52 protein-coding genes and 2 tRNA genes (1 of these 54 only partly in view) are annotated in these 56,499 nt (G+C 62.0%); 37 read left to right on the forward strand and 17 right to left on the reverse strand.

The features are described from left to right. Both ACJ8MK_RS12940 and ACJ8MK_RS12945 read right to left on the reverse strand, forming a co-directional pair. Positions 1-258, reverse strand: a 258-nt coding sequence (locus tag ACJ8MK_RS12940; protein ID WP_442517793.1) for a substrate-binding domain-containing protein, incomplete at its 3' end; no start/stop codon positions are given. 27 nt (positions 259-285) lie between these two features. Further along, complete coding sequence (locus tag ACJ8MK_RS12945; RefSeq protein ID WP_103829662.1) at positions 286-1,581, reverse strand: MFS transporter; 1,296 nt, start codon at positions 1,579-1,581, stop codon at positions 286-288. Positions 1,582-2,020: 439 nt separating this feature from the next. On the opposite strand from ACJ8MK_RS12945, the gene ACJ8MK_RS12950 reads away from it, so the two are divergent. The 3 genes from ACJ8MK_RS12950 to ACJ8MK_RS12960 all read left to right on the forward strand — a co-directional run bounded on the left by ACJ8MK_RS12950 (position 2,021) and on the right by ACJ8MK_RS12960 (position 4,290). Further along, positions 2,021-2,374, forward strand: coding sequence for a type II toxin-antitoxin system RelE/ParE family toxin (locus tag ACJ8MK_RS12950; protein WP_033647956.1), 354 nt, complete (start codon positions 2,021-2,023; stop codon positions 2,372-2,374). Between the two features lie 4 nt (positions 2,375-2,378). Then, positions 2,379-2,681, forward strand: coding sequence for an XRE family transcriptional regulator (locus tag ACJ8MK_RS12955; protein WP_033635213.1), 303 nt, complete (start codon positions 2,379-2,381; stop codon positions 2,679-2,681). 400 nt (positions 2,682-3,081) lie between these two features. Then, on the forward strand, positions 3,082-4,290 hold the full coding sequence (locus ACJ8MK_RS12960; RefSeq protein WP_041035902.1) for an aldose 1-epimerase family protein: 1,209 nt from the start codon (positions 3,082-3,084) through the stop codon (positions 4,288-4,290). Positions 4,291-4,363: 73 nt separating this feature from the next. Here ACJ8MK_RS12960 and ACJ8MK_RS12965 read toward each other — a convergent pair. Continuing rightward, a tRNA-Asn gene (locus tag ACJ8MK_RS12965) sits at positions 4,364-4,439 on the reverse strand. 454 nt (positions 4,440-4,893) lie between these two features. Here ACJ8MK_RS12965 and ACJ8MK_RS12970 point away from each other — a divergent pair. The 5 genes from ACJ8MK_RS12970 to ACJ8MK_RS12990 all read left to right on the forward strand — a co-directional run bounded on the left by ACJ8MK_RS12970 (position 4,894) and on the right by ACJ8MK_RS12990 (position 9,934). After that, positions 4,894-6,012, forward strand: coding sequence for a branched-chain amino acid ABC transporter substrate-binding protein (locus tag ACJ8MK_RS12970; RefSeq protein ID WP_033647954.1), 1,119 nt, complete (start codon positions 4,894-4,896; stop codon positions 6,010-6,012). Between the two features lie 125 nt (positions 6,013-6,137). Continuing rightward, positions 6,138-7,052, forward strand: a complete 915-nt coding sequence (locus tag ACJ8MK_RS12975) for an ABC transporter permease subunit (RefSeq protein ID WP_004928592.1) — start codon at positions 6,138-6,140, stop codon at positions 7,050-7,052. 10 nt (positions 7,053-7,062) lie between these two features. Continuing rightward, entirely contained in the window at positions 7,063-8,349 is a 1,287-nt protein-coding gene (gene livM / locus ACJ8MK_RS12980; RefSeq protein WP_442517794.1) for a high-affinity branched-chain amino acid ABC transporter permease LivM, read from the forward strand. Beyond that, the gene (locus ACJ8MK_RS12985) at positions 8,346-9,221 is read left to right on the forward strand and encodes an ABC transporter ATP-binding protein (RefSeq protein WP_033635209.1); all 876 of its coding nucleotides are present in this window, start codon (positions 8,346-8,348) and stop codon (positions 9,219-9,221) included. Before livM ends, ACJ8MK_RS12985 begins: the two co-directional genes overlap by 4 nt. Further along, positions 9,218-9,934 carry an ABC transporter ATP-binding protein gene (locus tag ACJ8MK_RS12990; RefSeq protein ID WP_033647952.1) on the forward strand — a complete coding sequence of 239 codons (717 nt, stop codon included), beginning with the start codon at positions 9,218-9,220 and terminating at the stop codon, positions 9,932-9,934. Before ACJ8MK_RS12985 ends, ACJ8MK_RS12990 begins: the two co-directional genes overlap by 4 nt. A gap of 29 nt (positions 9,935-9,963) precedes the next feature. On the opposite strand, the gene ACJ8MK_RS12995 is transcribed toward ACJ8MK_RS12990, so the two are convergent. After that, positions 9,964-10,650, reverse strand: a complete 687-nt coding sequence (locus ACJ8MK_RS12995) for an aspartyl/asparaginyl beta-hydroxylase domain-containing protein (RefSeq protein ID WP_033647951.1) — start codon at positions 10,648-10,650, stop codon at positions 9,964-9,966. 268 nt (positions 10,651-10,918) lie between these two features. Here ACJ8MK_RS12995 and ACJ8MK_RS13000 point away from each other — a divergent pair, with 268 nt between their 5' ends. The 6 genes from ACJ8MK_RS13000 (at position 10,919) to ACJ8MK_RS13025 (ending at position 17,838) form a co-directional block, all read left to right on the forward strand. Further along, positions 10,919-12,109: a sugar transporter gene (locus ACJ8MK_RS13000; RefSeq protein WP_442517795.1), complete on the forward strand. Its 1,191-nt coding sequence runs from the start codon at positions 10,919-10,921 to the stop codon at positions 12,107-12,109. Positions 12,110-12,283: 174 nt separating this feature from the next. Further along, the gene (locus ACJ8MK_RS13005; RefSeq protein WP_442517796.1) at positions 12,284-13,678 is read left to right on the forward strand and encodes an MFS transporter; all 1,395 of its coding nucleotides are present in this window, start codon (positions 12,284-12,286) and stop codon (positions 13,676-13,678) included. Positions 13,679-13,820: 142 nt separating this feature from the next. Further along, a complete protein-coding gene (locus ACJ8MK_RS13010; RefSeq protein ID WP_308415256.1) occupies positions 13,821-14,651 on the forward strand; it encodes an alpha/beta fold hydrolase in 831 nt (276 codons plus the stop codon). 9 nt (positions 14,652-14,660) lie between these two features. Next, positions 14,661-15,086, forward strand: a complete 426-nt coding sequence (locus ACJ8MK_RS13015; protein ID WP_033635204.1) for a DoxX family protein — start codon at positions 14,661-14,663, stop codon at positions 15,084-15,086. Further along, positions 15,079-16,689: an MFS transporter gene (locus ACJ8MK_RS13020; RefSeq protein WP_442517797.1), complete on the forward strand. Its 1,611-nt coding sequence runs from the start codon at positions 15,079-15,081 to the stop codon at positions 16,687-16,689. The genes ACJ8MK_RS13015 and ACJ8MK_RS13020 overlap by 8 nt, the downstream gene beginning before the upstream one ends. Before the next feature lie 96 nt (positions 16,690-16,785). After that, a complete protein-coding gene (locus tag ACJ8MK_RS13025; protein WP_060388026.1) occupies positions 16,786-17,838 on the forward strand; it encodes an NAD(P)H-dependent flavin oxidoreductase in 1,053 nt (350 codons plus the stop codon). Between the two features lie 116 nt (positions 17,839-17,954). Here ACJ8MK_RS13025 and ACJ8MK_RS13030 read toward each other — a convergent pair whose 3' ends face one another. The 5 genes from ACJ8MK_RS13030 to ACJ8MK_RS13050 all read right to left on the reverse strand — a co-directional run bounded on the left by ACJ8MK_RS13030 (position 17,955) and on the right by ACJ8MK_RS13050 (position 26,457). Next, entirely contained in the window at positions 17,955-19,337 is a 1,383-nt protein-coding gene (locus tag ACJ8MK_RS13030; RefSeq protein ID WP_033654938.1) for a serralysin family metalloprotease, read from the reverse strand. 502 nt (positions 19,338-19,839) lie between these two features. Beyond that, positions 19,840-21,126 (reverse strand): alginate export family protein, encoded by a 1,287-nt coding sequence (locus ACJ8MK_RS13035; protein WP_442517798.1) that lies wholly within the window; start codon positions 21,124-21,126, stop codon positions 19,840-19,842. Positions 21,127-21,170: 44 nt separating this feature from the next. Beyond that, a complete protein-coding gene (locus ACJ8MK_RS13040) occupies positions 21,171-21,968 on the reverse strand; it encodes a glyoxalase (protein ID WP_440527994.1) in 798 nt (265 codons plus the stop codon). A 630-nt stretch (positions 21,969-22,598) separates the two neighbouring features. After that, the gene (katG, locus tag ACJ8MK_RS13045) at positions 22,599-24,794 is read right to left on the reverse strand and encodes a catalase/peroxidase HPI (protein WP_442517799.1); all 2,196 of its coding nucleotides are present in this window, start codon (positions 24,792-24,794) and stop codon (positions 22,599-22,601) included. Positions 24,795-25,053: 259 nt separating this feature from the next. Continuing rightward, positions 25,054-26,457: a coniferyl aldehyde dehydrogenase gene (locus tag ACJ8MK_RS13050; protein ID WP_442517800.1), complete on the reverse strand. Its 1,404-nt coding sequence runs from the start codon at positions 26,455-26,457 to the stop codon at positions 25,054-25,056. 220 nt (positions 26,458-26,677) lie between these two features. On the opposite strand from ACJ8MK_RS13050, the gene ACJ8MK_RS13055 reads away from it, so the two are divergent. Beyond that, positions 26,678-27,508 carry an alpha/beta fold hydrolase gene (locus ACJ8MK_RS13055; RefSeq protein WP_043147674.1) on the forward strand — a complete coding sequence of 277 codons (831 nt, stop codon included), beginning with the start codon at positions 26,678-26,680 and terminating at the stop codon, positions 27,506-27,508. Between the two features lie 67 nt (positions 27,509-27,575). Here the strand turns inward: ACJ8MK_RS13055 and ACJ8MK_RS13060 are convergent, their stop codons facing one another. Both ACJ8MK_RS13060 and amiA read right to left on the reverse strand, forming a co-directional pair. Beyond that, positions 27,576-28,628 carry a porin gene (locus tag ACJ8MK_RS13060; RefSeq protein ID WP_041035869.1) on the reverse strand — a complete coding sequence of 351 codons (1,053 nt, stop codon included), beginning with the start codon at positions 28,626-28,628 and terminating at the stop codon, positions 27,576-27,578. A 54-nt stretch (positions 28,629-28,682) separates the two neighbouring features. Beyond that, on the reverse strand, positions 28,683-29,513 hold the full coding sequence (gene amiA, locus ACJ8MK_RS13065) for an N-acetylmuramoyl-L-alanine amidase AmiA (RefSeq protein WP_442517844.1): 831 nt from the start codon (positions 29,511-29,513) through the stop codon (positions 28,683-28,685). A 334-nt stretch (positions 29,514-29,847) separates the two neighbouring features. Between amiA and ACJ8MK_RS13070 the strand changes: the two genes are divergently transcribed. From ACJ8MK_RS13070 to ACJ8MK_RS13100, 7 genes are all read left to right on the forward strand, one after another. Continuing rightward, on the forward strand, positions 29,848-31,218 hold the full coding sequence (locus tag ACJ8MK_RS13070) for an MFS transporter (RefSeq protein ID WP_041035867.1): 1,371 nt from the start codon (positions 29,848-29,850) through the stop codon (positions 31,216-31,218). A gap of 16 nt (positions 31,219-31,234) precedes the next feature. Further along, positions 31,235-31,633 carry a hypothetical protein gene (locus ACJ8MK_RS13075; RefSeq protein WP_223181972.1) on the forward strand — a complete coding sequence of 133 codons (399 nt, stop codon included), beginning with the start codon at positions 31,235-31,237 and terminating at the stop codon, positions 31,631-31,633. A gap of 46 nt (positions 31,634-31,679) precedes the next feature. Further along, positions 31,680-32,756 (forward strand): ABC transporter substrate-binding protein, encoded by a 1,077-nt coding sequence (locus ACJ8MK_RS13080; protein WP_202637324.1) that lies wholly within the window; start codon positions 31,680-31,682, stop codon positions 32,754-32,756. A gap of 63 nt (positions 32,757-32,819) precedes the next feature. After that, positions 32,820-33,809, forward strand: a complete 990-nt coding sequence (locus ACJ8MK_RS13085; protein WP_226884630.1) for a FecCD family ABC transporter permease — start codon at positions 32,820-32,822, stop codon at positions 33,807-33,809. Continuing rightward, a complete protein-coding gene (locus ACJ8MK_RS13090; protein WP_103772210.1) occupies positions 33,796-34,563 on the forward strand; it encodes an ABC transporter ATP-binding protein in 768 nt (255 codons plus the stop codon). The genes ACJ8MK_RS13085 and ACJ8MK_RS13090 overlap by 14 nt, the downstream gene beginning before the upstream one ends. Before the next feature lie 101 nt (positions 34,564-34,664). Then, complete coding sequence (gene hchA, locus ACJ8MK_RS13095) at positions 34,665-35,540, forward strand: glyoxalase III HchA (protein ID WP_060388015.1); 876 nt, start codon at positions 34,665-34,667, stop codon at positions 35,538-35,540. Continuing rightward, on the forward strand, positions 35,537-36,259 hold the full coding sequence (locus ACJ8MK_RS13100) for a PA1136 family autoinducer-binding transcriptional regulator (RefSeq protein ID WP_442517801.1): 723 nt from the start codon (positions 35,537-35,539) through the stop codon (positions 36,257-36,259). The genes hchA and ACJ8MK_RS13100 overlap by 4 nt, the downstream gene beginning before the upstream one ends. Here the strand turns inward: ACJ8MK_RS13100 and ACJ8MK_RS13105 are convergent. Next, positions 36,256-37,146: a LysR substrate-binding domain-containing protein gene (locus ACJ8MK_RS13105; protein ID WP_442517802.1), complete on the reverse strand. Its 891-nt coding sequence runs from the start codon at positions 37,144-37,146 to the stop codon at positions 36,256-36,258. The genes ACJ8MK_RS13100 and ACJ8MK_RS13105 overlap by 4 nt on opposite strands. A 129-nt stretch (positions 37,147-37,275) precedes the next feature. Here ACJ8MK_RS13105 and ACJ8MK_RS13110 point away from each other — a divergent pair, with 129 nt between their 5' ends. Continuing rightward, positions 37,276-37,848, forward strand: a complete 573-nt coding sequence (locus ACJ8MK_RS13110) for a hypothetical protein (RefSeq protein ID WP_442517803.1) — start codon at positions 37,276-37,278, stop codon at positions 37,846-37,848. A 149-nt stretch (positions 37,849-37,997) separates the two neighbouring features. Here ACJ8MK_RS13110 and ACJ8MK_RS13115 read toward each other — a convergent pair whose 3' ends face one another. Further along, positions 37,998-38,918, reverse strand: coding sequence for an AraC family transcriptional regulator (locus ACJ8MK_RS13115; protein WP_442517804.1), 921 nt, complete (start codon positions 38,916-38,918; stop codon positions 37,998-38,000). A gap of 105 nt (positions 38,919-39,023) precedes the next feature. Here ACJ8MK_RS13115 and ACJ8MK_RS13120 point away from each other — a divergent pair, with 105 nt between their 5' ends. Then, entirely contained in the window at positions 39,024-39,857 is an 834-nt protein-coding gene (locus ACJ8MK_RS13120) for an oxidoreductase (RefSeq protein WP_206190169.1), read from the forward strand. Positions 39,858-39,953: 96 nt separating this feature from the next. On the opposite strand, the gene ACJ8MK_RS13125 is transcribed toward ACJ8MK_RS13120, so the two are convergent. The 3 genes from ACJ8MK_RS13125 to dpiA form a co-directional block, all read right to left on the reverse strand. Beyond that, positions 39,954-40,029: transfer RNA gene (locus tag ACJ8MK_RS13125), tRNA-Asn, on the reverse strand. Positions 40,030-40,143: 114 nt separating this feature from the next. After that, on the reverse strand, positions 40,144-43,233 hold the full coding sequence (locus ACJ8MK_RS13130) for a beta-galactosidase (protein ID WP_442517805.1): 3,090 nt from the start codon (positions 43,231-43,233) through the stop codon (positions 40,144-40,146). A gap of 102 nt (positions 43,234-43,335) precedes the next feature. Continuing rightward, positions 43,336-44,022 (reverse strand): two-component response regulator DpiA, encoded by a 687-nt coding sequence (dpiA, locus tag ACJ8MK_RS13135; RefSeq protein WP_021505854.1) that lies wholly within the window; start codon positions 44,020-44,022, stop codon positions 43,336-43,338. Between the two features lie 313 nt (positions 44,023-44,335). Here dpiA and citC point away from each other — a divergent pair, with 313 nt between their 5' ends. The 13 genes from citC (at position 44,336) to dhbA (ending at position 56,150) form a co-directional block, all read left to right on the forward strand. Then, complete coding sequence (gene citC, locus ACJ8MK_RS13140) at positions 44,336-45,406, forward strand: [citrate (pro-3S)-lyase] ligase (protein WP_004940809.1); 1,071 nt, start codon at positions 44,336-44,338, stop codon at positions 45,404-45,406. After that, entirely contained in the window at positions 45,406-45,714 is a 309-nt protein-coding gene (citD, locus tag ACJ8MK_RS13145; protein WP_019452464.1) for a citrate lyase acyl carrier protein, read from the forward strand. Before citC ends, citD begins: the two co-directional genes overlap by 1 nt. After that, positions 45,698-46,618: a citrate (pro-3S)-lyase subunit beta gene (gene citE, locus ACJ8MK_RS13150; RefSeq protein ID WP_442517806.1), complete on the forward strand. Its 921-nt coding sequence runs from the start codon at positions 45,698-45,700 to the stop codon at positions 46,616-46,618. The genes citD and citE overlap by 17 nt, the downstream gene beginning before the upstream one ends. Further along, complete coding sequence (citF, locus tag ACJ8MK_RS13155; protein WP_004940815.1) at positions 46,618-48,123, forward strand: citrate lyase subunit alpha; 1,506 nt, start codon at positions 46,618-46,620, stop codon at positions 48,121-48,123. The genes citE and citF overlap by 1 nt, the downstream gene beginning before the upstream one ends. Positions 48,124-48,126: 3 nt before the next feature. Further along, positions 48,127-48,675, forward strand: a complete 549-nt coding sequence (gene citX / locus ACJ8MK_RS13160) for a citrate lyase holo-[acyl-carrier protein] synthase (protein ID WP_019452467.1) — start codon at positions 48,127-48,129, stop codon at positions 48,673-48,675. Further along, positions 48,656-49,540: a triphosphoribosyl-dephospho-CoA synthase CitG gene (gene citG / locus ACJ8MK_RS13165; RefSeq protein WP_309253135.1), complete on the forward strand. Its 885-nt coding sequence runs from the start codon at positions 48,656-48,658 to the stop codon at positions 49,538-49,540. Before citX ends, citG begins: the two co-directional genes overlap by 20 nt. A 25-nt stretch (positions 49,541-49,565) precedes the next feature. Further along, on the forward strand, positions 49,566-51,029 hold the full coding sequence (locus ACJ8MK_RS13170) for an anion permease (RefSeq protein ID WP_033647927.1): 1,464 nt from the start codon (positions 49,566-49,568) through the stop codon (positions 51,027-51,029). A 146-nt stretch (positions 51,030-51,175) separates the two neighbouring features. After that, positions 51,176-52,405, forward strand: coding sequence for a bifunctional glucose-1-phosphatase/inositol phosphatase (gene agp / locus ACJ8MK_RS13175; RefSeq protein ID WP_049211997.1), 1,230 nt, complete (start codon positions 51,176-51,178; stop codon positions 52,403-52,405). 120 nt (positions 52,406-52,525) lie between these two features. Beyond that, positions 52,526-52,816 (forward strand): nucleotidyltransferase family protein, encoded by a 291-nt coding sequence (locus tag ACJ8MK_RS13180; protein WP_033654918.1) that lies wholly within the window; start codon positions 52,526-52,528, stop codon positions 52,814-52,816. Then, a complete protein-coding gene (locus ACJ8MK_RS13185; protein ID WP_033654917.1) occupies positions 52,813-53,184 on the forward strand; it encodes a HepT-like ribonuclease domain-containing protein in 372 nt (123 codons plus the stop codon). The genes ACJ8MK_RS13180 and ACJ8MK_RS13185 overlap by 4 nt, the downstream gene beginning before the upstream one ends. Before the next feature lie 34 nt (positions 53,185-53,218). After that, complete coding sequence (locus ACJ8MK_RS13190) at positions 53,219-53,911, forward strand: 4'-phosphopantetheinyl transferase family protein (protein ID WP_041035838.1); 693 nt, start codon at positions 53,219-53,221, stop codon at positions 53,909-53,911. Positions 53,912-54,100: 189 nt separating this feature from the next. After that, the gene (locus tag ACJ8MK_RS13195) at positions 54,101-55,291 is read left to right on the forward strand and encodes an isochorismate synthase (RefSeq protein WP_041035836.1); all 1,191 of its coding nucleotides are present in this window, start codon (positions 54,101-54,103) and stop codon (positions 55,289-55,291) included. A 100-nt stretch (positions 55,292-55,391) separates the two neighbouring features. Further along, positions 55,392-56,150, forward strand: coding sequence for a 2,3-dihydro-2,3-dihydroxybenzoate dehydrogenase (dhbA, locus tag ACJ8MK_RS13200; protein WP_060421746.1), 759 nt, complete (start codon positions 55,392-55,394; stop codon positions 56,148-56,150). A 1-nt stretch (position 56,151) separates the two neighbouring features. On the opposite strand, the gene rarD is transcribed toward dhbA, so the two are convergent. Beyond that, positions 56,152-56,499, reverse strand: the 3' portion of a protein-coding gene (gene rarD, locus ACJ8MK_RS13205; RefSeq protein ID WP_033647922.1) for an EamA family transporter RarD. Its footprint extends 531 nt past the window's final position; 348 of the gene's 879 nt are visible here — the last part of the coding sequence; its start codon lies beyond the right edge, outside the window; it ends in the stop codon at positions 56,152-56,154.

The following is a 56,499-nucleotide window of genomic DNA, read 5'->3' on the forward strand; positions in this document are numbered from 1 at the left end:
GTCGCCCACCATGATCACCACATCGGCTTGCTCTCCGCGCGCCAGCCGCGCGGGGATCGCCTGCGGCGTTTTCCCCATGGAAGGGCCGGACACCAGAATGATTTTGTCGCCGCTTTGGGGTTCATATTCCGGGGCCAGTTTCTCCAGCGCGGCCTTGAAGCCGCCGGAGATCATCACGGTCACGTCTTTGGCCAGCGCCGCGGTGCTGAAGGAGGCGCACACCAGCGCGGCGAGGATCGAACGAGTGAGTTTTTGCATGGCATGATTCCTTATGGCGATGGCGCGTTAGCGCGCGGTTTGCAGCGGCATGGCGATGCGGCGATACAGATACAGCGTCGCCAGCAAGGCGCACAGCGCGGCGAAGCTCATCCAGTAGCCCGGTGAGGCCTTATCGCCGGTGTATTCGATCAACGCGGTGGAGATCACCGGCGTAAAGCCGCCGAACACCGCCGTCGCCAGGCTGTAGGCCAGCGAGAAGCCGGCCACCCGCACTTCCGTTGGCATGATCTCAGTTAAGGCCGGGATCATGGCGCCGTTGTAGAGGCCGTAAATGAAGGACAGCCACAGCAGCACGGCCAGCATCATGCTGAAGCTGGGGGCGGCGGCGAGCAGGCTCAGCGCCGGGTAGGCGGTGGCCAGCGTCAGCAGCGTCATGGCGACCAGCACCGGCTTGCGGCCGAAGCGATCCGACAGCGCGCCGCCGATGGGCAGCCAGATGAAGTTGGAGATCGCCACCAGCAGGGTGACCAGCAAACTGTCGGAGGCGCTGAGCAACAGCACCTTTTTGCCGAAGGTTGGCGCATACACGGTGATCAGGTAAAACGCGGTGGTGGTCATAGCGACCATCAGCATGCCGGCGATCACCACCGGCCAGTTTTTTAGCAGGGTTTTAAACACGTCGCGCATCGCCAGGTGGTGGCGGCGGGCGGTAAATTCCTGCGTCTCTTCCAGCTTGCGGCGCAGCAAGAAGATGAAGGGAACAATCAGGCAGCCGAACAGGAAAGGCAGGCGCCAGCCCCATTCGCGAATGGCGCTTTCTTCCAGCGCCGCATTGAGCGCGAAGCCCATGGCCGCCGCCACCATGATCGCCACCTGCTGGCTGCCGGACTGCCAACTGGTGTAGAAGCCCTTACGGCCCGGCGTGGCGATTTCGGCCAGATAGACAGACACGCCGCCCAGCTCCGCGCCCGCCGAGAAGCCTTGCAACAGGCGCCCGCACAGCACCAGCAGCGGCGCCCAAAGCCCGATGCTCTGGTAAGAGGGGATCAATACGATCAGGAAGGTGCCCGCGGCCATGATCGACAGGGTGACGATCAGCCCTTTGCGGCGGCCGACTTTATCGATGTAGGCGCCCAACACGATAGCGCCAATGGGGCGCATCAGAAAACCGGCGCCGAATACCGCGAAGGTCATCATCAGCGAGGCGAACTCGCTGCTGGCCGGGAAAAAGGTGTGTGCGATGTAGGTGGCGTAAAAGCCGAACAGAAAGAAGTCGAACTGTTCCAGAAAGTTGCCGGAGGTGACGCGCAGGATCGCGCCGGCTTTGGCCCGGGTGGTCATGGGTGAGGTAGAGGAATGCATCTTTATCTCCAGTTTGCTATTGGCGCCTGACGCCGCGCCTGTTGCTGAAGACTCGCTCAGGAAAATAAACTAAATAAGCGCAATAAACGCATGGCGCGATGCGTTTGGCGCATCAATCGCCGTTAACAATGTTGCCTAACCTGATGTAACGTGGCGTTAACAAACTTATCGCTCACCGCCCGCTGCGCAGAGCGCCGAAAACGTTATGCGCATTTTGTGACAGGGTTCATAAAGGGGCGGCGGGGAAACGCCCCGTGCCTCTGACCGATTGTCCGTTACCGCTCGTAAAAAGGTGAATGTCTCGCACTGCGTTTGCAAAATGTCCGGATGTACGTTCAGCCTTGCAGTAACCACGAATGCTTTTGCATGCCATTCTGACGCCTCTCTGCTATAGCTTTACATCTATATAGTTGTTGATCTATATTTGCAGGGAGGTCCCGTGTGGGAAATTAAAACAACGGATGCGTTTGATAACTGGTTTAGCTCACTCCACGATGCCGATCGGGCTGGCGTGCTTGCCGCATTGATGATCCTGCGGGAAAAGGGGCCGGGGCTGCCCAGACCCTATGCCGATACGGTTAAAGGTTCGCGTTACAGCAATATGAAAGAGCTGCGCATTCAGAGCCGTGGCGAACCGTTGCGGGCATTCTTCGCCTTCGATCCGTACCGTATCGGCATTGTACTTTGCGCGGGCAATAAAGCCGGTAATGAAAAACGTTTTTACGATCGGATGATTCAGGCTGCCGATCGGGAATTCACGAACTGGCTGAACACATTAAACGAGAAGGAGTGACGCGATGGGCAGAACGCTGGAACAGCTTATTGCGGATGAAAAGCCCGAGGTCGTGGCCAAAGCGCAAGCGCTGGCGGCTGACATCATGCTGAACATCCACCTTGCCGAGCTGCGCGAGAAGGTGCAGAAAACGCAGGTTGAAATGGCGCAGGCGCTGGGTATCCGGCAACCGACCGTTGCCGTGATGGAAAAACCGGGCCGCGATCTGAAACTGTCTTCGCTCAAACGCTATGTTGAGGCGGCCGGCGGCAAGCTGCGCCTGGATGTTGAACTGCCGGACGGCTCTCACTACGAATTTGTGCTGTAAGCGCTAACGGCAAAAATCCCGCTCGGGTTTCCCTGAGCGGGCTGTTCGCAATATGGCGCCTCCGATATCAGGAGGCAGCCGTGAAAGCAAAGAGGCTCAAGGCGTGCTGGCTGTATGGGCGCTGCCGTTTGAGCCAGATAGCGTTAACAAGCCACCCGCCGTATCTTCGCGATAAACCATCCCCTGCTCAAAGCTGAAACGATACGACTTATGTTGATTAATCGCTCATTTAACGTGCAATAACTCAACGTGTTTCATTAAAACTGCGAACAAATTCGTATTTTTATCGCACTATTTATTCAAATATTCTCCCGGTGAAGTTCATCACATTTCTTTAACCTGCTTAACAGTAGATTTCTCTCGTGAGTAAAAAAATCGATTCAGCTAAAGGGGAAGGGAAATGAAGAAAACGTGGGTTATGGCGGTGTTTTCGGCCCTGATTTCAGGGCAGGTGGCGGCGCAGAGTTGGGTGCTGACCAGCGCTGAAGATGGCGTGGAGAAAGGAAACTGGAAGATTTCGAGTGAGGCGCTGAAGGTTAAGGATAAAACGTTCAGCATTGAGCAGAAAGTGTTGCACGGCGGCAAGCAAGAAGGCAGCAAAGTCGTGATTATCCGCAGCGAGGATGGCCTGACCATCACGCTGAGTCCCACGCGCGGCATGAACCTCCTGCGGGCGGAAGGATTTGGCGCGAAAATGGGGTGGGATTCTCCGGTCAAAGAGGTGGTCAACCCCGCCTTTATCAACCTGGAAAGCCGCAATGGGCTCGGCTGGCTGGAAGGTTTCAATGAGATGATGGTGCGCTGCGGCTATGAGTGGACCGGTCATCCGGTGACCGAAGGAGGGCAGATTTACACCTTGCACGGTAAAGCGGGCAATACGCCGGCCTCACTGGTTGAGGTCGAGGTAGCGGATACGGCGCCGTATGAAATTCGTATTCGCGGCCTGATCAAAGAGAGCACATTCAAAAAAGCCGATCTGCAAACCCTGACCGAACTGCGCTACGTACCTGGCAGCAACAGTTTCAGCCTGCATGATGTGTTAACCAACCGGGCGGATTATCCCCACGACTACCAGATTATCTACCACAGCAATTTCGGCGCGCCGATTCTGGAAAATGGCGCCCGCTTCCTGGCGCCGATGGCCAGCATCAGCCCGTTTAACGACTATGCCAAAGCCGGGTTGAAGACCTGGGGAACCTATGCCGGCCCCACCAAAGGGTTCGATGAAATGGTCTTTAACATCAAGCCATTATCGGATCCGAATCATCAGACACTGGCGGCGCTGGTCAATCACGCGGGCGACAAAGGGGTGGCGATTCAGTTCGATACCCGCCAATTGCCCGTCCTGACGCTGTGGAAGAATACCGATACGTTAAAACAGGGATATGTGACGGGGATTGAGCCGGGCACCAGCTATGCCTACCCGGTCACCATCGAGCGCGAACAAAAACGCGTTAAGCAATTGCAGCCTGGCGCCAGTGCGCAGTTTGATCTGACCTATACCTTGCTGCACAGCAAAGCGCAGGTGGCGGATCTGGAGAGGAAGATTGCTGATATTCAGGGTAAGGTAAAAATTGATGAAAATGCCGCGCCGATAGCCAAAGAGTAACGTTGCCTGTCGACGCATTTAGCGTGAAAGCAAAAAGCCCGCTTAAGTTTCCTTAAGCGGGCTTTTCTAAATATGGCTCCTCTGACTGGACTCGAACCAGTGACATACGGATTAACAGTCCGCCGTTCTACCGACTGAACTACAGAGGAATCGTGTGAACGGGGCGAATAATAGCGGGGCACCTGGGGTTTGTCAAAGCGCTAAACTGCAAAAAAAGCGCGTTTGCTGAGGGAATGAGCACCTTGCGCTGTTTTTCGGCATTTTTCATCGCTATGCGCTGATTTTTGCATCCCAAATCGTTTTGACGTCGTTTGCACAAGCCGTTGCACGGCGATGGTGCAGGGTCACTCTCGCTATCCTGCACCTTCCCTCTTAGCCGTACGGCTTATCCCCCGTTAACCCCGTCAAACGCCGCGCCGCAACTGATATGTAGGATGAATAAGCAAATAATATGTATTCGTCGTCACAATGGCTGGATTTTTGCTTACCCATTTTTGGGGAATGCGACTGCGCTCTCAAGAAAATTATTTTCCCCGTCTACACATAAAGTGAAAGTTCCGCGCCCCAGGGCGTTCCGCTACACCAGTGCTGAGGAAGATAACAATGTCATCGAAATTGATAAAAAGTCCGCTCGCTGCTTTGCTCATCGGTTGTTTAGGTACGGCGTTTTCCGCGCAGGCCGATATCGTCATCGGCGTCGCCGGGCCGTTCTCCGGGCCTAACGCCACCTACGGCGATCAGTATTGGCGCGGCGCTTCTCAGGCGGCGGCGGACATCAACGCCGCCGGCGGTATCAAAGGGGAAAAAATCAAGCTGGTGCAGGGGGATGACGCCTGCGAACCGAAACAGGCGGTCGCGGTCGCCAACCGGCTGGTGGATCAGGAAAAGGTCTCGGCGGTGGTCGGCCACTTCTGCTCTTCTTCTACCATGCCCGCCTCCGAGGTGTATGACGAGGCCGGCATCATCGCCATCACCCCCGGCTCCACCAACCCGCAGATCACCGAGCGCGGCATGAAGACCATGTTCCGCATGTGCGGGCGCGACGATCAGCAGGGCGTGATCGCCACCAACTACATGCTGGACACCCTGAAGGCCAAGCGCATCGCGGTGATCCACGATAAAGACACCTATGGCCAGGGGCTGGCGGACGCGGCGAAGGCGGCGATGAACAAGCGCGGGGTCAAGGAAGTGCTGTATGAGGGGCTGTCGCGCGGCGAGAAAGACTTCAACGCGCTGGTGACCAAGATCGCCTCGGTCAAGCCGGACGTGGTCTACTTCGGCGGCTGCCATCCGGAAGCCGGGCCGCTGGTGCGCCAGATGCGCGAGCAGGGCGTGACCGCCAAGTTCTTCTCCGGCGACTGCGTGGTGACCGAAGAACTGGTGACCGCCGCCGGCGGGCCGCAGTACACCAACGGCGTGCTGATGACCTTCGGCAACGATCCGCGTCAGATCCCGGAAGGCAAGGCGGTGATCGCCAAGTTCCGCGCCAGCGGCTTTGAGCCGGAAGGGTACACCCTCTACTCCTACGCCTCGATCCAGGCGATCGCCGCCGCCTTCAACGCCACCGGCGGCAAAGACAGCGCCAAGGCCGCCGAATGGCTGAAGTCGCACGACGTTGACACCGTGATGGGCAAAAAAGCCTGGGACCAGAAGGGCGACCTGAAGGTCTCGGACTACGTGGTCTACCAATGGGATGACAAGGGCAAATATCACCAGCTGTAAACGGCCGAACCTTGAAGTTGTAACCCTATGACCGACGGGCTCGCCGCTCTGGCGAGCCCGTTCCGCGATGACCTTTGGGCCGCGTCGGACTGCGTTGGCGGCCTTACCAGGCGAGACTGCTCATTATGGATGTATTCTTTCTGCAACAGCTGATCAACGGCCTGACCCTCGGTGCGGTGTATGGCCTGATCGCCATCGGCTACACCATGGTTTACGGCATCATCGGCATGATCAACTTCGCCCACGGCGAGGTGTACATGATCTCCGCCTACCTGTGCGCCATCGGCTTGGCGCTGCTGTCGTTCTTCGGGCTGCACTCGTTCCCGCTGCTGATCCTCGGCACGCTGGTGTTCACCATCGTCATCACCGGGGTGTACGGCTGGGTGATCGAGCGCATCGCCTACAAGCCGCTGCGCAACTCCACCCGCCTGGCGCCGCTGATCTCCGCCATCGGCATGTCGTTAATCCTGCAAAACTACGCGCAGATAAGCCAAGGGCCGCGCCAGCAGGGCATCCCAACGCTGCTGAGCGGCGTGTTCCGCCTGGAGTTCGACGGCGGCGTGGTGCAGATCACCTACACCAAGGTGTTTATTCTGGTGGCGTCGCTGCTCGGCATGGCGATCCTCACCTACATTATTCAGCGCACCCGGCTGGGGCGCATCTGCCGCGCCACCCAGCAGGATCGCAAAATGGCTTCGATTCTCGGCATCAATACCGATCGGGTGATCTCGCTGGTGTTCGTGATCGGCGCCGCCATGGCCGGGCTGGCCGGGGTGCTGATCACCATGAACTACGGCACCTTCGATTTTTACGTCGGCTTTATCATCGGCATCAAGGCCTTCACCGCCGCGGTGCTGGGCGGCATCGGCTCGCTGCCGGGTGCCATGCTGGGCGGATTGCTGCTCGGGGTGGCGGAGGCGCAGTTCGCCGGCATGGTGAACTCGGATTACAAGGACGTGTTCTCCTTCGGGTTGCTGGTGGCGATCCTGATCTTCCGTCCGCAGGGCCTGCTTGGCCGGCCGCTGATCGCCAAGGTTTAAGGAGAACGCCATGTCGCAATCCGTGATCCACGGCGGGCTGGACGTTAAACGCAGCCTGCTGGACGCCGTCTTGGCCGGGCTGATCGCCCTGATCGTGTTCGGGCCGATCGTCGGCATCGTGCTGAACGGCTACAGCTTTAACTTCGAACCGCACCGGCTGGTGTGGATTATCATCGCGGTGATGGCCGGGCGGCTGCTGCTGAGCCTGTTCCTGCAAACCGCGCCGGGGCGCAGGGTGCTGGCGCGCTTCGACGGTGGCAACGACGGCGTTTACGTGCGGCCGCTGGGCTATAAATCCAACCTGCGCTGGCTCCTGCCGCTGATGGCGGCGATCGCGCTGCTGTTCCCGTTCGTCGCCACCAAATACCTGCTGACGGTGGCGATCCTCGGCCTGATCTACGTGCTGCTCGGCCTGGGGCTGAATATCGTGGTCGGGCTGGCGGGGCTGCTCGATCTGGGGTACGTGGCGTTTTACGCCATCGGCGCCTACGGGCTGGCGCTGGGCTATCAGTACCTCGGGCTGGGCTTCTGGGCGATGCTGCCGCTGGGGGCGCTGATGGCGGCGCTGGCCGGCGCGCTGCTGGGCTTTCCGGTGCTGCGCATGCACGGCGACTACCTGGCGATCGTCACGCTGGGGTTCGGTGAGATCATCCGGCTGGTGCTGAACAACTGGATGTCGCTCACCGGCGGGCCGAACGGCGTCTCGGTGCCGGCGCCGACGGTGTTCGGCCTGGAGTTCGGCCGGCGCGCCAAAGACGGCGGGGTGCCGATCCACGAGTTTCTCGGCATCGATTACAACCCCAACCTCAAGTTCATTTTCATCTACGCGGTGCTGTTTTTGGTGATGCTGCTGGTGCTGTACATCAAGCACCGGCTGACGCGCATGCCGATCGGCCGCGCCTGGGAGGCGCTGCGCGAGGATGAGATCGCCTGCCGCTCTCTCGGGCTGAACCACGTGCTGGTGAAGCTGTCGGCCTTTATGCTGGGCGCCTCCACCGCCGGGCTGGCGGGGGTGTTTTTCGCCACCTATCAGGGTTTCGTCAACCCGACCTCGTTCACCTTCTTCGAGTCGGCGCTGATCCTGGCGATCGTGGTGCTGGGCGGCATGGGCTCCACCCTCGGCGTGGTGCTGGCGGCCTTCGTGCTGACGGTGGCGCCGGAGCTGCTGCGCAGCTTCGCCGAATACCGGGTGCTGCTGTTCGGCGTGCTGATGGTGGCGATGATGATCTGGCGGCCGCGCGGGCTGGTGCGCATCAGCCGCGCCAGCTTCGCCGAGCGCAAGGGGGTGGCGCCATGAGCGACGCCATTTTGCGGGTGGAGCACCTGATGATGCGCTTTGGCGGCATCAAGGCGCTGAACGACGTCAATCTGGAGGTAGAGCGCGGCTCCATCACCGCCCTGATCGGCCCCAACGGCGCCGGCAAGACCACGGTGTTCAACTGCCTGACCGGCTTTTACCGCGCCAGCGGCGGCGCGATCCTGCTCAATACCCACAAGCGGCCGACCGACGTGATCCAGGTGCTGGGGCAGAAGTTCCGCGCTGGCGACTGGATACGCCCGAAGCGGCTCGGCTCGCGCCTCTATTACAAGATGTTCGGCGGCACTCATTTGGTCAACCGCGCCGGGCTGGCGCGCACCTTCCAGAATATCCGCCTGTTCCGCGAAATGTCGGTAGTCGAGAACCTGCTGGTGGCGCAGCACATGCAGAGCAACCGCAACCTGATCGCCGGGGTGCTGAATACGCCGGGCTACCGCCGGGCGGAGAGCGCCGCGCTGGATCACGCCTTCTACTGGCTGGAGGTGGTGGATCTGGTGGACTGCGCCAACCGGCTGGCGGGGGAGATGTCCTACGGTCAGCAGCGGCGGCTGGAGATCGCGCGCGCCATGTGCACCGCGCCGGAGATGATCTGCCTCGACGAGCCGGCCGCCGGGCTGAACCCGGTGGAAACGGCCACGCTGAGCCGCATCATCCGTTTCCTGCGCCAGCATCACGGCATCACGGTGCTGCTGATCGAGCATGACATGGGCATGGTGATGGAGATCTCCGATCGGGTGATCGTGCTCGATCACGGCGACGTGATCGCCCGCGGCACGCCGCAGGAGATCCAGCACAATGAGGCGGTGATCGCCGCCTACCTGGGCGCGGACGAAGAGGAGCTGGCGGGATGAGCGAAGCGATGCTGGAATTTCGCGAAGTGGACGTGTTTTACGGGCCGATCCAGGCGCTGCGCAAGGTGTCGCTGCAGGTCAACGCCGGGGAGACGGTGGCGCTGATCGGCGCCAACGGCGCGGGAAAATCCACGCTGTTGATGTCGATCTTCGGCCAGCCGCGCATCGCCGGCGGGCAGATCCTGTTTGGCGGCGAGGACATCAGCCGCCGCTCCACGCACTACGTGGCGGCCGGCGGCATCGCGCAAGCGCCGGAAGGGCGGCGCATCTTTCCGGACATGAGCGTGGAGGAGAACCTGCTGATGGGCACCATCACCGTCGGCAACCGCTATCTGGCGGAGGATCTGCAGCGCATGTTCGAGCTGTTTCCGCGCCTCAAGGAACGGCGCAACCAGCGAGCGATGACCCTGTCCGGCGGCGAGCAGCAGATGCTGGCGATCGCCCGCGCGCTGATGAGCCGGCCGAAGCTGCTGCTGTTGGACGAGCCGAGCCTGGGGCTGGCGCCGATCGTGGTGCGGCAGATCTTCGGCGTGCTGCGCGAGCTGACCCGCAGCGGCATGACGCTGTTTCTGGTGGAGCAGAACGCCAACCACGCGCTGAAGCTGTCCGATCGCGGCTATGTGATGGTCAACGGCCAGATCCGCCTCACCGGCAGCGGCCAGGAGCTGTTGAACGATCCGGAGGTGAGAAAGGCCTATCTGGGCGGCGGCTGAACGCCGCCCCAGGGGCAGGGAGGCCCGCTTCAGAACTGTTTCTGCATCCAGCGCACGTTCAGCCGCACCAGGGCGATGATGGCGCTGGAGAGCAGCCGCAGCCCGCCGGGCATGTCGCGGCGGCGGATGTCCAGCAGCAGCACGGTGCGCACCTGCGGGCTGTCGTTCCACACTTCGTGTTCGAAGGTGTCGTCCCACAGCATGAACTCCCCCTCGTGCAGCCGGTATTCGCGGCCGTCCACTTTCAGCACCGCCGCCGGCGCGCCGTCGGTGCGTTTGGGCATGTCCAGCACCAGATAGCCGCGCAGAATGCCGCGAAACGGTCCGCGGTGGGGCGGCACCTGCTTGCCGGGCGCCAGGAAAGAGAGCGAGGCGGACAGCACGTCCGGCGACGAGGCGATCAGCGCCGCCAGCGTCGGGCAGCGCGCCAGGTTGCGGGCGATCGGCTGGCCGTAGGCCTTCATGATGAACATACGCCAGTCGCGCGCGTCGTTGGCGGAGATCGATTCCTGCTGGATCATGATCTCGTGAAAACGGGGAATATTGTGCAGATCGTGGGCGACGGTCAGCGCCTCTTCGCGGATCTGCCGCCATTGGGCGGTGAAACGTTCGGCGTCGGGGAACAGCGCGGCGCTGTCGAGCACCGGCTTGCCCTGAATGCGGCGATCGTAAACATTGCGCAATGCGAGCACGGACCAATCATAAATCGCGGACATAATGACCTCGCCTCAGAAAACGCCAAATGGACACTGCGCGCGGTTCTTCGGCGCGGCGCGTTGTCTGCGGCGGCCGGAGGGGAAGAGCGGCAGGAAAAATTGGTACGCTTCAATAGATTAGCACAGCATTTGTGCAACCGTGTGTCTGCGAATGTGTCGAAATGCGGCGAAAAAAACCACACAATTAAAGTGTGACGCGTATCGCATTTAGCGGGCCGGTTGGTTAAAATATCGCTACTTGCCCGCACCTGTCCGGATTTTGTTTACCATGGAACACGCTCCCGTTTCGCGCTCAACCGCCTGGTTGCGCGTGGTTATCCTCGCCGTCTCGGCCTTTATCTTCAACACCACCGAATTTATTCCGGTCGGTCTGCTGAGCGACATCGCCGCCAGCTTCTCGATGCAAACCGAACAGGTCGGCCTGATCATCACCATCTACGCCTGGATCGTCGCCGCCGCCTCATTGGCGTGCATGCTGCTGACCAGCAAAATTGAGCGCCGCAAGCTGCTGATCGGCGTGTTCATGCTGTTTATCGCCAGCCACGTGCTGACCGCCGTGGCCTGGAACTTCACCACGCTGGTCATTTCGCGCGCCGGCGTGGCGCTGGCGCACTCGGTGTTCTGGTCGATCACCGCCTCGCTGGCGATCCGCGTGGCGCCGCCGGGCAAGAAAGCCCAGGCGTTGAGCCTGCTGGCGGGCGGCACCGCGCTGGCGATGGTGCTCGGGCTGCCGCTCGGGCGGGTGGTGGGGCAGCTGCTCGGCTGGCGCATGACCTTTATCGGCATCGCGGTGTGCGCCACCCTGGCACTGGTGCTGCTGTGGCGCCTGCTGCCGGTGCTGAAAAGCGAGCACTCCGGTTCGCTGGCCAGCGTGCCGCTGCTGTTCAAACGCCCGGCGCTGCTGGCGCTGTACATGCTGACCGTCATCGTGGTGACGGCGCATTTCACCGCCTACAGCTACATCGAGCCGTTTATCCAGACCGTGGCCGGGCTGTCGGAGAACTTCACCACGCTGATGCTGCTGCTGTTCGGCGCCGCCGGCATCGTCGGCAGCCTGCTGTTCAGCCGCTACAGCGAGCGTTTTCCTTCCGGCTTCTTTATCGGCGCCATCGCGCTGCTGGCCTTGAGCCTGCTGCTGCTGTTGCCGGCCGCCAGCAGTGAAAGCCACCTGACGGTGCTGTGCATCTTCTGGGGCATGGCGATCATGGCCATCGGCCTGTCGATGCAGGCCAAAGTGCTGAGCCTGGCGCCGGACGCCACCGACGTGGCGATGGCGATCTTCTCCGGCCTGTACAACTTCGGCATCGGCAGCGGCGCGCTGCTGGGCAACCAGGTAAGCCTGCATCTGGGCATGGGCAACATCGGCTTCGTCGCCGCGCCGCTGGCGCTGATCGCCCTCGGCTGGTGCCTGCTGAGCTTCTACCGCAGCGAACGGCTGCAGCAGCACCCCAGCCGTTAAGCCACCGATTCGGGATGCCGCTACGGCATCCCGCGTTGCATTTTCCTGCTATAAAACAGGTTGCTGCAGCGTTTTATGCTTAACTTTTTTTCATAGTCTGCTAATTAAAAATTTAACTCCGACGCCGCTTCGCTAGCATAGAAAGTCATCAAAAATGTTAATGCGAGGTTAACGGTGAGTGACTCTGTAGCGGCGTCGCCGATCCATGCGCGGGATTTGGCGGCCAGAATCGACGCCTTGCCCGCGTCGGCCGGCCTGTGGCGCTTTATCATTCTGCTGTCGCTGGGCGGCTTTTTCGAACTCTACGATCTGTTCCAGACCGGCTATATCAGCACCGGCCTTATCGCCGACGGCATTTTCCACACCGGCGCGCAGGGCGTCTTCGGCGTGTCGGACCAGGCGGCCTTCGCCTCCGCCACCTTTCTTGGCCTGTTCGTCGGCGCCAGCCTGCTGAGCCCGTACGCCGATCGCTTCGGCCGCCGCGCCACCTTTATGTTCGCCCTGATCTGGTATGGCGCCTTCTCGCTGCTGCTGGCGTTTCAACAGCAGGCGGAGTGGGTGATCTTTCTGCGCTTTCTGGTGGGCGTCGGGCTCGGCATCGAGCTGGTGACCATCGACACTTATCTGACGGAGTGGGTGCCTGCGCATCTGCGCACCCGGGCTTTCGCCTTCGCGTTCTTCGTGCAGTTCCTGTCGGTGCCGGCGGTGGCGCTGATGTCCTGGTGGCTGGTGCCGCAGACGATTTGGGGCCTGAGCGGCTGGCGCTACGTAGTGATCGCCGGCGCGCTGGCCTCGCTGGTGATCTGGCTGGTGCGCAAAGGGCTGCCGGAGTCGCCGCGCTGGCTGGTGCAGCAGCGGCGCTATGCGCAGGCCCGGCAGGTGATGCGGGATATGGAACGGCGCTGCGGCGTGACGGCCGTGGACTTTCCGTCGCGCCCGGTGGACGATGCCGAGGGGGCACCGCTGCGCGGCCGCTTTCGCGACATCTGGGCGCCGCAGTATCGCGATCGCACGCTGATGCTGGTGGTGATGAACTTCTTTCAGGCCATCGGCTTCTTCGGCTTCGGCAACTGGCTGCCGGCGCTGCTGTCGGGCAAGGGCGCATCGGTCACCCACAGCCTGCTGTACGCTTTCTTCATCACGCTGGCCTATCCGCTGGGCTCGCTGCTGTGCAGCTTCTACGCCGACAAGATGGAGAATAAGTGGCAGATCGTGTTGTCTTGCCTGGTGACGGTGGTCTTCGGCTCGCTGTTCGCGCTGCAGAACAACCCGCTGTGGCTGATCCTGTGCGGCTTCTTCATCACCTGGTCCAACGCCTGGCTGACCTACAGCTACCACTCGTATCAATCCGAGATCTTCCCGATCCATATTCGCGCCCGCGCCGTCGGTTTCTGCTACTCCTTCAGCCGGCTGTCGACGGTGTTCAGCAGCATCATCATCGGCATTATCCTGCAGTACGGCGGCTCGCTGGGGGTGATCGCGTTTATCGTCGCCAGCATGCTGATCGTGATGCTGGTGATCGGGCTGTTCGGCCCGAAAACGCGCGGTATCGATCTGGAAAACATCTGACGTTTTGCGCCGGCGGCGACGCCGGCCTCTTCAGCAAAAAAACTCGCGATCATGCGAAAATTATTCCGTTATCACTGCCTTTGCGCCTGCCGTACTGTTACCCGGTACAAAATCCAATTCAATACCGAGCGGGGAACACGTCATGAGCATCCTCACCGCGCCCGATGGCGCGCGCATTTTCTATAAGGATTGGGGCCGCGGCCAGCCGATCCTGTTCTCCCACGGTTGGCCGCTGTCCGCCGATGCCTGGGACAACCAACTGCTGTTTTTCGGCCAGAGCGGATTCCGCGTGATCGCCCACGATCGCCGCGGCCACGGCCGTTCCGATCAGACCTGGCACGGCAACGACATCAACCAATACGCCGACGATCTGGCTCTGCTGATCGAAACGCTGGATCTGCGCGATCTGATCCTGGTCGGCCACGCCATCGGCGGCGGCGAAGTGGCGCGCTACATCGGCCGCCACGGCAGCGATCGGGTGGCGAAGGTGGTGCTGGTGGGCGCCGTGCCGCCGCTGATGCTGCAAACGCCGGTCAACCCGGAAGGCACACCGATGGCGGCCTTCGACGGCATTCGCAGCGGCGTGGCGGGCAACCGCTCGCAGTTCTTCAAAGATCTGGCGGTGCCGTTCTACGGTCTCCACTGCGACGAGGTGGAGAGCAATGCGGGGCTGATCGACCACTTCTGGCTGATGGGCATGCAGGGCGGCATGAAAGGGCAGTACGACGGCGTGAGCGCGTTCTCCGAAGTGGACTTCACCGCCGATCTGCTGGCGATCGACAGGCCGACGCTGCTGGTGCATGGCGACGCCGATCAGATCGTGCCGATCGGCGCCTCGGCGATGAAAGCCGCTAAGCTTATGCAACAGGCGGAGCTGAACGTATACGCCGACGGCGCTCATGGCTTGGCGCAGGTCGATCCCGATCGCTTCAACGCCGATCTGCTGGCCTTTATCCAGAATTCGCCGTTCTAAGGGGGCGCGATGAACCTGACTGCTATCGCCGCCCGCTGCGCGCAGCGGCTGCATGCGCCCGCGGTGCGCTGGCTGCTGCTGCTCGCCATTTGCGCCGCCTACATCCAGGGCGGGTTGGTCAAGGCGCTGAACGTCGAAGGCGCGGTTGCCGAGATGACCCACTTCGGCCTGCAGCCGGCGGCGCTGTTCGCCGTGCTGGTGACGCTGCTGGAACTGGCGGCGTCGGCGCTGATCCTGAGCGGCTTTTATCGCTGGCTCGGCGCGTTGGCGCTGGCCGGTTTTACTCTGATGGCGACGCTGATGGCCAATCCGTTCTGGCAGTTCGACGGGGCGGAGCGCGGCCAGATGATGAACGGATTTTTTGAACACCTCGGGCTGGCCGGCGCGCTGTTGCTGGTGGCATTTAACGATTTGAAGGAGCGAACGGATGGCTGAACAGACGGACAACAAGGCGGCGGCGGGCGGCTTCGCGCCGCTGAAAATCCCCTTATTTGCGGTGCTGTGGGGCGCCACGGTGCTCGGCAACGTCGGCAGCTTTATGCGCGACGTCGCCAGCTCGTGGCTGATTACCGATCTGTCGAGCAACCCTTCGGCGGTGGCGCTGATGCAGACCGCCGCCACGCTGCCGGTGTTCCTGCTGGCGATCCCGGCCGGGGTACTGTCGGACATCCTCGATCGACGGCGCTTTCTGATCTTCGTGCAAATTTTGCTGGCCTGCGTCAGCGGCAGCCTGCTGGTGCTGTCGCAGACCGGTGCGTTGACGGTGGAATACCTGCTGGCGCTGACCTTCGTCGGCGGCATCGGCGCGGCGCTGATGGGGCCGACCTGGCAGGCGATCGTGCCGGAGCTGGTGCCGCGCGCCGAGCTGAAAAACGCCGTGGCGCTGAACTCGCTGGGCATCAACATCGCCCGCTCCATCGGCCCGGCGGCCGGCGGCCTGCTGCTGGCCAGCTTCGGCGCCGGCGCGGCCTACGGCGCGGACGTGATGAGCTATGTGCTGGTGATCGCGGCGCTGCTGTGGTGGAAGCGGCCGAAGGCCGAGGACAGCGGCCTGTCGGAACACTTCTTCGGCGCCTTCCGCGCCGGGCTGCGCTATGCCCGTTCCAGCCGCGAACTGCATGTGGTACTGCTGCGGGCGGCGGTGTTCTTCGCTTTCTCCAGCTCGGTTTGGGCGCTGCTGCCGCTGGTGGCGCGCCGCATGCTGGGCGGCAGCGCCGGCTTTTACGGCGTTCTGCTGGGGGCGGTAGGCGCCGGGGCGATCCTCGGGGCGATCGCGCTGCCGCGCCTGCGCCAGCGGCTCAACGCCGACGGGCTGGTGCTGCTGGCGGCGGTGCTCACCGCCGTGGTGATGGCGGCCCTGTCGCTGGCGCCGCCGCAGTGGCTGGCGGTGGTGCTGCTGTTGGTGCTGGGCGCAGGCTGGATTATCGCGCTGACCACGCTCAACGGCGCGGCGCAGGGCGTTCTGCCCAACTGGGTGCGCGGCCGCGGCCTGGCCATCTACCTGATGGTGTTCAACGGCGCGATGGCGGCAGGCAGCCTGTTGTGGGGGCTGGTGGCGCAGGAGCTGGGCGTGGCCGCCACGCTGCTGGTCGGCGGCGTCGGCCTGTTGGCGGCGGGGCTGCTGTTCCACCGCCTGCGTCTGCCGACCGGCGAAGCCGATCTGCAGCCGTCGAACCATTGGCCGGAGCCGTTGGTCAACACGCCGGTTGAGAACGATCGCGGCCCGGTGATGATTCAGGTGGAGTACCGCATCCGCGAACAGGATCGGCCGCAGTTCTTACGCACGCTGCTGATGCTGGAGCGGGCGCGTCGCCGCGACGGCGCTTACGCCTGGGGCATTACCGAGCACACCGGCGATCCGGAATGCATCATGGAGTGGTTCCTGGTGGAGTCCTGGGCGGAGCACCTGCGGCAGCACCAGCGGGTGTCGCACGCCGACGCCGATCTGCAGCAGGAGGCGCTGCGCTTCCACATCGGGCCGGAGAAACCGGTAGTGCATCACTTCCTGTCGCTGGACAGGCGGCAGGTGAAGCATTAACTGCACGGCCAGGCGGTGAGAAGGTGCTATGCTTTTGGTCGGTTCGGCGGCGCGGCCGCCGTAAGACGAATGTAGTCAGCACAGGGAGACACATTGATGACGGCACCTTCTGCTTTTGCCCGCGAGCTTGGGCTGCGCTATCCGATCGTTCAGGGGCCGATGAACGGCGCGTCGCCGCCGGCGTTGGCGGTGGCGGTGAGCAACGCCGGGGCGCTGGGCTCGTGCGCGGCGGCGCTGTTTTCACCGGCGGTGATCCTCGAACGGGTGCAGCAGATCCGCGCGCAGACCGCCGGGCCGTTCAACATCAACCTGTTTCTGCTCGATGAGCAGCACCCGGATCTCGCCGAGCTCAAGCGCGCCCAGCACCTGCTGCGGCCGTTCCGCGAAGCGCTGGGGCTGAGCGAGCCGCCGATCCCCACCCAATTCGCCGAAAACAACCGTGACCAGATCGCGGCCTTGCTGGAGGCGGCGCCGCCGGTGGCCAGCTTCACCTTCGGCGTGCTGCCGCGCGCTACGGTTACGCAGTTCAAGAAGGCCGGCTCGCGGGTGATCGGCACCGCCACCACGGTGGCGGAAGCCCGCGCCTGGGAAGAAGCGGGCGCCGACTTCGTTTGCGTCTCGGGCGCGGAAGCGGGCGGCCACCGCCCGACTTTCCTTGGCGATATCGAGCAATCCTGCGTCGGCCTGATGGCCCTGCTGCCGCAGGTGGTGGCGGCGGTGAAGATCCCGGTGATCGCCGCGGGCGGTATCATGAACGGGCGCGGCATCGCGGCTGCGCGCTTGCTGGGCGCACAGGCGGCGCAGCTGGGCACCGCGTTTCTGTGCAGCCCGGAGTCGGGCATCGCCGAAGCCTGGCGGGCGGCGCTGAGCAACGCCGGTGATGACAGCACGCGCCTGACGCGCGCCTTCAGCGGCCGCCCGGCGCGCGGCATCGTCAATGATTTCATGCGCCAGATGCGCGCGGAAGAGGCGCAAATCCTGCCTTATCCGGTGCAGAACGCGCTCACCGGCGATATCCGCCAGGCGGCGGCCAAGGCCGGGCGCGGAGAGTTTATGTCGCTGTGGGCCGGGCAGGGCGTGGGCCTGGCGCGGCCGATGCCGGCGGCGGAGCTGGTCGCCACCCTGGCGGCGGAGCTGGAAGCGGTGTGAGCTCGTCTGCGCGATTTATTGCTCTGACAGTGTGGGGGCAGTGCAGAAAAGCGCAAGGGTGATGCCTGAAAAGAGATAAACAGTCCGGCGTTCGCGCCGGACTGCGGATTTCTTGGCTAGACGAGAATATCGGCGGAAGCGTCGACCTGCCCCACGATTTTAACCAGGAAATCAGGCTGGTTATGGCCGGAGAGATTGATCGCCAGATCGGTGACATTCTGCTGCGAGTCATAATTCAGCGCCGCTTCATACAGCGAGCCGCTTAAATTATCGACGAAGTGCAACTCGCCCCCCTCGGCCTTAACCGTCTGGTTGAGCCACGACAGATCGATTTTATCCACCGCCGTTTGGAAATCACGGATCCAGTCCGGCGCGGCGGCCTGGCTGTCGTCGGCTGCGCTGAAGACGAAGGTGTCGGCGCCTGCATTGCCCCAGAGCTGATCGGCGCCGTCGGCACCGTAAATGATATCGTTGCCTGCGCCGCCTTTGAGCGTATTGTTCAGTGCGTTGCCCACTAAGATATCGGCGCCGCTGCCGCCGATGATATTTTCAATCTGCGCGCCATAGGCGATGGCGATATTCGCCTTCAATCCGCCCACATCTGAGAATGAGCCTTCGTTAATGTTGATGCGCTGATCTTGGCTGTAGCCTGAAAAATCCAGCGTGTCGTTGCCGCCGGCATCCCAGATAGCCGCCACGATTTTGTCCGTGGACGCCTTAACGCTCAAAAAGTCTCGATCCGTATTCGAGTTGAAACCATAAGTGGTATCACCGGTGCGCGTGGTGGTGTTCGCGCCGTACAGCTTCTGAATGGCGGTAATATCATCCAGCTGCGGCCCCGAGGGCCATACGCCTTTATAGTCGGCGCCGGTGTTTTGTTCACTAAAATAGCTCATCAAAGAATATTGATGGTCGTCCTCATAATATTTCGCCGAGTTGGTGTAGGTGGGGTAAGTCGCGTTGGAGGCATCATAGTTTCCGGGGTGGGAGAGCCCGAGCGCATGCCCTATTTCGTGGGTCAGCGTATCCCTGGCATAGTTATTGGTCTGCGGATTCGAAGCGTCGTAGCCTTTGTTGCCGCTGATCCAGATGGTGCTTTTCAGGTCGTTTTGCGTACTTTCATAGGAGGTGTAATTGCCTCCGCTGGCCGCCTTATAAAAACCAAACTTTATATCAGCGCTTTTGGCATCGGTGCCTTTGACCTCGGTGAAGGCGATATTGGCCACGTCTGACCAGGACTGCAATGAAAGCTTGGTTTGAGCCTGTTGGGCGGCGGTAAGCTGTGCGGATCCTGGCTTATCGCTGTCGGTATACACGGGGAAAGAGTAGGTTATTGTTGCCGCATGGTCAGTCACGCCTTTGCCATTGGCGGAATAATGGCTCCTCAGCAACAGATCTGAAACGTCTTCCGTGGCGTATGAAGGCTTGCTGCTTCCCTCGCGATCGCCTCTTTCATAATCGGTTAAATAATCTGAGATTTTATCGGTAGCTAATGACATATCAAACTCCTTTGGACGTTGACAATATTGCACTTAACGCTCTATATGCTCGTACACAGGTTTGAAAATAGGGGGGGTTATTGGGTTATCATTGGCCTTGCCTCCTTGGTCTGGCTTGAATATCGCACTCAAGCGGGATATGTCCTTATCATTAATCACGGTGAGGAATTAATGGCGCGCAATGGTTGGCTGAAAGCAGTATAGGCATAATTATTTTATTAATGAGTTATTCTTATATGAATCTTTTACATAAGATATATGTAAAAGGCGCACTTAAATAACCAGGTGGAATTAAATCTTTATTTAATATTACTCTGTAATTGGCTCGTGGAGTTTACGTAACTGATTTATCTTTTTGCTTTTCATTAATTTTCATCTGTGAATAGCGGCGAGTAGCCACCATTGCCGCAATGCATATAGGCGGCTACACGCCGGCGAACGTCATTAATTGAGTAAGGGATTATTAAGGGCGCCCGCGTACACCGATTAACTTGCCTGATAATTAAAAACTGTAGGTGCCCTGCGCCAGGATGAAGTTCATGTTTTTCAGCCCGGCATGCTGCTGCAGGCTGTGGCCGACGTCGAAGTAGACATAGGCCACCTTGAACTGGAGATCGCTGCGCGGCGTCCAGATGGTTTCGACCTGATACTGATTGCCGATAAAGCGCGAGCCCTGCGCGCTGCCCTTCACCGGGCGCATCGGCCCGAGGTAGAAGGCATCCTCGCGGCGTTGCCGCCACAACGCGTCCCAGCTGAAGTCGATGGCCAGGGTTTGCCACGGCGTAATCGTGACCGAAGGATGAATGGCGATCAGGTTAGCCGGCGCCACCAGCCCGTTTTCGGTCAGGTAGGGCAGCTTGGGGTACATGGCGTTAAAGGTATTGAGCTGCCCATCGTGACCGTTTTTATCGCCGCTGGCGATGCCAATCTTGCCGCCAAAGCGCGGCTGCCAGCGCCAGTCGCTCATCCTATACCCGGCGTGCGCCGACGCCGACCAGGCGCGGATGTCGCGCTGTTCTGCGCTGCCGAACTGCCAGGCGGCCTCGTTGTCCCAGTCGAATCCCTGCGCCGCGCCGAAAATGCGCGCGCCGACGGTATAGCGCCGCTCTTGCCCGCTGAGCTGCGCGTAGTGGGCATCGCTATCCTCAAAGCCGAAGGTGTAGAGATCGAGCGAGGATGCCAGCGCTGCCAGCGGCGTGGTGCCGTACAGCCCCCACACCTTTTGGCTGTTGTCGGTATCGTCGTCGAAACTGCCGGTTTTGAGGGTGACGGGGTGGCCGATAAAGGCGTCGAGGCGGTTTTTATCCTTGGCCCAGCTGGCGCGGATGGCGTCGAAAGAACGGCGCACGTTGGGGCCGTCGCGGGTGCCCATCAGGTGCAGCGAACCCAGCGCAATCTCCTGGCGGCCGGCCCGCAGGGTGCCGAGGCCGTAGGCGGTGGGTAGTTTTAAGTCCACATAGCCCTGGCCGAGATAGGCATGATCTTCGTCGGTCGGCTTGCGCCCGCGATCGCGCGGCGTGGCCAGCGACGATCCCAACTGCACATAGGCGCCAAAGTCGTCGCCATAGTCGAGGCGCGCGCCAATCAGCAGGCGCTGCATGAAGGTGTCGTCGCGTCCGCCGCTCAGATCGCGTTGATCCGTCCATTCATAGCGCTCGCGCAGTGAACCGTCGAAAGACAGGGTGGCCGCATCGCCCAACGGGATGTTTTTCCAGGGGGAAGCGGCGGGTTCCGCCGCCAGGGCGGGGAGCGAGGAGAACAGCAACAGTGCGGGAAGCGTGCGTTTCATCATGGGTATCCGAAGAAAAAAGCGCGCCGCAGCGCGCCTTGGGTTTATTTAGCCGTCTGGTGGATTTCGGCGATGTAGCCGCCGGGGAAACGCACCAGCGCCGAGGCGCGGCGCTCCGCCGCCGTCGAACGCCACAGCACCTGCGCGCCGCTGGCCGTCGCTTTGGCCAGCGTGGCCGGCAGATCGTCGACGCCATAGCCGGTGCGCTCATGGCCGAACGGATAAGGCAGATGCCCGTCGGTGACGAAAATGCGCGTTTTGCCGAAGCGCGAGTCCAGTTCGATCTGGCGGATCTTGTCGCTGTCGCTGCGGCCGATCGCCGTATCGCTGACCTGTTCGTCGCTCACCACCGTGGCGTGCGAGAACGCCTGGTAGCTTTTCAGGAAATCGTCGACGCGGTAGGCGGAGAGATACAGGCGGTTTTCCGGTACGCTCAGCAGCGGCTTGTAGTTGGGCGCCTTGGTGTGCCAATAGAGCTGCATGTTGACGCCGCCGGGCCACTGGATCACCGCGTCGCGGCCAATCGGATCGTCGAAAGGCGCAACCTGCACATCGGCACCGGCGGCCCTGGCCTGGCGGATGGCGGCGTCCATATCCCTGACCAGAAAACCGTTGCGCTCGGCGCCGAACGGGTGCGGGATCGGCGTTTTGAAATCGAACACCGAGAAGCTGCCGGCCGGCGTCAGTATCAGCTGGGAGTAGGTTTCGCTCGGCGTGGGCGTGACGTTGACCAGCACGCGTTCGGTGCTGGTGCCGCCGAAGGTTTTCAGGATGCTGTCGACAAAGGCATCCATTTTTCCGCGTTCGACGTAGACATGGGTGGTGTCATATTGCGGCCCCACGGCGAGAGACGCCGTATCGGCCGCCCATGATACGGCAGGGAGCAGCAGCGCAAGGGCTGATATCCTCAGCCGACGAGAAGAAATACCGATAATATGTTGCATGATGACCTCCAGGTAGCGGTTATTTTCCTGAGTGAAGCGTGATTTCCTATGAGCTTTCCCGTCGGCTGAAAAATAAAAACTAAAAACGCAATGCGCGTCGTGAAACATTAAATAAGGGCGAAATTCTGGCGCCTAAGCGAATATCGCGCAGGTGCAGAACCTCTCTTTTTATTGGCATAAAAACGGTGGGGTGCCTTTGCTGGCTAAGCCCGCTGTCGCTAAGGAACGGCGAGGGTCATAAGGCCCGCCTCGCCGCGCGCTGAGGCGAATCGAGGATAATCCATAACGGTGTTCTCCTGGATGGGATATATCGCATTAGCCAGCTGAGTTTACGGTCTTCATTGCCGTCTAAATATAAATACAGCATTAAAAGAATTGCCGCCCATCAAATTTTTATATGACTTGTTGAGTAAATACGAATAAGCGGAAAATAAAATATAACGGCGCGTGCTAAGGCTGGCGTTGAGCGGAGGCGGTGTTGATCTCGGGAGGAAAAACGGCCTGCCGAAGCAGGCCGTTGCGGGGAGTTTACGCCAGATCGAAACGATCGAGGTTCATCACTTTGTTCCAGGCGGCGACGAAGTCGTGGGCGAACTTCTCCTGCGCGTCGGTGCTGCCGTAGACTTCGGCCAGCGCGCGCAGCTGCGCGTGTGAACCGAACACCAGATCGACGCGGGTGCCGGTCCATTTGACCGCGCCGCTGCGGCGATCGCGCCCTTCGAACAGGCCGTCCTCACCCACCGGGTGCCAGGTGGTGCCCATGTCGAGCAGGTTGACGAAGAAGTCGTTGGTCAGCGCCTGCGGCCGCTGGGTGAATACGCCGTGCGGCGTGCCGCCGACGTTGGCACCGAGTACCCGCAGCCCGCCGACCAGCACCGTCATTTCCGGCGCGGTCAGGGTCAGCAGCTGCGCCTTGTCGACCAGCAGCGTCTCGGCCGGCACGCGGTATTTGCCCTTCAGGAAGTTGCGGAAACCGTCGGCGAGCGGCTTCATCGCTTCGAAAGAGTCCACGTCGGTCTGCTCCTGCGAAGCGTCCATGCGGCCCGGCGCGAACGGCACCGTCAGGGCCAAACCGGCGTTCTTCGCCGCCTGTTCCACGCCTGCGGCGCCGGCCAGTACGATCAGATCCGCCAGCGAGACGCGCTTGCCGCCGGCCTGCGCATCATTGAAGGCGCGTTGGATACTCTCCAGCTTGGCCAGCGTCGCGGCGAGCTGCGCAGGTTGGTTGACCGCCCAGTCTTTTTGCGGCGCCAGGCGAATGCGCGCACCGTTGGCGCCGCCGCGTTTGTCGGAACCGCGGAAGCTCGAAGCGGAAGCCCAGGCGGTGGAGACCAGTGCCGATACCGGCAGACCGGAAGCCAGCACGGCGTTTTTCAGCGCGGCGATGTCCTGCTCGTCGATCAGCGGATGATCGACCGCCGGGATCGGATCCTGCCAAATCAGCTCTTCCTGCGGCACTTCCGGGCCGAGGTAGCGAGGGCGCGGCCCCATATCGCGGTGGGTCAGCTTGAACCAGGCGCGGGCGAAGGCGTCGGCCAACTCTTCCGGATGCTCATAGAAGCGGCGCGAAATCTTCTCGTAGGCCGGATCGAAGCGCAGCGAAAGGTCGGTGGTCAGCATGGTCGGGCGGCGTTTCTTGTTCGGATCGAAGGCGTCGGGAATGGTTTCACCGATGTCTTTCGCCACCCACTGGTGCGCGCCGGCCGGGCTTTGGCTCAGTTCCCATTCGTATTCGAACAGGTGGCGGAAGAAATCGTGGTTCCACTGGGTTGGGGTGGTGGTCCAGGTGACTTCCAGGCCGCTGGTGATGGCGTCTTTGCCGACGCCGGTGCCGAAGGTGCTGTGCCAGCCGAGACCCTGCGACTCCAGCCCGGCCGCTTCCGGATCGGCGCCGACGTTAGACGCCGGACCGGCGCCGTGGGTCTTGCCGAAGGTGTGGCCGCCGGCGATCAGCGCCACGGTTTCTTCGTCGTTCATCGCCATGCGGGCGAAGGTTTCACGGATGTCGCGCGCGGCGGCCACCGGATCGGGATTGCCGTCCGGGCCTTCCGGGTTGACGTAGATCAGGCCCATCTGCACCGCCGCCAGCGGGTTCTCCAGGTCGCGGTCGCCCGAGTAGCGGCTGTTTGGCCCGCCGCTCAGCTCCAGCCAGATCTTCTCCGAGCCCCAGTAGACGTCATCCGGCTCCCAGGTGTCGGCACGGCCGCCGGCGTAGCCGAAGGTTTTGAAGCCCATCGATTCCAGCGCCACGTTGCCGGTCAGGATAATCAGATCGGCCCAGGAGATGTTGCGGCCGTATTTCTGTTTGATTGGCCACAGCAGGCGGCGCGCTTTGTCGAGGCTGACGTTGTCCGGCCAGCTGTTGAGCGGGGCGAAGCGCTGCTGGCCTTCGCCCGCGCCGCCGCGGCCGTCGCCGATGCGGTAGGTGCCGGCGCTGTGCCAGGCCATGCGGATGAACAGGCCTCCGTAGTGGCCGAAGTCCGCCGGCCACCATTCCTGCGAGTCGGTCATCAGGGCGTGCAGATCCTGTTTGACCGCCGCCAGATCGAGACTGTTGAAGGCGTCGGCGTAGTTGAAGTCTTTATCCATCGGATCGGACAGGGGGGAGTGCTGATGCAGCGGTTTCAGGCTGAGCTGATTGGGCCACCAATCCTGATTGGTGGGGCCGTTCTGCGGTGCGGGCTGTTTGCCGCCCGAAAACGGGCATTTGCTTTCAGTTGTCATAATGCGCTCTCTGCTTCCGTAAGGGTGCTCCAGCCGCCGGGCGTGGAGCGGTTAACAAGGCATGCGGGTAAGGCTTGCGTCGGGTGTTGCGCTAAATAACTGAACTCAATGGAATCACATCGCCCCGGCCGCTAACGGGCAAAGGGCGACTCATGGCTAAGCTTAGTCAGCGGCGGCGGAGAGATAAAATAGGAATGATTGAATACTGTGATAGCTTGCGGCGATTCATGGCTGTGTTATTGATAGTCAACGCGGCGCTCTATCGGCGCCGCAGCATCACCTTGAGTACCGCGTCCGCCAGCCTGCCGAACGGCGCGCGCAGCAGATCGGTGAAGCGCCAGCGGCTTTGGATAAAGACGCCCTTGGCATGGCTCAGCGCCCGGAATCCTTCGATGCCGTGACAGGCCCCCATGCCGCTGGGGCCGATGCCGCCGAACGGCAGATCGTCCTGGGCAAAGTGCAGCAGGGTGGCGTTGACGCTGACGTTGCCGGAGGTGGTGCGCGCCAGCAGCCTGTCCTGCAGCGTGCCGCCTGGGCCAAAGTAGTACAGCGCCAGCGGGCGCGGCCCGGCGTTGATAACGTCGATCGCTTCATCAAAGGCGGCGTAGGTGCGTATCGGCAGCAGCGGCCCGAAGATCTCCTCTTGCATGACCCGGCTGTCGTCGGGGGCGCCGACGATCAGCGTGGGGGCGAGGGTTTTCGGCCGTTCCACCGCCGAGTCCGGGCGGTGGCCCACCGGAACGATCCGCGCGCCCCGCGCCTGGGCGTCGGTGAGCAGATCCTGCAAACGGTGGTAGTGCCTGTCGTTGATGATGGCGCCGTAGTCATGGCTCGTCGGCCCGTCGGGGTAAAACGCTTTGACCGCCGCGTCGTAGAGCGCAATGAAGTTTTCCACATCGTCCTGATGGATCAGCAGGAAATCGGGCGCGATGCAGGTTTGGCCCGCGTTCGACAGCTTGCCGAACGCCACGCTCTTGACGGTTCTGGCGTTAACCGCGCCGGGCGCCACCACGGCGGGGCTTTTGCCGCCCAGCTCGAGCGTCAAGGGCACCAGATTTTTACCGGCCGCCTGCATGACCTGACGGCCGATCGCCGTGCTGCCGGTGAACACCAGGTGATCGAACGCCAGCTCACTGAACCCGGCCCCGACGTCCGGCCCGCCGGTCACCACGGCGACCTCATCGGCGGGAAACAGCGCTGCCAGCATCGTTTCGATAAGCTGGCTGGTGCGCGGCGTGAGCTCCGAAGGTTTCAGCATCACGCGGTTGCCGGCGGCCAGGGCGGTGGCCAGCGGGATGAAGGTCAACGAAAACGGGTAGTTCCACGGCGCCATGACGCCAATCACGCCTTTAGGTTGGTATTGCACGTAGGCGCGCCCGGCCTGGTACGGCAGGGCGACGTGGCGGCGTTCCGGCTGCATGAAGCGTTTCAGGTTGCGCAGCAGGTAATCGATCGCCTGCACGGTGACCAGGATCTCCAGGATGTCGGTTTCGTAAGGCGAACGGTGGCCGAAGTCTGCGCTGACGGCCGCCGTCAGCGCGCCGTGCTGGGCCAAAATGGCGCTCCGCAGGCGGCGCAGGGTGGCCTTGCGCTGAGCGATCGTCGGTGCGCCGTCGCGCAGGAAGGCATGACGCTGGGCGGCAAGCCGTTGCTCCATCGTCATGAGGATGTCATCTCCCTGCACTTGAATTCTCCTGATGCCGAGTGAAAGCGGGAATGCGGTTTGCCGAATCGTGTTTGACCTTAAAGTGAACTTTAAACCTATACTCGTTAAACGATCAACGCAAGATCGTCGGCCAACCGGGATGAGGGAGCCAGAGATCCCGGCGCCGCGCGCAGTATAAACCTTCTTTTTTAACCAAAGTGTAAATGGGAGAAACGACATGGGTTACGTAACGACCAGCGATGGCGTCGAGATTTTCTACAAGGATTGGGGCCCCAAAAACGGCAAGGTTATCTATTTTCACCACGGCTGGCCGCTGTCCAGCGATGACTGGGATGCCCAGATGCTGTTCTTCGTGAACAAAGGGTTCCGCGTGGTTGCGCACGATCGCCGCGGCCACGGCCGCTCCAGCCAGGTGTGGGAAGGGCACGACATGGACCACTACGCCGATGACGTCGCCGCGGTGGTAAAACACCTGGGCGTGCAGGGCGCGATGCACGTGGGCCACTCGACCGGCGGCGGCGAGGTGGTGCGCTATATCGTGCGCCACGGCGAGGACAAGGTGTCCAAAGCGGTGCTGATCAGCGCGGTGCCGCCGCTGATGGTGAAAACCGACGCCAATCCGCAGGGCACCCCCAAAGCGGTGTTCGATGATTTCCAGGCGCAGCTGGCCGCCAACCGGGCGCAGTTCTATTACGACGTGCCCGCCGGCCCGTTCTACGGTTATAACCGCCCGGGCGCCAAACCGTCGGAGGCGATTATCTGGAACTGGTGGCGCCAGGGCATGATGGGTGGCGCCAAGGCACACTACGACGGCATCGTCGCCTTCTCGCAGACCGATTTCACCGAAGATCTCAAGAAGATTGCCATTCCGGTGCTGGTGATCCACGGCGACGACGATCAGGTAGTGCCTTATCAGGACTCCGGCGTGCTGTCGGCCAAGCTGGTGCAGAACGGCACGCTCAATACCTATAAGGGCGCGCCGCACGGCATCCCGACCACCCATGCCGATCAGGTCAACGCCGATCTGCTGGCGTTCGTGAACAGCTAAAGACTCAACGCGTCGCGAGCCTCGCCCTTCACCGGGCGGGGCTTTTTATTGGCTGCGGGAGAGCGGATCACCAGTGATAGCTGATGCCCATATCGAGCTTGTCCGAGGCATCGACGCCGGGCGTGTGCTGCGAAAGGTTATTGAATTCATAGTTAATAAACACCTGCATATTGCTGTTGAGCAACCAGGTGACCCCCAGCTCCTCATAGTTCAATAAGTCCATGTTCCGGCCTGCCCGGGTCTGTATCAAACGGGTATAGCCGATGTTGGGTTGGATGTGGTCCGTCAGCCGGTATTTGGCGAGCGCTTCATAACTTGACGCCGAACCGCGGTTAGCGGTTTGTTGCGGGCTGATGGCGTTGTCGCTTTGGGTGAACACGGCCGCAAGATAGATTTTTTTCGACGCATAGAGAACCCCTTCGGCCAGCGTATCGATGCGCCGGCGATAGCCGGCGGCGCGTTGTTGCCGCTGCGTGGTTTGAGACGCCGAGGCGGCGGCGATGAGGCTGAGCGTCGGCGTCAGCGCATAACGGAAGGAGAGGCCGAATCCGTTGCCGTTTTGTTTGCCCGGCGTTTGCCGGTCGTCGCCGTCTTTGAACTGATATTGCAACGCGAGTGCGGCGCGCCGCTGAAACAGGCTGAAGGGGCGGCGGTAAGTGAGCAGGTTACGCGCCCGGCCGCGCATAAAATTGTCGATGTAGTTGTAGGCCATCTCTCTAAACAGCGGAGAGCGATCGGTCAGGGCGGTCACATCATAGAGCACGCCCCAATTGCGGCCGATATCGAGGCTGCCGAAGGTTGCGTTTTGCACCCCAATATAGGCGAGTCGGGTGCTGTTGCGAGTCGCGTCGGCGAAGCTGACGGTATATTCCCAGTGGGCGTAGGCCCGCCAGCGCGGCGCGATCTTTTTTTTGCCTATCAGGCCGAAATAGAGGTAGCTGCGGTCGCCGTCGTCGCGCGCGTTTTGGCCGCTGTAGCGTCTGGCGATAATCGTGCCGTAGAAATTCAGGCTGTTTTGCTGCGACCCCGTCAACGACACGGCGAAGGCGCCGCGTGGTAATAGGGCCAGCAGGGGGAAAAGCATGCCCGCCGAAAAATAACGCGGATTGCATTTTATCATGATGACACCGTCCCTGTGCGCGGCAAGCCCGTGAGCTTGCCGCTCCGGCGAAGCTTAAGCGTGCGTTTCGCGTTTAAAGTAGCTGACGATCCCCTGAGCGATCGCCGTGGCAATTTTATTTCGGAATGCGGGGGTGCCGAGCAGCCTTTCTTCCTCAGGGTTGGTGATGAAAGAGGTTTCCACCAACACGGAAGGAATATATGGGGATTTTAAGACCACGAAGGCCGCCTGTTCGGTATTTTTGGCATGCAGATGATGAATGGGCGCAATATGTTGAATCAGGTGCGAGCCCAGCGTCAGGCTTTCTTTGATCGTTTCCGTCTGCTCCAAATCAAACAGTACCTTCTGCAAATAGCGGTCTTTCTTGATGACGTTAGGGCCGGCGAGATCGTCCGCCGCGTTTTCACTGTTCGATAAGTATTTCGCCATCGCGCTGCTGGCGCCTTTATTGGAAAGCGCAAAGACCGAAGCGCCGCAGGCGCTGGGGCAGGTAAAACCGTCGGCGTGGATGGACATGAAAAGATCCGCACCGTGCCGGTGCGCGATCTCCACCCGATCGTAAAGCGGAATAAAAACGTCGCTGTCGCGCGTCAGGCGGGCATCGATGCCGTGTCGATCGAGCTGTGCACGCACATTTCTGGCGATCGCCAGAACGACATGTTTTTCCAGCGAACCGGTGTGGCCAATGGCACCGGAGTCGATGCCGCCATGACCGGGATCCAACATGACCAGGAATCTTTTTCGCGCCCCCTGAGGTTTGGGGCGCGGCAGGCCGTGGGCGTGAGCCAGCGGGGAAACGGCGCCGTTCAGCGCCAGGGCCGCCAGCCCTGCCAACATCATTCTGCGGCGAGATAACCGGGTGTTCAAAAGGTCCGTCTTAGCCATAAGGTTAACCAGCATAAAAGGAAAGGGTGTTTTTGTTATAACATAACAATTTCACGCGCCAGCGGGGTTGTCTGTTAGCGGCTGTTACTTTTAATGTCATTCCTTAAATTCACTGGTTTTTTATACTGCATTTATTTTGTTTATTGAATATTCGTATTGCTATTAATTTGTTTTGTATTTGTTAATTCTTATTTTGACACACTATTTAATCTAATATTTCAAATGAGATTTATTTTCCTCTTTAATTGATATGTTATAACGTAATTACTAAAACGGATAAAAAACGGGGTCTTTGCCGCCGGCATGAAGTCACTCACGTTTTTGGAGCGTTAACATGACTTTTAAACACCAGGAAAAAGAGACATTAAATATATTCGCCGTTCTCGCCGTCTCGTTAAGCACGGTTATCGCCATGCTCGACAGTACCATCGCCAACGTGGCGCTGCCGGTGATCGCCAAAGATTTCGGCGTTTCCGAATCGGCCTCCATCATGATTATTAATGCCTACCAGTTTGCCGTCGTGGCCTCTTTGATGCCCTTCGCGGCGCTGGGGCGCGCGGTGGGCAATAAAAAAATCTTTATGGCCGGGGTGGTGCTGTTCGCTTTTTCATCCCTGGGCTGCGCGCTGTCCACGACGCTGGAGATGCTGACGGCATTCAGGGTGATACAGGGCTTCGGCGCGGCGGCGGTGCTCAGCGTCAATGCGGCGCTGATCAAGGAGATATACCCGGCAAGGCTGCTTGGGCGCGGCCTGGGCATAAACGTGATGGTGGTGTCGGTTTCCGCCGCCGCCGGGCCATCCATCGCCTCGGCGATACTTTCTCAAACGAGCTGGAACTGGCTGTTTACCATTAATGTTCCCATCGCCTGCCTGTCGCTGCTGCTGAGCGTGATATTCCTGGGTTCCCGCGAGCGGCGCAGCGTTGGGTTCGACAGCGGGGGCGCCCTGTTGGTGTTTGTGCTGTTTATCGCTTTCTCGCTCAGCACCATGAGCATGACCACTCACCATCTGCCGGCGGCGGCGCTGAGCTTTGCGGTATTCGCCGGGCTGGCCGGGTTGCTGTACATCAATCAAAAAAGAAAGGCCGACGCCGCGCTGATCCCGATCGCGATGCTGCATAACCCGACGCTGTCATTGTCTTTGCTGATGTCGATGCTGTCCTACAGCACCCAGCTTTTGGCCTATGTTTCGCTGCCTTTTTATTTTCACAACGTTCTGCAAAGAAACGTAGTGGAAATCGGTCTGTTGCTGACCGCCTGGCCGCTGGCCACCATGGCGTCTTCGCTAATTTCCGGCGATTTGGCCAAGAAGTACGATCCCAATCTTGTTGCCCTCTCGGGCCTTGCCTGTCTGCTGGCAGGCATGCTGCTGATGGCCAATCTGCCGAGCGATCCGTCGAATGGGGCGATCGTATGGCGCGTGGCGCTGTGCGGCATCGGTTTCGGCCTGTTTCAATCACCGAACAACCTGTTGATCATGACGTCGGTCTCCCATGAAAACAGCAGCATCGCCAGCGGCCTGTTGGGCAGTTCCCGGCTGATTGGGCAAATCGTCGGTTCGGCGTTGGTGGCGATTTTCTTCAACATGCGGGGCGCGCAAGCGACGAATATCAGTTTAATGGCGGGGGCGGCATTCTCGTTCCTTTCTCTGGTCGTGAGCTATATGCGCTTCAAGTCCGCCGTTACGTTAAAAACCAGTAAATAGAAGCACGAGGTTTCCCATGCGATTTATCCCATTAGTGCCGTTGGTTATCGGCATGGCGGCGTTTTCCCTTGCCGGCTGCACGACCTACCACGACGTGGCGTTGCAACAAAAAGAGACGGGGCTCAATAGCCAATATTACCTGCTGCAGCCGCCGGTCTATGTCGGCGACCGGTTGAAATATGGTCTGAAGGACGGCAGCGGCGGCGAGTTGACGGTGGCTAAGGTTGAACCGAAAGACCTGGTCGCCGACAGCGGAAAAATCATTCCCCTGTCGCAGCTCTCTTTCCTGCAACGAAAAGACCTTTCCACAGGAAAAACCGCCGCGTTGGTTGGCGGCGGCGCGGTCGCCACCACGGCAATCGTCTTTGTGGCCGGGATAACCATCATGGCCGCCGGCATCGCCGCGTCGGCCTAACGCAGCCCATCGCCGCACGCCGCCGAGCGTGCGCACAGGAGGCACCATGTGCGTCACAGTGAAATTTATCGCCACCGCGCTGCTGGCAATATTCGCCTTGCCGACGGCGCCTTGCGCCAGCGGTAGTCAGCCGGCGGCGGCCGAACGGCCGCAGAGCGCAGCGGTGCAAAAGTTGCCTGGCCACTATCAGCGGATCGTCATCACCGGCAACTGCCCCTTCGGCGTGATCCTGGCGAACGAGGCGGCCTACCGGCACGTCGTCGGCGTGGGGCCCTGGGCGTTCATGCATGCCGATATGCATGTGTTGAAGGACATGAAGCCTGACATCGGCAGGATCACCTCCGCCTTCATCAATAAGGACTACCGGGTCAACATGGAGTCGTTAATGAATCTACGGCCCGACATTATTTATTACTACGGCAAAAGCCAGGACGATCGGCTGGAAAGGGCGGGCGTGATGACCGTCGATCTGGATGCCGGCGGGAAGACAAAGTACCAACCGATGGTCACCCAGATGTATTGGGAAAATACCTTCGCCGACACGCTCGGCCTGCCGCGCACGCACAAATTCAAAGACGCCTGGGAAAAGACCCTGAAGCAGATCCGCCCCTATGCCGCAGCCATCCGCGCGCAGCACGTCAGGGCGTTGTATCTCGAAGAAAGCGACGGCAGGCAGCTGAAGGTGAGCGGCCCGCATACCTACGGCGACACCTACCTGAAAATGGCCGGCATGGACAACGTCGCCGGGGATTTGCCGGTGAAAGGGGATGCCGGCAGGTACATCAACGTTTCGATGGAGCAGATCATGGCCTGGGATCCGGATGTGATTTTCGTGGTTTTCGGCAGCGCCAAAGCGCTGCTGCACGGGGGGATCCCCGGCCAGGCCTGGGAGACGCTCAGGGCGGTAAAAAACGGCAAGGTTTTCTCGACGCCGGTGGGCATTCATAACTGGGGGGGCCTGTCGGCGGAAACGTCACTGCTGCCGCTGTTTATGATCAACCGCTATGCCCCTGAAGACATTAGCGACAAGACGCTGCGGGAGGAGACGCGCCGCTATTATCAGACGATGTTCTCCTATGCGATCCCGGACCGTTTGTTGGATGAGGTGCTGGCACAGCGCTAGCACCACGGTTGAATTGCGTTAGTGGGTTGGAGGAGCTTGGGGATGCCGGGCAGAGGAAAATATATGGCGATCATGGTAGGGCTGTTTTTAGCCTTGTGTGTGGTTGCCGTCGCATCACTGTTTGCCGGCCGTTACGCCTTGTCGGCCCATGACGTGCTGCAGATTTTATGGCAGGGGAACATGCCGGGGGAAAACCAGGCCCACTATTCGGTGATTTTTAACCTGCGTGCGCCGCGGGTGGTGGCGGTGATGCTGGTGGGCGGCGGGTTGGCGGTCGCCGGCGCGACCTTTCAGGCGGTGCTGAAAAACGCGTTAGCCAGCCCGGACGTGCTGGGCACGTCTTCCGCCTCCGCCTTTGGCGCTGCGCTGGGCATTTTATTGAGTTTGCCTTTTGCCCTGAGTTCCCTGCTGTCGTTTCTTTTCGGCGTGGTGAGTTTGTTGCTGGTGCTTGGCATCTGCCGCCTGAAACGCCGGCAGGATGCGCTGACGACGATCCTGTCCGGCATGATTATCGCGTCGGTGTTTATCGCGTTTGTCTCGGCCATCAAATATGTCGCCGATCCGCAGGATACCTTGCCCGCCATCGTCTTCTGGCTGATGGGCAGCTTCGCTTCGGTGGCGAAAGTGCAGGTCTATTGGTTGATCCCGCTGTTTGCGGCGTGTTACCTGACTATCTACCGGCTCAGGTGGAACATGAACATTCTCTCGCTGGGGGACGACGAGGCGCGCATTGCCGGCCTGAATCCGCCCCGGCTGAAGATCCTGCTGCTGATCGCCGCCTCTCTGCTGGTTTCCGCTTCCGTGAGCTTGGCCGGCGTGGTGGGGTGGGTTGGCTTGGTGATCCCCCATTTGGTGCGAAGCGTGCTGGGATATAACCACGGCCGTCTGATCCCAGCATCGGCGCTCGGCGGCGCGTTGTTTTTGCTGGTTATCGACAATATTGCGAGAGGCGCCACCTATACGGAAATTCCAATCGGTATCCTGACCGCGCTGATCGGCGCGCCGCTTTTCGCGGTGCTTTTTATTCTGGGGAATCGATATGATCACCGCTAGCCGGCTAGCCTTTGGTTTCAAGGGGCGGGAGCCCATTTTCGACAACGTCAGCTTCGAGCTTAAGCGCGGCGAGATCCTCAGCGTGCTGGGCCCGAACGGCGCCGGCAAAACGACGCTGCTGAGAAATATTGCGGGCCTGTGTCGACCCAGCGCCGGCAGGTGCGAGATCGGCCGCGTCGATAATCGAGAGGCGCGCCTGGCCTACGTGCCGCAGGCGAAGGCGCCACATTTTTCCTATGGCGTACTCGATTTTGTCACTTTCGGCTGCGCCCGCCATACGGGATGGTTCGCCGGGCCGCGGCGGCAAGATTTCACCAGGGCGCAGGCGGTGTTGCACGCGTTGGAGATCGCGCCGCTGGCGCAGAAAAATATCAACCAGATCAGCGGCGGTGAACTGCAGATGTGTTATTTCGCCAAGGCGCTGGTGGCAGATCCCGACGTCATGATCCTCGACGAACCGGAATCGAATCTGGATTTTTACAATCAGGCCAAAATGATCGAGATGCTGTGGCGCCTCGCCAAAGAGCGGCAGATGACGATCGTGCTGAATACGCATTTCCTCAATTACGCCGAACGCATCTCCGACAAGTGTTTACTGATGGCAAAACGGCAGTCGCTGTTTGGCGTTAAAAGCGCAGTGCTGCAGGAAGATATCCTGGAGCGCTATTTCCGGGTGCCGGTCAGAAAATGCCGCTATGAACACCAGGGCGCCAGCGAAGAAACCTTTATTATCGCTCTACGCAATCTCGCCTGAGTTTCGGCTGCAAGGATTGCTTGAGGGATATCCCTCATTGCGGCCCCGCCGGCGGTTATTTAAGCTGAAAGGGCAACGTAACGGTGAATATGGAGATAATCATGACTGATTCAGTGTCCAACGATCGTAATCCCACCCCGGATGTGGCGGAAGACAACGCGTTCTTCCCATCACCTTACTCCCTCAGCCAGTACACCTCGTCCAAAACCGACTTCGCGGGCGCCAGCTACCCGAACGCCTATCGCGGCGGCAAGTGGAAGGTGCTGATGATCGCCTCGCAGGAGCGCTACCTGCTGATGCAAAACGGCAAGTTCTTCTCCACCGGCAATCACCCGGTCGAGATGCTGTTGCCGATGCATCACCTGGATCTGGCCGGTTTCGAGATCGACATCGCCACGCCGTCCGGCGATCCGGTGAAGCTGGAGATGTGGGCGTTCCCGCAGGAAGACGACGCGGTCAAGGCCACCTACGAGAAGTACCGCAGCCAGCTCAAGCAGCCGAAAAAGCTGACGGAAGTGGTGAAGGATCTGGATGGCGGCAACTACCTCGGCGTTTTCATCCCCGGCGGCCACGGCGTGCTCAACGGTATCCCGTTCAGCGAAGAGGTGAAAAAGACCCTGCACTGGGCGCACGACAACGATCGCTACGTGATTTCGCTGTGCCACGGGCCGGCCGGTTTGCTGGCGGCGGGCATCGACGAGAGCAAAGAGGATTTCCTCTATCGTGGCTATGAAATGTGCGTGTTCCCGGACTCGCTCGATACCGGCGCCAACATCGACATCGGCTACATCCCCGGCCCGATGCCCTGGCTGGTGGGCGAACGCCTGCGCGAGCTGGGCGTCAAGATCGTTAACGCCGACATCACCGGCAAGGTGCATAAAGATCGGCGCCTGCTGACCGGCGACAGCCCGCTGGCCTCCAACAACCTCGGCAAACTGGCGGCAGAGACGCTGCTGGCCGACGTCGCCGCACGATGAGCGACGAGATCGCGCAGCGCGCTTTCCAGACGGCGCTGGCGATGGACCACGAGCGAACCCTGTCCGCCATTCAGGGGCGGGTTCGCGCCTTCGCCGCGCCGTTCGGCTTCGATCGCTTTGTGCTGTTTTCCGCTGCGGCGGAGGCGGGGATCGAGCATATCTATTGGGTCGAGGGCGACTGGTTCGGCGACGGCGAGGCCGTCGATGCGCTGACCTACGTGCGGCACTGCCCGGTGACCCGGCACATGCTGCGGGTCAGCGAGCCGTTCTTCTGGACCAAGACCCGGGCGCAGCAGGGCGAGCGCTACCGGATTGTACGCACGCCGCGTGGCGCCGGCCTGCACGGCGTGCAGATCCCGGTGTTCGGCCCGGCCGGTTTGGAGGGCGCCGTCAGCCTAGGGGGCGATCGCATCGACGCCTCGCCGCCGGTGCGGCTGGCGCTGGCGCTGGTGGGCACGGCGGCCTTTCAGGCGGCGCGGCGGCTGTTCGCACCGGCGGCCGGCGAGGGGGAGAGCAGGCTGTCGGCGCGTGAGCGCGAGGTGCTGAGCTGGACCGCCATCGGCCGGCGGCAGGCGGATATCGCCGCGATGCTCGGCCTGTCTGAACGCACGGTGGAAAACCACCTGCGGCGCATTCGCCAACGCCTTGGTGCCGCCACCACCGCGCAGGCCATCAGCGTGGCGATCCGCCTGGGGGAAATCGCCCCCGAGCGCCGTTAGCCCGCCGCCATTTGCCGCAGCAGCCACTCGCGCAGCGCAATGATATCGGGGCGCTGCGCGGTTTCTTCGGTGGTCACCAGGTAATAGTTGGCGCCGGGTAACGACATCTCGAACGGCGCGGCCAGCACGCCGCGCTGCAACAAATCGCGCGCCAGCAGCCGGCTGGCGATCACCACCCCCTGGCCCGCCACCGCCGCCTGCAGCGCATGCGTCTCGTCGCTGAAGGTCAGCCCGGCTTCCACGTTCAACCCTTCCGGCCCGTAGCGCCGCCGCCAGTTTTCCCAGGTCGGCGCGTCGGCAGGCACCTGCCGATGTTCCACGTGAAACAGCGTTACCCGCCGCAAATCCTCGCTGCGCTTCAGCGCCAGCGCCGGGCTGGCCACCACGATAAAGCGATCCTCATGCAGCAGGGTGCAGTGCAGATCGGTTTCCGGCGTTTCGCGGTAGCGGATGGCGACGTCTACGGTGCGCTGGTTGAGATCGACGCGCTCGACGCTGGTGTGCAGGCGCAGATCGATGGCGGGAAACTCCGCCTTGAAATCCGCCAGGCGCGGCACCAGCCAGTGGGTGAGAAAATTGGAGGTGGTGGTGACGGTCAGCGCCGGCGGCTGTTGGGCGCGGGTGATTTGGGCGACGGACTGCTCCAGCGCGGCAAAGGCGCGCTGGGTGCCGGCATACAGGATCTCGCCGGTCTCGGTCAGGCTGACGCCCTGCGCGCTGCGCTCGCACACCCGGCATGCCAGCACCGACTCCAGCAGCTTAATCTGGTGGCTGACCGCCGTCGCGCTGACGCCCAGCTCCTCGGCGGCCAGTTTGAAGCTGCGGCAGCCGGCCACGGCGTGGAAGGCGCGCAGCGCGCCCAGCGGCGGCAAACGGGGTTTTCTCATGGCTGAGTTATTCTCATCTAAGGCTGAAAACTATGAGTTTGTCTGACCGATTATACAAGAGATAGGCTACTGACATGTGAACAGGGAAATGAATTTATTTCATCATTTCCACCATGTCGGGAGTTAACGATGAGCATATATGTCAACAACGGCGCCCTGGGCGCCATGGAACACACGGGAACGGCGGCGAGCGGTCTGGCGCTCAGCGTGCCGGTCGCGGCAGGCGCTTTGCTGCTGAAGACCGAAAGCCTGCTGGGCATCGGCGCAGCGCTGATGCTGCTAACGGCATTGGCGCTGGCGTTTCTCGGCGGCGCCGCGCTGGCCCGCTGGCAGCCGCTGCGGAAGCGGCCTGCGCTGGCTATGCTCCGCTACGGTTTTTTGCTGGCGGCGGCGGGGTGGCTATTGACGCTGCTGATGCTGTTCGGCGGCCATGATTGGCCGGCCCTGCTGGCGGGCATCGCCCTCGGCGGCCTGGGGCAGGGCGTGGCTTACCGCACGACGGTGGGGGAGAGAGCGGCGTTCGCCGTGGCGTGCAGGCTGGCGACGGTGGTGAGCATCGTGGCCGTGGGGGTTGCCGCTTTGCTGATTCAAACCTACGCCGCGCCGGGCGAGAGAGGAAGCTGTTTCGCGCTGGCGTTGCTGGTCGATCTGGCGTTGCTGGGGGCGTTGATGGCGCGGGTTGCGGAGCGGGATGGCGCCTGAGACAGTGCGGAGGGACAAGGGCCTGCCTGGGGACGGGGCGGGCTTTTTGGTGTTTGCGGAGATTGTTGAGTAGGTGATCCGACGGTTGGTTTTGTGGCATAAACGGACGCTACCTACCTCAAGGTAGCGTTTGCCATACCGAACAAGCCTCAGTGCGACGAAACAAATACCGAGGCAGGCTGCGCGGGCGGAATGGCGAAGTGACGCTGCATGCGTTTTATCTCCTCTGCCGGTGGCAGGCCAAACAGACGTTTGAATTCGCGATTAAATTGCGATGGGCTTTCATAGCCAACGGCGTAACTCGCGGCGGCGGCGGTGATTTGTTGGCGCACCATCAGCATCCGTGCCTGGTGCAGGCGTACCGATTTCACATACTGCATCGGCGGCATCTTCGTTATCGCTTTGAAATGGCTATGAAAGGTCGGCACGCTCATGCCGGCCTTCATCGCCAGCTGCGTCAGCGTTAGCGGCTCCGCGTAAGCGGCATGGATGTGCTGCAACGCTTTGCCGATTTTGCCAAACTGGCCCTGCAAGGCCAGCGCGGCACGCATGGCGTTGCCCTGTGCGCCTGTCAGCACGCGGAAATAAAGCTCACGCAGCCGCGTCGGGCCGAGGATCGCCGCTTCTAGCGGGTCAGCCAGGACTTCAAGTAAGCGAAGAACGGCCATTTTTACCCTGTCGTCCATGGGGCTCGACATCATGCTTTGCGGCGCGACGGGAGGGTGCGGGGCGCCATGCTGTTCAATATGCAACATCAGTTCAGCGGCAAGCTGAAAATCCAGATGCATATAAATCGCCAGCAGCGGATGTGCTGCCGACGCGTCGGTTTCCATCACAAACGGCACCGGCACCGAAACCGCCAGGTAGTGCTGCTCATCATATAAATAGGTCTGCTGGCCGAAATAGCCGCGTTTGCTGCCCTGACAGACAATCACGATCCCCGGATCGTAAAGCACCGGCGTTCTGGCAAGCGGGCGATCGGATCGCAAAATTCGCACATCAGGTAGGGCAGTGAGGTTGTATCCCTCTTGCACCGCAAGTCTATTCATCAGGGCAATCATGTCGTACATCCCACCACCTCATAAAATCAGGCAAGAAAAAGAGAAGATACGGCCTAAAAATGCGGCAGTACAGAGAATACCATGCAACCTTCATGGTTCATGGGAGTTCTTTTTATGGCATCTGCAAAAACGATTTTAATCACCGGCGTCAGCAGTGGCTTTGGTCAGGCGCTGGCGCGGGAAGCCCTCGCCGTAGGGCATCGGGTTGTAGGGACGGTGCGCAACAGCGAAGCACTGCAGGCATTCGGCGCGCTCGATACGCAGCGGGCTTTTGGCTATCTGCTTGATGTCACGGACGTTGAACGTATTGATGAGGTGGTTGGAGAGATTGAGTCCGCCGTCGGCCCGATAGATGTGCTGGTGAACAATGCCGGTTACGGCCATGAAGGCATACTGGAAGAATCCCCGCTTGCAGAGCTGCGCCGCCAGTTTGACGTCAATGTGTTTGGCGCGGTGGCGATGATCAAAGCCGTGCTGCCGGGCATGCGCCAGCGCCGTCGCGGCCACATTATCAATATCACCTCAATGGGCAGTTTCATTACCTTGCCCGGTATCAGCTATTACTGCGGCAGCAAATTTGCGCTGGAAGGGATATCAGAAACGTTAAGTAAAGAGCTTGCCCCGTTCAACCTACACGTGACCGCAGTGGCGCCGGGCTCGTTTCGGACGGACTGGGCCGGGCGTTCAATGGTACGCAGCCCTCGCTGTCTCCCGGACTATGACGCTTTATTTGAACCTGTTCGTCAGGCGCGTCAGGAAAAAAGCGGTAAGCAACTGGGCGATCCGGTTAAGGCGGCTCACGCCATGCTGGCATTGATCGAGAGCCGGAATCCACCCACGCATCTGTTGTTAGGCAGTGACGCATTAAGTTTGGTGCGGCAAAAGCTCGAGGCGTTAGGCAAGGAAATTGAACAATGGGAGAAACTTACCCGTTCAACGGATGGCTGACCGGTTTCGGGTAGGGAGAGTGCAGGGGATCATCGATGATGACCTTCCAACAGCAAAAAGCCCGCTCGGGTTTCCCTGAGCGGGCTTCTCTAAATATGGCTCCTCTGACTGGACTCGAACCAGTGACATACGGATTAACAGTCCGCCGTTCTACCGACTGAACTACAGAGGAATCGTTGGAACGGGGCGAATAATAGCGAGGCGCCGTCGGCATGTCAAAGGCGGATTACACATTCTGTGACTGTTTGCTTACAGAATGCGCAACCCGTTGAGTTTTTTGGCAGATTTAGCCCTCGGGCGCCAGTTGCAGGCGCAGCTGATAGCGGTAAACGCCGGCGGTGAGCAGGTAATCCCGGTGCACGCTCGGGCTCCAGGAGTCGTCGCCGCCCACCCCCATATGGAAACCGTCCAGATGCAGCCAGGTGCCGGCTTCCGGCTGCAGCAGGTGCTGGTGGCTGCAGGCCATCAGCTGTTGCAGGCCGTAGCGGCTGAGCGAGAAGTGGAAGCGGCCGTCGATGCGCCAGCCGCCGTAGCGCAGGCTGCGGGTGTCGCAGCGCAGGCCGTTCTCGCCGGGGAAAATATACGGCGTGTGCAAATCTGCCAGCGGCAGGCGCCAGCGCCCGTGCTGCGCGGCCAGGCGGCGATCCGGGTAATTCTCGTGCGGGCCCAGGCCCAGCCATTCCGCCTGTGGCTGCACCGTCGCCAGTTGGCAGTGCAGGCCGATGCGCGCCGGCGGCGGCAGGGCGTCGGCCACCTCGACCTCCACGCTCACGTTCACCGCGCCCAGCGCATCGAATAGCCACTGTTTGCGGCCGATCAGCAAAATCTGCCCGTCCACGCCGAACTGGTGTTCGCTCACCACCTGCACGCCGTTTTGCAGCGCATCGGCCTGCAGCCGCGTGCAGCGTTCCTCCAGCCGGTACAGGCCCGCCAGCTTCCAGCGTTCGATCCAGGCGTTGGGATCGATACGGTCCGCCTCGCTGACGCCGATGTCGTTATCGATCGGCGCGCGCGCAAAGCCGTCGCGCAGAGGCGTCAGCAGCTGCGGCTGCTCATTCTGCCACCACTGCGTCAGATGGCCGCTGCTGCGCTCGAAGCGCCAGCGCTGGTCGCCGTGGGTGAGGGTCAGCCCCTGATCGTTTTCAATCAGCGTTGGCGGCACGCCCTGCGCCGGCGGCGGCGCGGGATGCAGCGCGCGCGGCACCCGCCATTGATCCCAGGCGCAGCGGTGATGCGCTTCGGACCAGTCGGTGGCCTGCGGCTGCACCACCTCCACGTTCAGCCACAGCTCGCCGGGCTGATGCAGCATCGGCAGGCGGTCGAGCAGGGTGAAGCCAGCGCTGCCCTGCGGCGGCAGCGCCAGATCGAAGCTGCCGCTGGCGCGCTCCACGCCGTCCAGCTCCAGCCGCCAGTTGAGCTGCTCGTTGTCGGTCTGGCGGAACAGGTAATCGCTGGTGACGGTCAGCGTCAGCGAGGCGGCGTCGAAGGCGAAGCGGAACAGCTGCTGCGCCCGCTGCGCTTCGAACAGCGCCGGGTGCGGGGTGCGATCCGCGAACACCAGCCCGTTCAGGCAGAACTGGCGATCGTTGGGGGTATCGCCGAAGTCGCCGCCGTAGGCCCAGAACTCTTCGCCCTGTGCGTCGCGCTTGATCAGCGCCTGATCGACCCAGTCCCAGACAAAGCCGCCCTGCAGGCGCGGATGTTCGTGGAACGCGCGCCAGTAACGCTCAAAGCCGCCGAAGCTGTTGCCCATCGCATGGGCGTATTCGCACAGGATCAGCGGCCGCTGTTCCTCCGGCAGGCCGATCCACTTGCCGATCGCCCATTTGGGCACCGCCGGGAACGGTTGATCCTGATCCACCCGCGCATACATCGGGCAGATGATGTCGGTAGCGGCGGTGTCGGCGCCGCCGCCTTCATATTGCACCGGGCGGGTCGGATCCTGGCTTTTCACCCAGCGGTACAGCGCGTCGTGGTTCACGCCGTGGCCGGACTCGTTGCCCAGCGACCAGATAATGATGCAGGGGTGGTTGCGATCGCGCTGCACCATGCGGGTAACGCGCTCGCTCATCGCCGGCAGCCACAGCGGATCGTCAGCCAGGCGGTTCATCGGCTGCATGCCGTGGGTCTCGATATTGGCTTCGTCCACCACGTACAGCCCGTAGCGGTCGCACAGCCGGTACCACAGCGGGTGGTTTGGGTAATGTGAGCAACGCACCGCGTTGAAGTTGTGCTGCTTCATCAGCAGGATGTCGTGGCGCATCGTCGCCTCGTCCATCACCTGGCCGTGGCGCGGATGATGCTCGTGGCGGTTAACGCCGCGGATCAGCAGCGGCTGCCCGTTGAGCTTCAGCAACCCGCCGCTGATGTCCACCTGGCGGAAGCCGACGTCATAGGCCTCCAACTCGATGACCTCCCCCTCGGGCGAGAGCAGGGCGACGGTGGCGCGATACAGCGCGGGCGTTTCGGCGCTCCACAGCGCCGGGCGTTCTACCGGCAGGCGCAGCGTGACGCGATCGTCATAGGCGCCGCGCTCGTCCACGATCTCGCTGCCGAGCGGCTGGGTGCGTTCGGCCACCCGCGCGCCATCGCGCCACAGCTGAACCTGCACCTGCAGCGGGCCGGGCCGGTTGGCGCGCGCCGTCACCACCAGTTCGCCGCGGGTAAAGCTGTCATGCAGCGGCGTGGTGATGCGCACATCGCTCAGGTGCGCGGCGGGTTTGTGCAGCAGGCTGACGTCGCGGAAGATGCCGCTCATGCGCCACATGTCCTGATCTTCGAGATAGCTGCCGTCGCACCAGCGCAGCACCATCACCGCCAGCCGGTTTTCTCCCGGCTGCAGCCACGGGCTGAGATCGAACTCCGCCGGCAGGCGGCTGTCCTGCGAATAGCCGACCCAGTGGCCGTTGCACCACAAATAGAACGCCGAGTTGACGCCGTCGAAGATGATGCGCGTCTGGCCGGCGGCCAGCCAGGCCGGATCGACGCTGAAGGTGTGCGAGTAGCAGCCGGTCGGGTTGTCTTCCGGCACGTGCGGCGGATCGACCGGGAACGGGTAGCGCACGTTGGTGTAAATCGGCGCGTCGTAGCCGGCGAGCTGCCAGTTGCCCGGCACCGCCAGCGGGGCGGCGTCCGGCAGATCCTGCTGCAGCCAACTGTCCGGCGCCGCCTCTGGGCGCGGGAAATAGCTGAAGCGCCACTCGCCGTTCAGCGAGCGGCGGCTGGCGCAGGGGGCATCGTTGCGCGCGTCTTCCACCGTGCGCCAGCTGGCGAACGGCGGGTGGGCGTCCAGCCGGCGGTAGTGGGTGCAGGCCGGGTTTTGCCAGTCACGGCGGGCGAGGATCTCGGTCAGGGAAGCAAGGGGCGCAGCGGGCATCGGCGATCGTCCAGTCGGCTAGGTGATGCTCACCAAGATGCTGACCGGCGCATAAAAAGTAAAGCGGTTACACGCAACCTTGCAAGGGCGATCAAATAACCGCTAATGCGGTTCGCCGGCGCGGTAGATCCGCTGCGGGCGGCCGACCTTGCCGTAAATGATCTCGGCGCGCAGCTGCTGCGCGGCGGTGCAAAACTCCAGATAACGGCGCGCGGTGGTGCGGCTGAGCCCCATTTTTTGCGCAACGCTTTCAGCGGTGTGGCGCGCGGCGGGTTCGGCAAATAGCGCGCGGACCTTGCCCAGCGTCAGCTCGTCGATGCCGGCGGGCAGCGCCGCCTGCTGTTCGCCGCGGGCGTAGGTGTTGAACATCTCGTCGATGCGGCGCTGGTTGAGGCGCGCTTTGTCTTTCAGCGCTTCGCGGCGCTGGCTGAAGCGCTGCAGGGTCTGGCTCAGCCGGTCATAGGCCAGCGGTTTGATCAGGTAGTCGAATACGCCGTAACGCAACGCCTCGGCCACGGTGGCCATGTCGCTGGCGGCGGTGATGAACACGATGCCGCCGCGATACCCGCTCAGCGTCAGTTCGCGCAGCAGGGTGATGCCCTGGCCGTCAGGCAGAAAGTTGTCCAGCAGGATCAGGTCCGGCTTGAAGCGCTCGGTCATGGCGCGCGCCTGCGCCAGCGTGCCGGCCAGCCAAATCTGGCGGCAGCCGCCGTTCTGGCGGATAAACTCCGCGTGCATCTCCGCCAGCGGCGTTTCGTCTTCAACGATCAGGATGTTCAGCCATTCCATAATGAAACCTACTATTGCAATCAAGATGCTAAATGAATGTAAGTAAATTGCGGCGCCAAATAAAGATTATCTCAATAATAAACACCATAAGATTAATTAAGCAAATAAAGAACATTAAATAACTTATTAACCGGAATCGGTTTGTGAAATAGGTCAATAATCGGCGTTTTTTTTCTGTTTACCATTAATTTATCGAACGCAAAGTTGCGTTTATCTGCATGGTTTTTAAGGTTTTAATTACCCTTGCTGATGTTAATTAAAATGCCTTTTTGTATTTAATTTGTTGTTTGCCAGTTAACCCAGAGAGCGTGTTATGTTAGGCGATGCCGTATTTAATCGGGTAAAGCGATCGGATCATAAAGCGATTTCGGAAATAAGCGCCTTCTTGCGCAGTAACGATCTGAATATCGACACCACGGTTGAAATATTTATTACCGTTACCCAGCACGACAAATTGGTCGCCTGCGGCGGCATCGCCGACAATATTATCAAATGCGTCGCCATCAGCCCGCTGATGCGCGGCGAAGGGTTGGCGCTGGCGCTGGCGACCGAGCTGGTGAACCTGGCCTACGAGCGCCACCACACCCAGTTGTTTATCTACACCAAGGTGCAGAACGAGCCGCTGTTCCGCCAGTGCGGTTTCTACCCGATCGCCACCGTGCCGGGCATCGTGGTGCTGATGGAAAACAGCCCGTGCCGCCTGAAGCGCTACGCCGCCCAGCTGGCGAGCCAGCGCCGGCCGGGCGACACCATCGGCAGCATTGTGATGAACGCCAACCCCTTCACCCGCGGGCATCAGTATCTGGTGCGTCAGGCGGCCAAACGCTGCGACTGGCTGCACCTGTTTTTAGTGAAGGAAAACACCTCGCGCTTCAGCTATGAAGACCGCCGTCGGCTGGTGCTGGCCGGCACCGCCGATATCCCCAACCTCACGGTACACGAAGGCTCGCAGTACGTGATCTCGCGCGCCACCTTCCCCTGTTACTTCATCAAGGATCAGGGCGTGGCCGACGACTGTTACACCGAAATCGATCTGAAGATCTTCCGCCAGTATCTGGCGCCCGCGCTGGGCATTACCCACCGCTTCGTCGGCAACGAGCCGTTCTGCGCGGTGACCGCGAAATACAACCGCGACATGCGTTACTGGCTGGAAACGCCGGCGCTGCCCAGCCCGCCGATCGCGCTGGTGGAAATCGAGCGTTTGCAATATCAGGGCACGGCGATCTCCGCCTCCTGGGTGCGCAAGCTGCTGGCGGCGGGGGACTTCCACGCCGCCGCGCCGCTGGTGCCGCCGGACACCCTGTACTACCTGCAGGATCTGCAAACGCAGCGCCGGGCCAAGGCGGCCCCGCATCCTTTTGAGTCCGCACAATCAGGTGAATGATGAAAATTATCCGAGAAGCAATGGCCGGCACGCTGGAATCCAGCGATGTCATGGTGCGCATCGCGCCCGCCGAGGGGCCGCAGCACGATCTGTTGATCGCCAGCAGCGTGGAAAAACAGTTCGGCGCGGCGATCCGCCACACCCTGCTGGAGGTGCTGCAGCGCTATGAGGTGGAGCCGGTGCAGGTGATCGTCGACGACAAGGGCGCGCTGGACTGCGTGCTGCGCGCCCGGCTGGAAACCGCGCTGATGCGCGCCTGCGAGGGCGGCCAACTGCCGTGGGAGGCGAAAGATGAAAACGCTGAATAAAACCCGGCTGCGCCGCAGCATGTTGTTCGTCCCCGGCGCCAACGCGGCGATGGTCAGCAACGCCTTTATCTACCAGGCCGATGCGCTGATGTTCGATCTGGAAGACTCGGTGATTCTGCGTGAAAAAGACGCGGCGCGCCGGCTGGTGTACCACGCGCTGCAGCACCCGCTGTACCAGGAGGTGGAAACCATCGTGCGCGTCAATGCGCTCGACTCCGCCTACGGCCTGGCGGACTTGCAGGCGGTGGTGCGCGGCGGCGCGGACATTGTGCGCCTGCCGAAGACCGACAGCGCGCAGGATGTTGTCGACATGGAGCGCGAGATTGCCGCCATCGAAGCGGCCTGCGGGCGGCCGGTCGGCAGCACCGGGCTGCTGGCGGCGATCGAATCGGCGCAGGGCATCACCAACGCGGTGGCGATCGCGCACGCCTCGCCGCGTCTTATCGGCATCGCGCTGGGGGCGGAAGACTATGTGCGCAACCTGCGCACCGAGCGCTCGCCGGAGGGCATCGAGCTGCTGTTTGCCCGCTGTTCGCTGCTGCAGGCGGCGCGCGCCGCCGGCATTCAGGCGTTCGACACCGTCTATTCCGACGCCAACAACGAAGCCGGTTTCCTGCAGGAAGCGGCGCTGATCAAACAGCTCGGCTTCGACGGCAAATCGCTGATTAACCCGCGCCAGATTGAGCTGCTGCACAACCTGTACGCGCCGACCGCCAAAGAGGTGGCGCACGCGCAGCGGGTGGTGGACGCCGCCGAAGCGGCGGCGCGGGAAGGGCGAGGCGTGGTGTCGCTCAACGGAAAAATGGTCGACAGCCCGGTGATTGAGCGCGCCCGGCTGGTGCTGGAGCGCGCCGCGCTGTCCGGCTTACGGGAAGAACCGGCGCAGCACGGGGAGGAAGCATGATGAACCGCCAACAACGATTGATGACCTTCGCCAACCCGGCGGATCTGCCGGGCTATCAGGATGTCTCCAAAGCCAATCTGCAGGCACGCAAACCGCGCGATCTCAAGCTGTGCGACTCCTTGCAGGAAGCGGTGCGCCGCAGCGGACTGCAGGACGGCATGACCATTTCCTTCCACCATGCGTTTCGCGGCGGTGATTTGACGCTCAATCAGGTGATGGAGACGCTGGCGGCGATGGGGTTCCGCAATCTGACGCTGGCGTCCAGCTCGCTGACCGACTGCCATGCGCCGCTGGTTGAGCATATCCGCCACGGCGTGGTGAGTCGCATTTACACCTCCGGGCTGCGCGGCCCGCTGGCGGACGCGGTTTCGCGCGGTCTGCTGGCGGAGCCGGTGCAAATTCACTCGCACGGCGGCCGGGTCAACCTGATCGAATCCGGCGAGCTGAAGATAGACGTGGCCTTCCTCGGCGTGCCGGCCTGCGATGAGTTCGGCAACGCCAACGGTTACAGCGGTGAAGCCTGCTGCGGCTCGCTCGGCTATGCGCGGGTGGACGCCGAGGCGGCGGGCACCGTGGTGCTGCTGACCGAGCAACTGGTGCCGTATCCGCATCATCCCGCCAGCCTGGCGCAGGATCGGGTGGATCTGATCGTGCAGCTGGAGCGGGTGGGCGACGCCGACAAGATCGGCGCCGACGCCACGCGCATGACCTCGAACCCGCGCGAGCTGCTGATCGCCCGCCGCGCCGCCGAGGTGATCGCCGGTTCCGGCTACTTCACCGAAGGCTTCTCGCTGCAAACCGGCACCGGCGGCGCCTCGCTGGCGGTGACCCGGTTCCTGGAGGACAAGATGCGCGCCCGCGGCATTCGCGCCGCGTTCGCCCTCGGCGGCATCACTTCGACCATGGTGGATCTGCACGAGAAAGGGCTGATCGGCAAGCTGCTGGACGTGCAGAGCTTCGATCGGGCGGCGGCGACTTCGCTGGCGCGCAACCCGCGCCATATCGAAATCAGCGCCAACCAGTACGCCAACTTCAGCTCCAAGGGCGCGTCGGTCGATCGGCTCGACGTGGTGGTGCTGAGCGCGCTGGAAATCGACACCGGCTTCAACGTTAACGTGCTGACCGGCTCCGACGGCGTGCTGCGCGGCGCGTCCGGCGGCCACTGCGACACCGCCGCCGCCGCGCGGCTGGCGATCATCGTTGCGCCGTTGGTGCGCGGGCGCATCCCGACGCTGGTGGAGCAGGTGACTACCTGCGTCACGCCGGGCTCCAGCATCGACATTCTGGTGACCGACCACGGCATCGCCGTCAACCCGGCGCGGCCGGAGCTGGCGCAGCGCCTGCGGGAGGCCGGCCTCGAGGTGGTGAGCATCGACTGGCTGCGCGCCCGCGCGCTGCAGCTGACCGGCGAACCGCAGCCGATCGCCTTTACCGATAAGGTGGTGGCGGTGGTGCGCTACCGCGACGGCTCGGTGATCGATGTGGTGCATCAGGTGGCGGAGTAGCCGATGGCCGCCGTCGATCCCCAACTGGCCGCCGAACGCGCGGTCAGCCTGCCGGAGTTGCTCACCAGCCGCGAATGCCGCCAGGCACGCCAGCAGGCATGGCTGGCGCAGCACCAGTGCACGCTGCTGGTGCTGACGCTGGTGGTGCCCGGCCCGGTGAAGGACAGCGCGCTGACGCGCGGCATATTCAACCTCGGGTGGGCGGCGCTGCTGCGGCTGTGCGCCGAACAGGGCTGGCCCAGCCCGCAGGCCGAGGCGCTGGCGCTCTCCACCGGCTGCGAAGGGTTTGTCGCGCTGCGCGCCGATGCCCAGCGGGTGAAGGACTGCGCCATGCAGCTGGAGGTGAGCCGCCCGATCGGCCGGCTGTGGGATATCGACGTGCTGGATACGCAGGGGCGCATTTTGTCGCGCCGCGACATCGGCCTGCCGGAACGGCGCTGCCTGCTGTGCGGCCAACCGGCCAAGATCTGCGCCCGCCAGCGGCGGCACAGCAGCGAGCAGCTGCTGCATGAAATGGAAAGGATGTTCAACGATGCGATCTCTGCCGATTAACCTGCCCGCCCACCGTGCCGAACCGGCCTGCGACTTCGCCCGCGCCGCTTTCCGCGCGCTGCTGGTGGAGGTCAACCTCACGCCCAAGCCGGGGCTGGTGGATCGCCATAACACCGGCGCCCACCGCGATATGGATCTCGGGCATTTCTACCGCAGCGCCCGCGCCATCGGCGTGTGGCTGCCGCGCTTTATCCAACGCGGGCGCGAAGACGCCGCTTTGCCGGCAGAGCAGCAGCTGGCGCGGCTGCGGCCGCTCGGCCTGGCCTGCGAAAACCAGATGTTTCGCGCCACCGGCGGCATTAACACCCACAAGGGCAGCGTGTTCTCGCTCGGGTTGCTGTGCACCGCCTTCGGCCGCCTGCAGCAGCAGGGCCGCGCCATCGTCGCCGAAGCGCTGTGCGCCGAGGTGGCGGCGATGTGCCGGGGGCTGGTGGATCGCGAGCTGCGGCGCAACAACGCCGGGCAGACCGCCGGCCAGCGGCTGTTCGCCGCGCACGGGCTGAGCGGCGCGCGCGGCGAGGCGGAGGCCGGTTTCCGGCTGGTCATTGACGGCGCGCTGCCCCTGTATCGGCAACGGCTGGCCGCCGGTGACGACGAACAGCGGGCGCTGCTGGACAGCCTGCTGTGGCTGATGGCCCACAACGACGACACCAACGTCGCCTCGCGTGGCGGCCTGCACGGGCTGCGCTGGCTGCGGCGCCGGGCGGCATTGCTGCTGGCGCAGGGCGGCTCGGCGGGGGAAGCGGGCCTGGCGCGTCTGCGGCGCTTCGATGCTGACTGTATCGCCCGCAACCTCAGCCCCGGCGGCAGCGCCGACCTGTTGATAGTGACCTGGCTGCTGGCGCAGCTGGGTGCCCAAGAATAATAACCAAGCCTTCAGGAGAGTCCCTATGTCCCAAACCCAGGAAAAGATCTGGAAAGCGATAGCGCCGCTGGCGGTGCTCGCGATCCTGTTATTGATACCGGTGCCCGACGGCATGCCGCCGCAGGCGTGGCACTACTTCGCCATCTTCGTGGCGATGATCGTCGGCATGATTCTGGAGCCGATCCCGGCCACCGCCATCAGCTTTATCGCGGTGACCGTCAGTGTGCTCAGCGCCAACTGGGTGCTGTTTGGCGCGCAGGAGCTGGCGGAGCCGGGCTTCAAAGCCGGTAAAGAGGCGCTGAAATGGGGGCTGGCGGGTTTCTCCAGCACCACCGTCTGGCTGGTGTTCGGCGCCTTTATCTTCGCGCTGGGCTACGAGGCCACCGGTCTGGGGCGGCGCATCGCGCTGTTCCTGGTGAAGTTCATGGGCAAGCGCACGCTGACGCTGGGCTATGCGGTGGTGATCATCGATATCCTGCTGGCGCCGTTCACGCCGTCCAACACCGCGCGCACCGGCGGCACGGTGTTCCCGGTGGTGAAAAACCTGCCGCCGCTGTTCGATTCTTTCCCCAACGATCCCTCTTCACGCCGCATCGGCGGTTACCTGATGTGGATGATGGTGGTCGGCACCAGCATCAGCTCCTCGATGTTCGTCACCGGCGCCGCGCCGAACGTGCTGGGCATCGAGTTCGTCGGCAAGATCGCCGGGGTGCACATCAGCTGGATGCAGTGGTTCCTGGCGTTCCTGCCGGTCGGCCTGCTGCTGCTGATCGTTGCGCCGCTGATCTCCTACTACCTGTACAAACCGGGCGTGACCCACAGCAGCGAAGTGGCCGCCTGGGCGGATACCGCGCTGGGGGAAATGGGCAAGCTGACGCGCAAGGAATACACCCTGATCGGCCTGGTGCTGCTCAGCCTGTGCCTGTGGGTGTTCGGCGGCAAAATGCTGGACGCCACCGCGGTGTGCCTGCTGGCGGTGTCGCTGATGCTGGCGCTGCACGTGGTGTCGTGGAAAGAGATCACCAAATATTCCAGCGCCTGGAACACGCTGGTTAACCTGGCGACGCTGGTGGTGATGGCCAACGGCCTGACGCGCTCCGGCTTTATCGACTGGTTCGCCCAGACCATGAGCACCCACCTGGACGGCTTCTCGCCGAACATGACGGTGGTGGCGCTGGTGCTGGTGTTCTACTTCGCCCACTACCTGTTCGCCAGCCTGTCGGCGCACACCGCCACCATGCTGCCGGTGATCCTGGCGGTCGGCAAAGGGCTGCCGGGCGTGCCGATGGAGCAGCTGTCGATGCTGCTGGTGCTGTCGATCGGTATCATGGGTGTGCTGACGCCGTACGCCACCGGGCCGGGGGTGATCATCTACGGCTGCGGCTACGTGAAGTCGAAAGACTACTGGCGCCTGGGCGGCATTCTCGGCGTGGTGTACATTGCCGCGCTGCTGCTGATTGGCTGGCCGATCATGAGCCTGTGGTACTGAGTTGAAGCCACGCGGCCACCGCCCGGTGGCCGCGGTTACGATCCTTTCCCGTGAACCCTGTCACACACTTGTCACACTAACCCCGCCATCATACGCAGGCAAACGCTAACACCTTAAAAATAATCATTTTCCGGGAGCCTCTGCGGATGAGAAAAAAAACGCTATTGCTGTGCCTGCCTTTGTTATTCACCGGGAACGCGCTGGCGGAAGCCGGCGGTTATCAGCTGGAACAGGTGCTGGTCATGAGCCGCCATAACCTGCGCGCGCCGCTGGCCAACAACGGCAGCGTGCTGGCGCAGTCTACGCCGCAGGCCTGGCCGGCCTGGGAAACGCCGGGCGGCCAGCTGACCACCAAGGGCGGGGTGCTGGAAGTGTATATGGGGCACTACTTCAACGCCTGGCTGAAGCAGACCGGCCTGTTGCCGCAAGAGGGCTGCCCGACCGCCGGCAGCGTGTACGTCTACGCCAACAGCCTGCAGCGCACGGTCGCCACGGCGCAGTTCTTCAGCAACGGCGCGTTCCCCGGCTGCGACGTCAGCGTGCACCATCAGGACAAGATGGGCGAGATGGATCCGACCTTCAACCCGATCATCACCGACACCAGCGAGGCCTTCAACCAGCAGGCGCTGGCGGCGATGAACGCCGCGCTGGGATCGCTGAAGCTGGACGCCTCTTACCAACAGCTGGCGAAGATCATCGACTACAAGGATTCCGCCGCCTGCAAGACCGACAAACACTGCGACCTGAGCAAAGAAACCAGCGTGATGAGCGCGGTGCCGGGCAAAGAGCCGGGCGTCTCCGGCCCGCTGCGGGTGGGCAACTCGCTGGTGGACGCCTTTATGCTGCAGTATTACGAAGGATTCCCGATGAAAGAGGTGGCCTGGGGCAAAATCGCCACCCCGCACCAGTGGCAGCAGTTGGCGCAGCTGAAAGACGGCTATCAGGACTCGCTGTTCACCTCGCCGGTGGTGGCGCAGAACGTCGCCAAGCCGCTGCTGACCTACATCAACAACGCGCTGCTCGGCGAGCGCAAACCGGACGCGCCGAAGCTGACGGTGCTGGTCGGCCACGATTCCAATATTGCCTCGCTGCTGTCGGCCATGCAGTTCCAGCCGTATCAGCTGCCGCAGCAATACGAGAAAACGCCGATCGGCGGCAAACTGGTGTTCCAGCGCTGGCGCGACGCGCAGAACGACCGTGAATTGCTGAAGATCGAGTACGTCTATCAGTCCACCGAACAGCTTCGCAAGGCGACGCCGTTGACGCTGCAAACCCCGCCGCAGCGCGTGACGCTGGCGCTGAAAGGCTGCCCGATCGACAAGGACGGCTTCTGCGCCTGGAGCGATTTCGAAAAGACCATGAAAGGCATCTTGTAATGCCCAGCCTCTCTCCCGACCGTGGGGGAGAGGCAAAGGCGCAGCTGCCGGGGGGATTGTGCTTGAATCCCCTCAACCGATCACCTAGCATTTCGTTAGGTGTAACGGGGAGAGAAAACCATGCGACCATCCATTGTTCTTGCAGAGCATCGCCAGGCGATCCGAGAAACGGTTGGGCTGTTCCCTGCGGCTAATCCGCGTATTTTCGGCTCGGTGCTGCATGGCACCGATCGGGAGGGCAGTGATTTGGATCTGTTGGTCGATGCGTTGCCGGGCGCCACGTTGTTTGATCTGGGAGGGCTGCAGTCGGAACTGGAAGCGCTGCTGGGCATTCAGGTGGATCTGCTGACGCCGCTCGATTTGCCGCCGACCTTTCGCCAGCAGGTTTTGGCGGAGGCCCAGCCGGTATGAAAGATGCGCGGTTGGTCGATTATCTGAGCCATATGCAACAGGCGGCGCAGGATGCCTGCGATTTCGTTGATGGCCTGGCGGCGGCAGATTTTATCGAAGATAAACGCACTCAGCAGGCCGTCATTATGAGCCTGATTATCATCGGTGAAGCCGTGACGAAAATCATGGATGGCAGCCCCGCGTTTACGCAACGTCATCCTGAAATCCCCTGGCGCAACATGCGCGGCATGCGTAATCGCATTGCGCACGGTTATTTTGATATCAACCTTGAAGTGGTCTGGGCGACGGTGCAAACGGCGTTGCCGGAACTGCTGACACAGCTGGTGGCGGTACGCCAGGATGCCGAGAAGTTAAACGACGGTGATTAAACTCTCTTTGGACAGTGACTCTGGTTCCTGCCGGTTGCCCACTTTTATCCGCAATATCGAATTTTTCACGCCGGACGGCTATCCGGGCCAGGTGGCGCGCTGCCATTTTACGCTGGCGGAGTATCGCGACGACAGTTTTCCCGAGGCGGGTTTTGCACTGCCGGATCATCTGGCGCGCGCGGTGCCGAAGCGCCGCGCGGAGTATCTGGCCGGGCGTGTTCTGGCGCGGCAACTGTTGGCGCCGCTCGGTTTTGCCGACTTCACCCTGGCGCGCGGCGAAGATCGCGCGCCGCAGTGGCCGCCGGGCATCGCCGGGGCGCTGAGCCATAATTCGGATACCGCGCTGTGCGCCGTGCACCGCGAGCGCGGGCTGGGCGGCGTTGGGTTGGATGTGGAGACGCTGCTCTCCGACGTGCGGGCGGAGGAGCTGTGGGGGGCGATCGTTTCCCCGGCGGAGCGCGAGGCGTTGCTGCGCGATACGCTGCCGTTCAACGAACTGCTGACGCTGACGTTTTCCGCCAAAGAGAGCCTGTTCAAGGCGCTGTATCCGCAGGTGCGCTGTTACTTCGATTTTCTCGATGCGCGCATGGTCGCCGTGGATATACAGCGGCAGACGTTTGTATTAGCGCTGCTTAAGACGCTGACGCCAAATTGCCCCGCCGGCCGCCGGTTTAGCGGACGTTTTTGGCGTAAAGGTGACGATGTCACGACTTTTATCTTTTGTTAAAACCCAATAATAACAGTGTGTTATTTCTTTATTTGCCGTAACGCAGGTTTGCCGCGGCGGGCGGAAAGATTCATTCATCGGAGATTGACCCACGCTGGGGATCCGGTGTAATTTATCCTCCTTTTACAGCTAATGATAATTATTCGCATAAACATTATCATTGGTAAGGCGCAACAAAGGAGTGGTCTTGTGGCGACACTGACGACAGAAAACCAAACCTTCCCCGGGTTTGTGTACGCCGAACAATCGACCTTTTTGTACCGGTCCGAATTCCGTTCCCTCTCCGCCGATGGCGTGTTCGAGCGTATCGAGACGCCGGCGTTCGGCGGCGAGCAGGAAGGCAGCGCGCTGGCGCAGCATATCCGCCAGGCGCTGGCGCGCGCCAAAGCCGCCGGCCAGGAGACGCCGGTGGTGGTGGGCGCCATTCCGTTCGATACGCGCCGGCCTTCCAGCCTGTACGTGCCTGAAAGTTTACAGTTTGTCGCCAACGACAGCTTTACCCGCGCCGCGCGCCCGATGCTGCAACAGCCGCATCGCCTGGCCGCCTGCACCAGCATTCCGGACGAGCCGCGCTTCAAGCACGCGGTGGCGGAAGCGGTCAGCCGCTTTAAACAAGGCAAGCTGGACAAGGCGGTGCTGTCGCGCATCCTCGACATCGAGCTGGAGCAGCCGGTGGCGGGCCACCAGATCCTCAATAACCTGATGGTGCAGAACCCGACCGGTTACCACTTTTCCCTGCCGCTGGCCGATGGCGGCGTGCTGATCGGCGCCAGCCCGGAGCTGCTGATCCGCAAGCAGGGCGGCGAGATCCACACCAATCCGCTGGCGGGCTCGGCGCGCCGTCAGGACGATCCGCAGCAGGATCGCCTCGGCAGCGAGCGCCTGATGCGCTCGACCAAAGACAAATACGAACACAAGCTGGTGATCGACGACATTCGCCGCCACCTGGCGCCGCTGTGCGCCAGCCTGAGCGTGCCCAGCGGCCCGTCGCTGCTCAGCACCGGCACCATGTGGCACCTGTCCACCCGCATTCGCGGCGAGTTGCTGAACCCGAATCTCAATGTGATGCAGCTGGCCTGCCTGCTGCATCCGACGCCGGCGCTGTGCGGCTTCCCGACCGAGAGCGCCCGCCAACTGATCGCCGATCTGGAACCGCACGATCGCGGCCTGTTCAGCGGCATTGTCGGCTGGTGCGACGCCAACGGCGACGGCGAGTGGGCGATCGTCATCCGCAGCGGCCTGCTGCGCGGCAACCGGGTGCGGCTGTTCGCCGGCGCGGGCATCGTCGCCGCCTCGACGCCGCAGGCCGAGTGGATGGAAACCGCCGCCAAACTGGGCACCATGCTCAACGCTTTCGGCCTGAACAGCGGCGCGCTGTAGGCCTCTTTGCGGCGCAGTGCGCGCCGCGTCATACGCTTTCGCAGGAGACAACGATGAACAACAACATGACCCAGCTGTGCGCCAGGATGGCGGTGCGCCCATGAGCATTCAGATGGATTTCACCGGCAAACGCGTGTGGGTGACCGGCGCGGCGCGCGGCATCGGCGAGCAGATCGCCCGGCATTTTTTGACGCAGGGCGCCGAGGTGGTGGGATTTGACCGCGAGTTCGCCAACCCGGATCTGCCTTACCCCTGCGTGACGCTGGACATCAGCCGGCCGGAGCAGGTGGAGGCGGTGTGCCGCCAACAGCTGGAGGAGAACCCCAAACTGGACGTGTTGGTCAACGCCGCCGGCATTCTGCGCATGGGCAATACCGAAGATTTGAGCGTGGATGACTGGCATCAGTGCATCAACGTCAACGCCTCGGGGGCGTTTTACCTGTTCCGCGCCGTGCTGCCGCACTTCAAGGCGCAGCGCAGCGGGGCGATCGTCAGCATCGGCTCCAACGCCGCGCACGTGCCGCGCACGCAGATGGCGGCCTACTGCGCCTCCAAGGCGGCGCTGACCAGCCTGAACCACTGTGTGGGGCTGGAGATGGCGCCGTTCGGCGTGCGCTGCAATCTGGTGTCGCCGGGCTCGACCGACACGCCGATGCAGCGCGGCATGTGGCAGACCGACGATGCGCAGCAACGCACCATCGCCGGTTTCCCCGAGATGTTCAAGCTGGGGATCCCGCTCGGCAAAATCGCCCGCCCGGACGAAATCGCCAATGCGGTGTTGTTCCTGGCCTCCGATTTGGCCAGCCACATCACTATGCAGGATATCGTGATCGACGGCGGCGCCACGCTGGCCGCCTGAGTCAGACCCGCTGGCGGCGCAGCAGGTGCTGCGCACCTTCCGCCGCCAGCAGCAGCACCGCCAGCCAGATCGCCAGATAGGTTGGCCATTCGCTTTGGCCGATGCTCTCGCCGAGCAGCAGCGCGACGATCACCAGCAGCACCGGTTCCACATAGCTCAGCAGGCCGAACAGGCTGAAAGGCAGCAGGCGGCTGGCGAGGATGTAACACACCAGCGCCACGGCGCTGATGACGCCGAGCAGCGGAATGCGCCAATACAGCTCGGCATTGGTCGGCAACGCCGCCGCGCCGCCGTCGCCGAAGGCGAACCAGGCCGCCGCCGGCAGCATCAGCGCCAGTTCGCACCACAG

This window comes from Serratia sp. CY38905, assembly GCF_052168875.1.
Taxonomy (GTDB): domain Bacteria; phylum Pseudomonadota; class Gammaproteobacteria; order Enterobacterales; family Enterobacteriaceae; genus Serratia; species Serratia sarumanii.

Bases quoted from the DNA above. Each gene is read 5' to 3' on its own strand.
- ACJ8MK_RS13180 (WP_033654918.1), top strand. From the start codon at position 52,526: ATGCGACCATCCATTGTTCTTGCAGAGCATCGCCAGGCGATCCGAGAA.
- citG (WP_309253135.1), top strand. From the start codon at position 48,656: ATGCGATCTCTGCCGATTAACCTGCCCGCCCACCGTGCCGAACCGGCC.
- ACJ8MK_RS13075 (WP_223181972.1), top strand. From the start codon at position 31,235: ATGCGATTTATCCCATTAGTGCCGTTGGTTATCGGCATGGCGGCGTTT.
- ACJ8MK_RS12985 (WP_033635209.1), top strand. From the start codon at position 8,346: ATGAGCGACGCCATTTTGCGGGTGGAGCACCTGATGATGCGCTTTGGC.
- ACJ8MK_RS13100 (WP_442517801.1), top strand. From the start codon at position 35,537: ATGAGCGACGAGATCGCGCAGCGCGCTTTCCAGACGGCGCTGGCGATG.
- amiA (WP_442517844.1), bottom strand. From the start codon at position 29,513: ATGGCTAAGACGGACCTTTTGAACACCCGGTTATCTCGCCGCAGAATG.
- dhbA (WP_060421746.1), top strand. From the start codon at position 55,392: ATGAGCATTCAGATGGATTTCACCGGCAAACGCGTGTGGGTGACCGGC.
- citE (WP_442517806.1), top strand. From the start codon at position 45,698: ATGAAAACGCTGAATAAAACCCGGCTGCGCCGCAGCATGTTGTTCGTC.
- ACJ8MK_RS13105 (WP_442517802.1), bottom strand. From the start codon at position 37,146: ATGAGAAAACCCCGTTTGCCGCCGCTGGGCGCGCTGCGCGCCTTCCAC.
- ACJ8MK_RS13000 (WP_442517795.1), top strand. From the start codon at position 10,919: ATGGAACACGCTCCCGTTTCGCGCTCAACCGCCTGGTTGCGCGTGGTT.
- dpiA (WP_021505854.1), bottom strand. From the start codon at position 44,022: ATGGAATGGCTGAACATCCTGATCGTTGAAGACGAAACGCCGCTGGCG.
- ACJ8MK_RS13080 (WP_202637324.1), top strand. From the start codon at position 31,680: ATGTGCGTCACAGTGAAATTTATCGCCACCGCGCTGCTGGCAATATTC.
- ACJ8MK_RS12995 (WP_033647951.1), bottom strand. From the start codon at position 10,650: ATGTCCGCGATTTATGATTGGTCCGTGCTCGCATTGCGCAATGTTTAC.
- ACJ8MK_RS13130 (WP_442517805.1), bottom strand. From the start codon at position 43,233: ATGCCCGCTGCGCCCCTTGCTTCCCTGACCGAGATCCTCGCCCGCCGT.
- ACJ8MK_RS13055 (WP_043147674.1), top strand. From the start codon at position 26,678: ATGGGTTACGTAACGACCAGCGATGGCGTCGAGATTTTCTACAAGGAT.
- ACJ8MK_RS12970 (WP_033647954.1), top strand. From the start codon at position 4,894: ATGTCATCGAAATTGATAAAAAGTCCGCTCGCTGCTTTGCTCATCGGT.
- ACJ8MK_RS13035 (WP_442517798.1), bottom strand. From the start codon at position 21,126: ATGAAACGCACGCTTCCCGCACTGTTGCTGTTCTCCTCGCTCCCCGCC.
- citX (WP_019452467.1), top strand. From the start codon at position 48,127: ATGGCCGCCGTCGATCCCCAACTGGCCGCCGAACGCGCGGTCAGCCTG.
- ACJ8MK_RS13090 (WP_103772210.1), top strand. From the start codon at position 33,796: ATGATCACCGCTAGCCGGCTAGCCTTTGGTTTCAAGGGGCGGGAGCCC.
- ACJ8MK_RS13070 (WP_041035867.1), top strand. From the start codon at position 29,848: ATGACTTTTAAACACCAGGAAAAAGAGACATTAAATATATTCGCCGTT.
- ACJ8MK_RS13015 (WP_033635204.1), top strand. From the start codon at position 14,661: ATGAACCTGACTGCTATCGCCGCCCGCTGCGCGCAGCGGCTGCATGCG.
- ACJ8MK_RS13030 (WP_033654938.1), bottom strand. From the start codon at position 19,337: ATGTCATTAGCTACCGATAAAATCTCAGATTATTTAACCGATTATGAA.
- citD (WP_019452464.1), top strand. From the start codon at position 45,406: ATGAAAATTATCCGAGAAGCAATGGCCGGCACGCTGGAATCCAGCGAT.
- ACJ8MK_RS13110 (WP_442517803.1), top strand. From the start codon at position 37,276: ATGAGCATATATGTCAACAACGGCGCCCTGGGCGCCATGGAACACACG.
- ACJ8MK_RS12990 (WP_033647952.1), top strand. From the start codon at position 9,218: ATGAGCGAAGCGATGCTGGAATTTCGCGAAGTGGACGTGTTTTACGGG.
- hchA (WP_060388015.1), top strand. From the start codon at position 34,665: ATGACTGATTCAGTGTCCAACGATCGTAATCCCACCCCGGATGTGGCG.
- citC (WP_004940809.1), top strand. From the start codon at position 44,336: ATGTTAGGCGATGCCGTATTTAATCGGGTAAAGCGATCGGATCATAAA.
- citF (WP_004940815.1), top strand. From the start codon at position 46,618: ATGAACCGCCAACAACGATTGATGACCTTCGCCAACCCGGCGGATCTG.
- ACJ8MK_RS12945 (WP_103829662.1), bottom strand. From the start codon at position 1,581: ATGCATTCCTCTACCTCACCCATGACCACCCGGGCCAAAGCCGGCGCG.
- ACJ8MK_RS13025 (WP_060388026.1), top strand. From the start codon at position 16,786: ATGACGGCACCTTCTGCTTTTGCCCGCGAGCTTGGGCTGCGCTATCCG.
- ACJ8MK_RS13185 (WP_033654917.1), top strand. From the start codon at position 52,813: ATGAAAGATGCGCGGTTGGTCGATTATCTGAGCCATATGCAACAGGCG.
- agp (WP_049211997.1), top strand. From the start codon at position 51,176: ATGAGAAAAAAAACGCTATTGCTGTGCCTGCCTTTGTTATTCACCGGG.
- ACJ8MK_RS13115 (WP_442517804.1), bottom strand. From the start codon at position 38,918: ATGTACGACATGATTGCCCTGATGAATAGACTTGCGGTGCAAGAGGGA.
- livM (WP_442517794.1), top strand. From the start codon at position 7,063: ATGTCGCAATCCGTGATCCACGGCGGGCTGGACGTTAAACGCAGCCTG.
- ACJ8MK_RS13170 (WP_033647927.1), top strand. From the start codon at position 49,566: ATGTCCCAAACCCAGGAAAAGATCTGGAAAGCGATAGCGCCGCTGGCG.
- ACJ8MK_RS12960 (WP_041035902.1), top strand. From the start codon at position 3,082: ATGAAGAAAACGTGGGTTATGGCGGTGTTTTCGGCCCTGATTTCAGGG.
- ACJ8MK_RS13060 (WP_041035869.1), bottom strand. From the start codon at position 28,628: ATGATAAAATGCAATCCGCGTTATTTTTCGGCGGGCATGCTTTTCCCC.
- ACJ8MK_RS13085 (WP_226884630.1), top strand. From the start codon at position 32,820: ATGGCGATCATGGTAGGGCTGTTTTTAGCCTTGTGTGTGGTTGCCGTC.
- ACJ8MK_RS13120 (WP_206190169.1), top strand. From the start codon at position 39,024: ATGGCATCTGCAAAAACGATTTTAATCACCGGCGTCAGCAGTGGCTTT.
- ACJ8MK_RS13010 (WP_308415256.1), top strand. From the start codon at position 13,821: ATGAGCATCCTCACCGCGCCCGATGGCGCGCGCATTTTCTATAAGGAT.
- katG (WP_442517799.1), bottom strand. From the start codon at position 24,794: ATGACAACTGAAAGCAAATGCCCGTTTTCGGGCGGCAAACAGCCCGCA.
- ACJ8MK_RS13020 (WP_442517797.1), top strand. From the start codon at position 15,079: ATGGCTGAACAGACGGACAACAAGGCGGCGGCGGGCGGCTTCGCGCCG.
- ACJ8MK_RS12955 (WP_033635213.1), top strand. From the start codon at position 2,379: ATGGGCAGAACGCTGGAACAGCTTATTGCGGATGAAAAGCCCGAGGTC.
- ACJ8MK_RS12975 (WP_004928592.1), top strand. From the start codon at position 6,138: ATGGATGTATTCTTTCTGCAACAGCTGATCAACGGCCTGACCCTCGGT.
- ACJ8MK_RS13050 (WP_442517800.1), bottom strand. From the start codon at position 26,457: ATGACGATGGAGCAACGGCTTGCCGCCCAGCGTCATGCCTTCCTGCGC.